Annotated in this window: 45 protein-coding genes, 1 tRNA gene and 1 pseudogene (2 of these 47 cut by a window edge); 28 read left to right on the top strand and 19 right to left on the bottom strand. The window is 68.5% G+C overall.

Annotation, left to right across the window (positions count from 1 at the left end; translation table 11 throughout):
• The 3 genes in view from ABD727_RS03260 to ABD727_RS03250 are tightly spaced (at most 59 nt apart) and all read right to left on the bottom strand, a layout consistent with a single transcriptional unit that may run on beyond the window.
• On the bottom strand, positions 1-21 hold the 5' end (the start) of the coding sequence (locus tag ABD727_RS03260; protein ID WP_344705955.1) for a Gfo/Idh/MocA family protein. 969 nt of this gene lie to the left of the window's left edge; the window shows 21 of its 990 coding nt (coding positions 1-21); its start codon is at positions 19-21; the stop codon falls past the left edge of the window.
• Positions 18-989 carry an MDR/zinc-dependent alcohol dehydrogenase-like family protein gene (locus ABD727_RS03255; RefSeq protein WP_344705954.1) on the bottom strand — a complete coding sequence of 324 codons (972 nt, stop codon included), beginning with the start codon at positions 987-989 and terminating at the stop codon, positions 18-20. The genes ABD727_RS03260 and ABD727_RS03255 overlap by 4 nt, the downstream gene beginning before the upstream one ends.
• 59 nt (positions 990-1,048) lie before the next feature.
• Positions 1,049-2,554 carry an MFS transporter gene (locus ABD727_RS03250; protein WP_344705953.1) on the bottom strand — a complete coding sequence of 502 codons (1,506 nt, stop codon included), beginning with the start codon at positions 2,552-2,554 and terminating at the stop codon, positions 1,049-1,051.
• Between the two features lie 142 nt (positions 2,555-2,696).
• Between ABD727_RS03250 and ABD727_RS03245 the strand changes: the two genes are divergently transcribed.
• Positions 2,697-3,986 (top strand): sugar MFS transporter, encoded by a 1,290-nt coding sequence (locus ABD727_RS03245; RefSeq protein WP_344705952.1) that lies wholly within the window; start codon positions 2,697-2,699, stop codon positions 3,984-3,986.
• Here the strand turns inward: ABD727_RS03245 and ABD727_RS03240 are convergent.
• A complete protein-coding gene (locus ABD727_RS03240; RefSeq protein WP_344705951.1) occupies positions 3,972-4,997 on the bottom strand; it encodes a LacI family DNA-binding transcriptional regulator in 1,026 nt (341 codons plus the stop codon). The genes ABD727_RS03245 and ABD727_RS03240 overlap by 15 nt on opposite strands.
• A gap of 145 nt (positions 4,998-5,142) precedes the next feature.
• Here ABD727_RS03240 and ABD727_RS03235 point away from each other — a divergent pair, with 145 nt between their 5' ends.
• The 15 genes from ABD727_RS03235 (at position 5,143) to ABD727_RS03165 (ending at position 26,187) form a co-directional block, all read left to right on the top strand.
• Entirely contained in the window at positions 5,143-7,911 is a 2,769-nt protein-coding gene (locus ABD727_RS03235) for a TonB-dependent receptor (protein WP_344705950.1), read from the top strand.
• Between the two features lie 62 nt (positions 7,912-7,973).
• Positions 7,974-9,473, top strand: coding sequence for a tryptophan halogenase family protein (locus ABD727_RS03230; RefSeq protein ID WP_344705949.1), 1,500 nt, complete (start codon positions 7,974-7,976; stop codon positions 9,471-9,473).
• On the top strand, positions 9,470-11,266 hold the full coding sequence (locus ABD727_RS03225) for an alpha-amylase family glycosyl hydrolase (RefSeq protein WP_344705948.1): 1,797 nt from the start codon (positions 9,470-9,472) through the stop codon (positions 11,264-11,266). Before ABD727_RS03230 ends, ABD727_RS03225 begins: the two co-directional genes overlap by 4 nt.
• Complete coding sequence (locus ABD727_RS03220) at positions 11,241-12,857, top strand: alpha-glucosidase (protein WP_344705947.1); 1,617 nt, start codon at positions 11,241-11,243, stop codon at positions 12,855-12,857. Before ABD727_RS03225 ends, ABD727_RS03220 begins: the two co-directional genes overlap by 26 nt.
• Complete coding sequence (locus ABD727_RS03215; RefSeq protein ID WP_344705946.1) at positions 12,857-14,890, top strand: glycoside hydrolase family 97 protein; 2,034 nt, start codon at positions 12,857-12,859, stop codon at positions 14,888-14,890. The genes ABD727_RS03220 and ABD727_RS03215 overlap by 1 nt, the downstream gene beginning before the upstream one ends.
• Positions 14,887-15,795, top strand: a complete 909-nt coding sequence (locus tag ABD727_RS03210; RefSeq protein ID WP_344705945.1) for an alpha/beta hydrolase — start codon at positions 14,887-14,889, stop codon at positions 15,793-15,795. The genes ABD727_RS03215 and ABD727_RS03210 overlap by 4 nt, the downstream gene beginning before the upstream one ends.
• The gene (locus tag ABD727_RS03205) at positions 15,792-17,297 is read left to right on the top strand and encodes a tryptophan halogenase family protein (RefSeq protein ID WP_344705944.1); all 1,506 of its coding nucleotides are present in this window, start codon (positions 15,792-15,794) and stop codon (positions 17,295-17,297) included. Before ABD727_RS03210 ends, ABD727_RS03205 begins: the two co-directional genes overlap by 4 nt.
• Entirely contained in the window at positions 17,297-18,739 is a 1,443-nt protein-coding gene (gene zwf, locus ABD727_RS03200) for a glucose-6-phosphate dehydrogenase (RefSeq protein WP_344705943.1), read from the top strand. Before ABD727_RS03205 ends, zwf begins: the two co-directional genes overlap by 1 nt.
• Entirely contained in the window at positions 18,732-20,549 is a 1,818-nt protein-coding gene (edd, locus tag ABD727_RS03195; protein ID WP_344705942.1) for a phosphogluconate dehydratase, read from the top strand. The genes zwf and edd overlap by 8 nt, the downstream gene beginning before the upstream one ends.
• Positions 20,546-21,517 (top strand): glucokinase, encoded by a 972-nt coding sequence (locus ABD727_RS03190; RefSeq protein ID WP_344705941.1) that lies wholly within the window; start codon positions 20,546-20,548, stop codon positions 21,515-21,517. The genes edd and ABD727_RS03190 overlap by 4 nt, the downstream gene beginning before the upstream one ends.
• Positions 21,514-22,119: a bifunctional 4-hydroxy-2-oxoglutarate aldolase/2-dehydro-3-deoxy-phosphogluconate aldolase gene (eda, locus tag ABD727_RS03185; protein ID WP_344705940.1), complete on the top strand. Its 606-nt coding sequence runs from the start codon at positions 21,514-21,516 to the stop codon at positions 22,117-22,119. Before ABD727_RS03190 ends, eda begins: the two co-directional genes overlap by 4 nt.
• Positions 22,120-22,284: 165 nt before the next feature.
• Positions 22,285-22,641, top strand: coding sequence for a response regulator transcription factor (locus tag ABD727_RS03180; RefSeq protein WP_344705939.1), 357 nt, complete (start codon positions 22,285-22,287; stop codon positions 22,639-22,641).
• On the top strand, positions 22,641-23,726 hold the full coding sequence (locus ABD727_RS03175; protein ID WP_344705938.1) for a YaiO family outer membrane beta-barrel protein: 1,086 nt from the start codon (positions 22,641-22,643) through the stop codon (positions 23,724-23,726). The genes ABD727_RS03180 and ABD727_RS03175 overlap by 1 nt, the downstream gene beginning before the upstream one ends.
• Positions 23,723-24,760: a HEAT repeat domain-containing protein gene (locus ABD727_RS03170; protein WP_344705937.1), complete on the top strand. Its 1,038-nt coding sequence runs from the start codon at positions 23,723-23,725 to the stop codon at positions 24,758-24,760. Before ABD727_RS03175 ends, ABD727_RS03170 begins: the two co-directional genes overlap by 4 nt.
• Positions 24,760-26,187 (top strand): glycosyltransferase family 2 protein, encoded by a 1,428-nt coding sequence (locus ABD727_RS03165; protein ID WP_344705936.1) that lies wholly within the window; start codon positions 24,760-24,762, stop codon positions 26,185-26,187. The genes ABD727_RS03170 and ABD727_RS03165 overlap by 1 nt, the downstream gene beginning before the upstream one ends.
• Here ABD727_RS03165 and ABD727_RS03160 read toward each other — a convergent pair.
• The 4 genes from ABD727_RS03160 to ABD727_RS03145 all read right to left on the bottom strand — a co-directional run bounded on the left by ABD727_RS03160 (position 26,172) and on the right by ABD727_RS03145 (position 29,240).
• Positions 26,172-26,453, bottom strand: coding sequence for an Hpt domain-containing protein (locus ABD727_RS03160; protein ID WP_344705935.1), 282 nt, complete (start codon positions 26,451-26,453; stop codon positions 26,172-26,174). The genes ABD727_RS03165 and ABD727_RS03160 overlap by 16 nt on opposite strands.
• On the bottom strand, positions 26,450-26,824 hold the full coding sequence (locus ABD727_RS03155) for a response regulator (RefSeq protein WP_344705934.1): 375 nt from the start codon (positions 26,822-26,824) through the stop codon (positions 26,450-26,452). Before ABD727_RS03155 ends, ABD727_RS03160 begins: the two co-directional genes overlap by 4 nt.
• On the bottom strand, positions 26,821-28,968 hold the full coding sequence (locus tag ABD727_RS03150; protein WP_344708010.1) for an ATP-binding protein: 2,148 nt from the start codon (positions 28,966-28,968) through the stop codon (positions 26,821-26,823). The genes ABD727_RS03155 and ABD727_RS03150 overlap by 4 nt, the downstream gene beginning before the upstream one ends.
• 182 nt (positions 28,969-29,150) lie before the next feature.
• A tRNA-Ser gene (locus ABD727_RS03145) sits at positions 29,151-29,240 on the bottom strand.
• Between the two features lie 139 nt (positions 29,241-29,379).
• On the opposite strand from ABD727_RS03145, the gene ABD727_RS03140 reads away from it, so the two are divergent.
• The gene (locus ABD727_RS03140; RefSeq protein ID WP_344705933.1) at positions 29,380-30,054 is read left to right on the top strand and encodes an SDR family NAD(P)-dependent oxidoreductase; all 675 of its coding nucleotides are present in this window, start codon (positions 29,380-29,382) and stop codon (positions 30,052-30,054) included.
• A gap of 67 nt (positions 30,055-30,121) precedes the next feature.
• Positions 30,122-30,469 carry a heat shock protein HspQ gene (gene hspQ / locus ABD727_RS03135; RefSeq protein WP_344705932.1) on the top strand — a complete coding sequence of 116 codons (348 nt, stop codon included), beginning with the start codon at positions 30,122-30,124 and terminating at the stop codon, positions 30,467-30,469.
• Positions 30,470-30,563: 94 nt separating this feature from the next.
• Here the strand turns inward: hspQ and ABD727_RS03130 are convergent, their stop codons facing one another.
• On the bottom strand, positions 30,564-33,350 hold the full coding sequence (locus ABD727_RS03130) for a TonB-dependent receptor plug domain-containing protein (RefSeq protein WP_344705931.1): 2,787 nt from the start codon (positions 33,348-33,350) through the stop codon (positions 30,564-30,566).
• Positions 33,351-33,788: 438 nt separating this feature from the next.
• Here ABD727_RS03130 and ABD727_RS03125 point away from each other — a divergent pair, with 438 nt between their 5' ends.
• From ABD727_RS03125 to ABD727_RS03110, 4 genes and pseudogenes are all read left to right on the top strand, one after another.
• Positions 33,789-34,241: an Lrp/AsnC family transcriptional regulator gene (locus tag ABD727_RS03125; RefSeq protein ID WP_344705930.1), complete on the top strand. Its 453-nt coding sequence runs from the start codon at positions 33,789-33,791 to the stop codon at positions 34,239-34,241.
• A gap of 109 nt (positions 34,242-34,350) precedes the next feature.
• A pseudogene (gene rplU, locus ABD727_RS03120) lies at positions 34,351-34,725 on the top strand (50S ribosomal protein L21); the annotation flags it as partial.
• Between the two features lie 144 nt (positions 34,726-34,869).
• Complete coding sequence (gene rpmA / locus ABD727_RS03115; RefSeq protein ID WP_344705928.1) at positions 34,870-35,154, top strand: 50S ribosomal protein L27; 285 nt, start codon at positions 34,870-34,872, stop codon at positions 35,152-35,154.
• 171 nt (positions 35,155-35,325) lie between these two features.
• On the top strand, positions 35,326-35,862 hold the full coding sequence (locus ABD727_RS03110; protein WP_344705927.1) for a GNAT family N-acetyltransferase: 537 nt from the start codon (positions 35,326-35,328) through the stop codon (positions 35,860-35,862).
• A 63-nt stretch (positions 35,863-35,925) separates the two neighbouring features.
• Here the strand turns inward: ABD727_RS03110 and ABD727_RS03105 are convergent, their stop codons facing one another.
• Positions 35,926-36,813, bottom strand: a complete 888-nt coding sequence (locus tag ABD727_RS03105) for a metal-dependent hydrolase (protein ID WP_344705926.1) — start codon at positions 36,811-36,813, stop codon at positions 35,926-35,928.
• A gap of 66 nt (positions 36,814-36,879) precedes the next feature.
• Here ABD727_RS03105 and ABD727_RS03100 point away from each other — a divergent pair, with 66 nt between their 5' ends.
• The gene (locus tag ABD727_RS03100; protein ID WP_344705925.1) at positions 36,880-37,473 is read left to right on the top strand and encodes a TetR/AcrR family transcriptional regulator; all 594 of its coding nucleotides are present in this window, start codon (positions 36,880-36,882) and stop codon (positions 37,471-37,473) included.
• A 3-nt stretch (positions 37,474-37,476) separates the two neighbouring features.
• Here the strand turns inward: ABD727_RS03100 and ABD727_RS03095 are convergent, their stop codons facing one another.
• Complete coding sequence (locus ABD727_RS03095; RefSeq protein ID WP_344705924.1) at positions 37,477-39,108, bottom strand: serine hydrolase domain-containing protein; 1,632 nt, start codon at positions 39,106-39,108, stop codon at positions 37,477-37,479.
• 240 nt (positions 39,109-39,348) lie between these two features.
• On the opposite strand from ABD727_RS03095, the gene ABD727_RS03090 reads away from it, so the two are divergent.
• Complete coding sequence (locus ABD727_RS03090; RefSeq protein ID WP_344705923.1) at positions 39,349-40,245, top strand: LysR substrate-binding domain-containing protein; 897 nt, start codon at positions 39,349-39,351, stop codon at positions 40,243-40,245.
• Positions 40,246-40,294: 49 nt separating this feature from the next.
• Here ABD727_RS03090 and katG read toward each other — a convergent pair whose 3' ends face one another.
• On the bottom strand, positions 40,295-42,535 hold the full coding sequence (gene katG, locus ABD727_RS03085) for a catalase/peroxidase HPI (protein WP_344705922.1): 2,241 nt from the start codon (positions 42,533-42,535) through the stop codon (positions 40,295-40,297).
• Positions 42,536-42,722: 187 nt separating this feature from the next.
• Here katG and ABD727_RS03080 point away from each other — a divergent pair, with 187 nt between their 5' ends.
• The gene (locus ABD727_RS03080) at positions 42,723-43,256 is read left to right on the top strand and encodes a DUF308 domain-containing protein (protein WP_344705921.1); all 534 of its coding nucleotides are present in this window, start codon (positions 42,723-42,725) and stop codon (positions 43,254-43,256) included.
• A gap of 13 nt (positions 43,257-43,269) precedes the next feature.
• Here ABD727_RS03080 and ABD727_RS03075 read toward each other — a convergent pair whose 3' ends face one another.
• On the bottom strand, positions 43,270-44,484 hold the full coding sequence (locus ABD727_RS03075; protein WP_344705920.1) for a threonine ammonia-lyase: 1,215 nt from the start codon (positions 44,482-44,484) through the stop codon (positions 43,270-43,272).
• 55 nt (positions 44,485-44,539) lie between these two features.
• Here ABD727_RS03075 and ABD727_RS03070 point away from each other — a divergent pair, with 55 nt between their 5' ends.
• Positions 44,540-46,162, top strand: coding sequence for an amidohydrolase (locus ABD727_RS03070; RefSeq protein ID WP_344705919.1), 1,623 nt, complete (start codon positions 44,540-44,542; stop codon positions 46,160-46,162).
• Positions 46,163-46,201: 39 nt separating this feature from the next.
• Here ABD727_RS03070 and ABD727_RS03065 read toward each other — a convergent pair whose 3' ends face one another.
• From ABD727_RS03065 to ABD727_RS03045, 5 genes are read right to left on the bottom strand one after another with little or no spacing between them, the layout of a single operon-like run.
• Positions 46,202-48,187, bottom strand: a complete 1,986-nt coding sequence (locus ABD727_RS03065; RefSeq protein ID WP_344705918.1) for a protein-disulfide reductase DsbD family protein — start codon at positions 48,185-48,187, stop codon at positions 46,202-46,204.
• Between the two features lie 55 nt (positions 48,188-48,242).
• Positions 48,243-50,882: a methionine synthase gene (gene metH / locus ABD727_RS03060; RefSeq protein WP_344705917.1), complete on the bottom strand. Its 2,640-nt coding sequence runs from the start codon at positions 50,880-50,882 to the stop codon at positions 48,243-48,245.
• A gap of 20 nt (positions 50,883-50,902) precedes the next feature.
• A complete protein-coding gene (locus ABD727_RS03055) occupies positions 50,903-51,928 on the bottom strand; it encodes a homocysteine S-methyltransferase family protein (protein WP_344705916.1) in 1,026 nt (341 codons plus the stop codon).
• 1 nt (position 51,929) lies between these two features.
• On the bottom strand, positions 51,930-52,859 hold the full coding sequence (gene metF, locus ABD727_RS03050) for a methylenetetrahydrofolate reductase [NAD(P)H] (RefSeq protein ID WP_344705915.1): 930 nt from the start codon (positions 52,857-52,859) through the stop codon (positions 51,930-51,932).
• Positions 52,856-53,824: an ArsR/SmtB family transcription factor gene (locus tag ABD727_RS03045; RefSeq protein WP_344705914.1), complete on the bottom strand. Its 969-nt coding sequence runs from the start codon at positions 53,822-53,824 to the stop codon at positions 52,856-52,858. Before ABD727_RS03045 ends, metF begins: the two co-directional genes overlap by 4 nt.
• A gap of 201 nt (positions 53,825-54,025) precedes the next feature.
• Between ABD727_RS03045 and ABD727_RS03040 the strand changes: the two genes are divergently transcribed.
• On the top strand, positions 54,026-54,301 hold the full coding sequence (locus ABD727_RS03040) for a hypothetical protein (protein ID WP_344705913.1): 276 nt from the start codon (positions 54,026-54,028) through the stop codon (positions 54,299-54,301).
• 141 nt (positions 54,302-54,442) lie between these two features.
• Positions 54,443-55,633 (top strand): hypothetical protein, encoded by a 1,191-nt coding sequence (locus tag ABD727_RS03035; RefSeq protein ID WP_344705912.1) that lies wholly within the window; start codon positions 54,443-54,445, stop codon positions 55,631-55,633.
• 489 nt (positions 55,634-56,122) lie between these two features.
• Here the strand turns inward: ABD727_RS03035 and groL are convergent, their stop codons facing one another.
• Positions 56,123-57,438 carry the 3' portion of a chaperonin GroEL gene (groL, locus tag ABD727_RS03030; RefSeq protein WP_344705911.1) on the bottom strand. 331 nt of this gene lie beyond the right edge of the window, so the window shows 1,316 of its 1,647 coding nt (coding positions 332-1,647); its start codon lies beyond the right edge, outside the window; its stop codon occupies positions 56,123-56,125.

Genomic DNA, 57,438 nt, shown 5'->3' with positions numbered 1-57,438 from the left:
TAGCCGGGGCTTGTCGCTCATGGTTCGATGATCGCCTTGAGGAAGCCCATCGGCCGGTCGCGGGTGGCGTCGAGCGCCTGCGCCAGTTCATCGAGCTTGTAGCGATGGGTGTAGAGCGGGCTGGGGTCGAGACGTCCGCTCGCGACCGCGTCGACCGCCTCGCGGATCCCGTCCATGTAGACCTGCGGGTCGCGCTCGTGCGCGTTGATCACGTCGATCCCGCGCCAGTTCCAGAGCCACATGTTGACCGTCCGCGGGCCGTCCTGATGATAGCCGGCGACGATCAGCTTGCCGCGCTCGGCGGTAAGCTCGCCGGCGAGGTCGAGCGGCCACTGCTTGCCGACCGCCTCGATCACCCGCTCGCAGAACTTGCCGCCGGTGAGCTCCTTGACCTGCTCGATGATCTTGTGGTGATCGGTCATCGGGATGGTCTCGGTCGCGCCGAACTCGCGCGCGACCTCCAGGCTGTAGTGACGCCGGCTGATCGCGATGACCCGCGCGCCCGCGTCGGTCGCGAGCCGGGTCAGAAGCGCGCCGAGGAAACCGATACCGACGATCGCGACGGTCTGCCCGGCCTTGATGTCGGCGCGGCGAAAGATGTTGAACGCACAGCCCAAGGGCTCGCCCGGGAAGGGCTGTCCGGCAAGCGCCTCCGGAAGCTTCACCACCTTGTCTGCGTCGGCAAGATCATGGCTGGCGTAGCTGTTGTAGCTCAAGGCCGCGATCCGGTCGCCGACCGCCAGACCTTCGACCCCCGGGCCGACCGCCTCGATGGTGCCCCAGCCCTCGTGGCCCATCCCGCCCGGCTCACCGGGATATTGCAGCCACTCGGGGCCGCTCCACGGACCGAGGTTCGAGGCGCAAACGCCGCACCCTTCCAGCCGTACCCGGACCTGCCCTTCGCCCGGCTCCTTCTTCGGCAGTTCGGACACGGTGATCGTCTGCGGCGCGGAAAGAACGGCCGCGCGCATGGTGGTGGTGTCTGGCAAGAGGCTCCCCTTCGTTCCAGCCCCTCAACGAGAGGGGCTGGAGAAGGTTGCTGCCCCGCTCAGGCTTCTTTGACCCGCAGCGTCGCCATTGCCGCCAGCGCCATCACTCCCGCGGCAAAGGCCATCGTCCAGATCGGCTCGCCCGGGAAGAAGGCCTTCATGATCGACCCCATGACGGTCGCCACCAGCAGCTGCGGCACGACGATGAAGATGTTGAACAGGCCCATGTAGGTGCCGAGCTTGGCCTGCGGCAGCGCGCTCGCCAGGATCGCGTAGGGCATGGCGAGGATCGAGGCCCAGGCGATCCCGACGCCCACCTCGGCGATCAGCAGATGCTGCGGATCGCGGAAGACGAAGAAGCTCGCGTAGCCGAGCGCTCCGGCGATGAGGCAGATGGCATGGGTGCGGGCCTTGCCGATCCGCTTGGCGAGCGCCGGAAGGATGGCCAGCGCGGCGATTGCGGCGACCCCGTTGTAGACCGCGAACAGCACGCCTACCCAGTTGCCGGCTTCCTGGTAGGCGGCGCTGTCGGCGTCGGTGGTCGCGAAGAAATATTGGGCGATGACCGGCGTGGTGTTGATCCACATGATGAACAGCGCCGACCAGCTGAAGAATTGCACCAGCGCCAATTGCTTCATCACCGGCGGCATGCCCGAAAAGTCGCCGACCAGGCTTCCGAGCATGGTCGCCGGACGACCCTGCTTGGCGAGCGCGATCGCGATCGCCGAGAGCAGCCCGTAGGTGATGAGCAGTCCGCCGAGGAGATACACTTCCTTCTCGAGCGCAAGCTCGACCACGGCAAGGACGACTAGCGCCCCGGCGCCGACCCACAGCAGGCTTCCGCCATAGGTTCGCGCGGCCAGTGCCCGGACCGTCTGGCTTCCGTCGCCTTCGACTTCCTCGCCAAAGCCGCGCATCTCCTCGGGCGAATATTCGCGCGTGGTCAGTACGGTCCACATCACCGCGAGGAACAGCGCGACTCCGCCGGCCCAGAAGCTCCACTTGACCGTGTCGGGAATGCCGCCGCCGGGCGCGACGTTGGCGACACCCCAATGTTCGAGCAGATAGGGGAAGAGCGAGCCGACCACCGCGCCGGCGCCGATGAAGGCGGTCTGCACCGCATAGCCCGTGGTATGCTGGTCGCGCCGCAACTGGTCGCCGACGAACGCACGGAATGGCTCCATCGAAATGTTGAGGCTGGCGTCGAGCATCCACAGCAGCACCGCCGCGGCGAGCAGCATCGGCGCCAGCGGCATCAGCAGCAGCGACAGCGCCGCGAGCACCGCACCCGCGACGAAGTAGGGACGCCGCCGGCCGAAGCGGCCGAGCCAGGTGCGATCGCTCATGAAACCGATGATCGGCTGGACCAGCAGCCCGGTCAGCGGCGCCGCCGCCCACAGCCAGGGCAGGTCGTCGATGCTCGCGCCCAGTGACTGGAAGATGCGGCTCATGTTCGCATTCTGGAGCGCGAAGCCGATCTGGATTCCGAAGAAGCCGAACGAGATGTTCCAAAGCCCCGTCCAACCCTGCCGCGGCTTCTCCAGCCGACCTGTCACCTGATCCATTACTGTCCCTCCACTCTCCCGCACGAAAGCAGGAAAGCCGAGCAGTGCCAATCCTTTGTGCAGTGCAGCAGAATAGGTATTCACAGGTGACAGTCATCGCCTCTATGGTCACAGGTGAACGCTCACGTGAGGGGGAAACAGGATGGCCGTCGTAAGTGCATCGGAGCCGGTTGACGGCTCGGTCAGCGAGGGCGTCGACGCTCCCGAGCTGCGCTATTTCGTCTTCGCGCTCTTCTTCATCTTCGGCGGCATCACCAGCCTCAACGACGTCATCCTGCCCAAGCTGAAGGAGCTGTTCACGCTCAACTATACGCAGGCGATGCTGGTGCAGTTCTGCTTCTTCACCGCTTACCTCGTGATCGGCATCCCGGGCGCGCAGCTGGTCAAGCGGATCGGCTACATGCGCGGCGCGATGACCGGCCTGCTGGTGATGATGGCGGGCTGCCTGCTGTTCATTCCCGCCTCGCGCACCGCGACCTACGGACTGTTCCTGTTCGCTCTGTTCGTGCTCGCCAGCGGCGTGGTGATCGTCCAGGTCGTCGCCAACCCGCTGATCAGCCTTCTCGGACCGCAAAAGACGGTGCACAGCCGGCTGACCTTCGCCCAGGCCTTCAACAGCCTCGGCACCACCGTCTTCCCGATCGTCGGCTCCGCGCTCATCCTCGGCGGCCTCGCCGCGGTCAGCGCCGACCAGCTCAGCGGTCCCGCGCTCGACGCCTATCGCGCGGCCGAGACGAGCGCGATCGTCAGCACCTACATCGGACTTGCCGTCGCTTTGCTGGTGATCGCCGGCGCCGTGTTCCTGTTCCGCAACCGCCTTCCGGGCGAGCAGCATGAGCGGAGCTCGCTGCTCGACGGACTGTCGCTGATCCGCCGCAAGCGCTTCGGCTTCGGCGCACTGTGCATCTTCCTCTATGTCGGCGCCGAGGTCTCGATCGGCAGCCTTATCGTCAACTATCTCCAGCAGTCCTCGACGCTTGGCCTCAGCGAGCGCGGCGCCGGCGACCTCATCTTCCTCTATTGGGGCGGAGCGATGGTCGGGCGCTTCATCGGCAGCTACTTCCTCCGCATCCTGAGCCCGGGCAAGATCCTCGCCGGCGTCGCCTGCGGCGCGATCGCGCTGATCCTGCTCTCGACCAGCTCGACCGGCACCATCTCGGGCTACAGCCTGCTGGCGGTCGGCCTGATGAACTCGATCATGTTCCCGACCATCTTCAGCCTCGCCTGCGAGCGGCTGGGAGCACGCGCGGCGGACGGTTCGGGGATCATCAACATCGCCATCTTCGGCGGCGCGGTCGTGCCGCTGCTGACCGGCGTGATCGCCGACGCAAGCGGAAGCCTCCGCACCGCGCTGCTGCTTCCGGCGCTGTGCTACGCGATCATCGCCGCCTACGGCATCTACGCCCGGCGGCCAGCTTCAAGCGACGCTTGAGCCGCGTACCTTCAAGGTAACGGGGAGCAGCCGCGGCTGCTCCTCGCGACCCTCGATCCGGTCGAGCAGCGCCTCGACCAGCGCCTGCCCTGCCGCCTTGGCATCCTGCGCGACCGTGGTCAGCGGCGGGGTCGCGTAGCCGGCGGCGGCAAGATCGTCGAAGCCGACGACGGCGACATCCTCTGGTACCCGCCGGCCGCGCTCCTGAAGCGCCTTCATCGCACCGATCGCCGCAAGGTCCGAAGCCGCGAAGATGGCGTCGAAGGCGACATGCCGGCGCTCGAGCTCCATCACCGCCGAGCGCCCCTCCTCCTCGCTCGGACCGGCGTCGCAGCGGAGCCCGTCGAGCACGCTCAGCGCGGCCTCGTCATGCGCCCGGACATAGCCGCGGTATCGGTCGAGGAATTCGGGATAGGCCTCGCTCGCGGTCCCGATGAAGGCGACCCGTCGCCGGCCGAGCCCGAGCAGGTGCCGCGTCGCCTCGTGCCCGCCAGCCTCATTGTCCGAGCCGACGATCGCGCCATATTCGGCCGCGCGCGGATTGCCCCAGCAGACGAAGTGCGCGCCGCGCCCGACCAGCTGCTCGAGCCGCGGGCGATACTGCAGGTAGTTGCCATAGCCGAGCAGCACGATCCCGTCGGCCTTGCGACTGTCCTCATAGTCGACGTGCCAGTCGTCGCTGAGCTGCTGGAAGCTGATCAACAGGTCGTAGCCGTGCGCCGCGCAGCTTCGCACCATCGATCCGACCATCGACAGGTAGAAGGGATTGATCAGCGTCTGGTCGGGGGTCGGGTCCTCGAAGAACAGCAGGGCGATGGTCCGGCTCTGCTGCCGGCGGAGCCCCGAGGCATTCTTGTCGACCTTGTAATGGAGCTGCTCGGCGGCGGCGAGGACCCGTGCCCGGGTCTCCGCGCTGACCGCCGGATTTCCCGACAGGGCACGGCTGACTGTCGGCTGTGACACACCCGCCAGAGCCGCAATGTCGAACGATGTCGGGCGCCGCTGCGTCATTGTCGCAACAGTGTAGCGACCTGAATACGTATGTATAGCGGGCCCTTGGCCTACCCGCTTTCAAAATGGCTGGTAGATTTCACCTCCGTGACAAGTGCGCTCACCCCGGTTGGGTCGGCGCACGTCCAGGAGGGGTAATTTCGACATGACATCTTCGACCTCGCTGCGCCGGCTCGCACTTGCGGCCAGCCCGTTTGCGCTCGGCCTCGCGCTGATCGCTTCGCCCGCCGCGGCCCAGACCACGCAGCCCGCCGACGCCGAGACCAAGCCGGCAACCACCGAGGACGAAGGCAATGAAGCCGCCACCCCGGCCCCGACCGAGGACGAGGCGATCATCGTCACCGGCTTCCGCCGCAGCCTCGAGAGCGCGGTTCGGACCAAGAAGAACCAGGAGCAGATTGTTGAGTCGGTGACCGCCGAGGACATCGGCAAGCTGCCCGACAACTCGATCGGTGAATCGATCGCCCGCCTGCCCGGCATCGCTTCGCAGCGCACCAGCGGCCGCGCCAACGTCATCGCCATCCGCGGCTTCGGCCCTGACTTCTCGCAGACCCTGCTCAACGGGCGCGAGCAGACCAGCACCAACGACAACCGCGGCGTCGAATTCGACCAGTATCCGTCGGAAGTCGTCAGCCAGGTGGTCGTCTACAAGTCGCCGAGCGCAAGCCTCGTCGGCCAAGGCCTCGTCGGCACCGTCGACATCCGCACCGTCCGTCCGCTCGACGTCGCCAAGCGCACCATCGCGATCGGCCTGCGCGGCAGCTATGCCGACCTCGGCAAGCTCAACTCGGGCTCGAAGGACACAGGCTATCGCGCCAGCGCGACCTTCATCGACCGCTTCTACGACGACCGCGTCGGCATCTCGCTCGCCGCTTCCTATGTCGACGAGCCCTACCAGAACCAGGAGTTCAACGCCTGGGGCTATGCCGGCGTCAACGTCAACGGCCAGAACGCCAACCTGATCGGCGGTTCGAAGTCGTTCGTCACCTCGACCCAGCTCAAGCGCTTTGGCCTCAACGGCACCTTCCAGGCCGAGCTCGCCTCGAACCTGATCCTCACCGTCGACGGCTTCTACAGCAAGTTTAAGGACGACCAGACCAAGCGCGGCATCGAGCTTCCGCTCGGCTTCGGCGCCTTCGGGACGACCTTCAACACCGGCACCTTCCAGGTCGAGGACGGCACCGTCGTCTCGGGCACCTTCAACAACGTCCAGGGCGTCGTCCGCAACGACATCTTCGCCAAGAAGGCCGACCTGTTCTCGGGCGGGATCAATCTCGCCTGGAACAATGACAATGGCTGGAAGGCATTCGGCGACGCCAGCTATTCGCGTACCGACCGCGAGGAGCTGAGCATCGAGAGCTACTCGGGCACCGGCTTCGGCGAGGGCCTCGGCGCGACCGACACCATCAGCTTCGTCACCGGCACCACCGGGACCAAGTTCAAGCCGACGCTCAACTACGGCGACCCGAACCTCATCCGCCTGACCGATCCGCTCGGCTGGGGCGGCAGCGCGACCACGCCGCAGGCCGGCTATTACAACAACCGCATCCTCGACGACGAGCTCGTCCAGGTCCGCGGCGAAGTGCAGAAGGAAATCGGCAGCTTCCTCGACGCGGTGAAGGTCGGGATCAACTACACCGACCGCACCAAGTCGCTGACGCCCGACGAATATCTGGTCCGCCTGCGCGGCGGCGCGCTTGAGCTTCCGATCCCGGCGAGCGCGCTCCTCAAGCCGACCAACCTGTCCTACCTCGGCCTCGGCCCGGTGGTCAGCTACGACCCGCGCGATCTCATCGCCGACGGCACGCTGGTGCTGGCGCCGAACACCTCGAACGACATTCCGGCCAAGGCCTACAATGTCTTTGAGAAGGTCTGGACCGGCTATGTGCAGGCCAATCTCAAGGGCAACATCGGCGCCGCCGAGCTGACCGGCAACGTCGGCGTCCAGGTCATCCACACCGATCAGAAGTCGACCGGCATCGCCTTCCTCAACGGCAATCGCGTCGACGTCAGCGCCGGCGACAAATATTGGATGGTCCTGCCGAGCGCCAACCTCAACGCGCGCCTGCCGAATGACATCGTCGTCCGCTTCGCCGCGGCCCGCGAGATTCAGCGTCCGCGGCTCGACCAGATGCGCTCGGCGATCGGCTACGGCATCAACACCACCGACCGGCCGCAGCCGTTCATCTCGGGTAGCGGCGGCAATCCGACGCTCCGGCCGTATCAGGCCAATGCGGTCGACTTCAACGTTGAGAAGTATTTCGGTGGCCAGGGTTATGTCGCCCTCCAGCTGTTCTGGAAGGACATTACCAAGTACATCGACAACGGTCGCATCGAGGACTTCGATTACAGCGGCTTCCCGCTTCCGGTCGGAGTCACCCCGCCGAGCCTGATCGGCCGTCTCGACGCCCCGGTGAACACCAAGGGCGGCAAGATGTACGGTGCCGAAGTCGCCGCGACGCTTCCGTTCAGCGTGTTCACCAGCGCCCTCGACGGCTTCGGCCTCACCGGCGGCGTCGGCTACACCAAGACCAAGGTGCGCGACTTCAACGGCAACGTCACCCAGATCCCGGGCTATTCGAAGTGGGTCGCCAACGGCACCGCCTTCTTCGAGAAGTGGGGCTTCAACGCTCGTGCCAGCGCCCGTTACCGGTCGACCTTCCTCGGCGACTTCACCGGCTTCGGCGGCTCGCCGACCCGTCGCATCGCGCTCGACGAGACGATCTTCGACGCTCAGGTCGGTTACGACTTCAACCAGGACTCGATGTTCCGCGGCCTGTCGGTCTACCTCCAGGGGCAGAATCTCACCGACGAGCGCTTCGCATCGGTCAACGGCAACGAGAACCCGCGGCAGGTTGTCGACTATCAGATCTACGGTCGCCGCTTCCTTGCGGGATTGACCTACAAGTTCTGATCGACTGACGACGAACTGGACGGCGCGTCCTTCGTGGCGCGCCGTCCAGGGAGAGAGGTTTCATGAGGATCGTCATCGTCGGCGGCGGGTCGGCCGGGTGGATGGCCGCTGCCGCACTCGGCCGAGTGATCGGCGACCAATGGACGATCGAACTGGTCGAGTCCGATGCGATCGGCACCGTCGGCGTCGGCGAGGCGACCATCCCCGCCATCCGCCGCTTCAACGAACTCATCGGCATCGACGAAGCCGAGTTCGTCCGCCGAACCCAAGGCAGCTTCAAGCTCGGGATCGAATTCGTCGGCTGGCATGGCGGCGAGGACAGTCGCTACCTTCATGCCTTCGGTCAGGTCGGGCGCGACCTCGGCCTCATCCCCTTCCATCATTACTGGCTCCAGGCCCGGGCGCGCGGCGCCGCCGAGCGGCTCGAACGCTACAGCCAGTCGGGCACCGCGGCCTGGGCCAATCGCTTCATGCGCGAGGAAGCACTGCCCGGCACCCCGCTCGGCTCGGCTACCTACGCCTATCATTTCGACGCCGGCCTCTATGCCGCCTTCCTGCGCGAGATCGCCGAAGGCCTCGGCGTCGTCCGTCATGAAGGGCGGATCAGCACCGTCCACCACGACGGTGAGAGCGGCCATGTCGCAGTCGTCGAGCTGGAGGATGGGCGCCGCGTCGCGGGCGACCTCTTCGTAGATTGCTCAGGCTTCGTCTCGCTGCTCCTCGGCCAGACGATGGGCGTTGATTTCGTCGACTGGTCCGAATGGCTGCCGATGGACCGCGCGCTCGCCGTCCCTTGCGAAAGCGTCGAGCCGGTAACGCCCTTCACCCGGTCGACCGCCCGCGCCGCGGGCTGGCAGTGGCGCATCCCGCTGCAGCACCGGATCGGCAACGGCCACGTCTACTGCAGCGATTTTATCAGCGACGACGAAGCCGCCGCGGTGCTGCTCGCCAACCTCGACGGCAAGCCGCTCGCCGACCCGCGCCCCTTGCGCTTCACCACCGGCCGCCGACGGGAGTTCTGGCGCGGCAACGTGGTCGCGCTCGGCCTTTCGAGCGGCTTTCTCGAGCCACTCGAGTCGACCTCGATCCACCTCGTCCAGTCGGGGCTGCAACACCTCATCGACCTGCTTCCGAACGGCGGCATCGATCCGGTCGACGTCGCCAAGTTCAACGACAAGCTCGTGTTCGAATATGAGCGCATCCGCGACTTCATCATCCTGCACTACTATGCCAACGACCGCGACGGTGCCTTCTGGCAGCGCTGCCGCGAGATGCGCGTGCCCGACACGCTGGCGGAGAAGATCGCGCTCTTCCGCGGCAACGGCCGCATCTTCCGCACGGCCGACGAGCTCTTCACCGAACTCGGCTGGCTGCAAGTGATGGTCGGACAGGGGATCGTTCCCCGCTCCCACCACCCGCTCGCCGACAAGCCCGGCAATGCGAACATCGACCTCTATCTCGCCGGCATCCGCGATCTGGTGCAGGCCAAGGTCGACCGCATGCCCGATCACCGAGCCTATCTGAACCAACTGTCCGAGACCCCCACGGAGGTGTTCGCTTGAGCCTGACCCTTGCCCTACTTTCGCTCGCCGCCGCGCAGCCCGCGGCTGCCCCGGCCGCCGACTATCGCAGCCGTGCTCCGCAGGACGAGGTGATCTACTTCCTGCTGCCTGACCGCTTCGACAACGGCGATCCGAAGAACGACCGCGGAGGGCTCAAGGGCGATCGGCTTGCGACGGGCTTCGACCCCTCGTCGAAGGGCTTCTACCAGGGCGGCGATCTCAAGGGGCTGGTTCGCCGGCTCGACTATATCCAGAGCCTCGGCGTCACCGCCATCTGGTTCGCGCCCATCTTCAAGAACAAGCCGGTCCAGGGCCCCAAGGGCCAGGAAAGCGCCGGCTACCATGGCTATTGGGTGACCGACTTCACCTCGGTCGATCCGCACTTCGGCACCAACGCCGAGTTCAAGGCCTTCGTCGGTGCCGCCCACGCGCGCGGGATGAAGGTCTACATGGACATCATCACCAACCACACTGCCGATGTCATCAAGTTCGCCGAGTGTGAAGCGGCCAACGCCTGCCCCTATCGCTCCATCGCCGACTATCCTTACCAGCGCCGCGGCGGACCTGCGGGCGCTGCGATCAACCCCGGCTTTGCCGGCGAGACCGACCGCTCGCCCGGCAACTTCGCCCGGCTGACCGATCCCAATTACGCCTACACGCTGAGCACGCCGCCGGCTGACCGCAACGTCAAGGTCCCGGCCTGGCTCAACGATCCCCTGCTCTACCACAACCGCGGCGACAGCACCTTCACCGGCGAGAGCTCGACCATGGGCGACTTCGTCGGCCTCGACGATCTCATGACCGAGAATCCGAAGGTCGTCGCAGGCTTCATCGACGTCTACGGCAGCTGGATCGACCGCTTCGGGATCGACGGGTTCCGGATCGACACCGCGCGCCACGTCAATCCGGAATTCTGGCAGCAGTTCGTGCCGGCGATGAAGGCCCGCGCGGCCGCCCGTGGAATTCCCAACTTCCACATCTTCGGCGAGGTGTTCGACGACAGCGGCGAGCCTGGCCGGCTGGCGCAATATACCCGCCGCGACAAGCTTCCCGCGGTGCTCGACTTCGCCTTCGCCGCGACCGCGGTCCGGGTGGTCGCGGGCAAGCAGCCGACCGAGCAGTTCCGCGGCCTGCAGATGCAGGACGTGCTCTACGCCGAGGGCGATGCCACCGCCGCGCAGCTCCCGACCTTCCTCGGCAACCACGACGCGGGCCGCTTCGCCGGTTGGATGAAGCGCGAGGTTCCGCAGGCCTCGGCCGACGAACTGCTCAAGCGCACCATGCTCGGCCACGTGCTGATGTTCACCTGGCGCGGGGTTCCGACCGTCTACTACGGTGACGAGCAGGGTTTCGTCGGCGACGGCGGCGACCAGGACTCGCGCCAGTCGCTCTTCCCGTCCAAGGTCGCGACCTACAATGACGACGACCTGCTCGGCACCGACCGTACCACTGCTGTCGAGAACTTCCGCGGCGACCACCCGCTCTACCGGCTCGTCGCCGAGCTGTCCGCGATCCGTCGCGGAAGCGAGGCCCTGCGCCGCGGTGCCACCCGCATTCTCGCCACCGAGGACAAGCCCGGGCTGCTCGCCTACAGCCGCACTTCGCCGTCCGAGCAGGTGATGGTTGCGGTCAACACCTCGGCCCAGCCGATCACCCGCAACATCGCGATCGGTGCCGACGTCACCGGCCTCTCCTCGCTTTCGGGCTCCTGCCCAGCCGTCCCGGTCGCCCCGGGAACGGTCCGTGTCACCCTCCCCGGATTTGGCCATGTCATCTGTCGCACCGCACGCTGAACCGCGGGCCGAGACGGCACCCGCGGCAGCCCAGCCGTGGTGGCGCGGAGCGGCCATCTACCAGATCTATCCGCGCAGCTTCTGCGACAGCGACGGCGACGGCGTCGGCGACCTCAAGGGCATCACCGCGAGGCTCGACCATGTCGCCGACCTCGGGGTCGACGCGGTCTGGGTATCGCCCTTCTTCACCTCGCCGATGCGCGACTTCGGCTATGACGTCGCCGACTATCGCTCGGTCGACCCGATCTTCGGCACCCTCGCCGACTTCGACGCGCTCGTCGCCCGCGCCCACGCGCTCGGCCTCAAGGTCCTGATCGATCTCGTCTTCTCGCACACCAGCGAGCAGCATCCGTGGTTCGTCGAGAGCCGCTCGAGCCGCGAGAACGACAAGTCGGACTGGTACGTCTGGGCCGACCCCAAGCCCGATGGATCGCCGCCGAGCAACTGGCAGTCGGTATTCGGCGGGCCGAGCTGGACCTGGGACGCTCGGCGCGAGCAATATTACCACCACAACTTCCTCAAGGAGCAGCCGCAGCTCAACGGCCACTCGCCGGCGGTCCAGCAGGCGCTGCTCGACATCGTCGCCTTCTGGCTCGACCGGGGCGTCGACGGCTTCCGCTTCGATGCCATCAACTTCATGATGCACGATCCGGCGTTGACCGATAATCCGCCGGTCGCGAACCCGGCGAAGCGGACCCGGCCGTTCGATCTCCAGCACCATTTCAACAACCAGTCGCAGCCGCAGATCGGCGCCTTCCTCGAGCGGCTCCGGGCCTTGTGCGACGCGCATGGCGCGGCCTTCGCGCTGGCCGAAGTCGGCGGCGAGCAGGCCGAGCGCGAGATGAACGACTATACGGCGCCTGGCCGGCTCCACAGCGCCTATGGCTTCGACTTCCTCTACGCCGACCGGCTGACCCCGGCACTGATCGCGCGCACCGCCGAGCGCTGGCCCGATCGCCCGGGCGAGGGCTGGCCGAGCTGGGCGTTCGAGAACCATGACGCCCCTCGTGCGGTGTCGCGCTGGGTCGCTCCCGAACATGCCGCGCAGTTCGCTCGCACCAAGATGCTGCTTCTGGCCTGTCTTCGCGGCTCGATCATCCTCTACCAGGGCGAGGAGCTCGGCCTGACCCAGGTCGAGGTCGCATTCGAGCTGCTCCAGGATCCCGAGGCGATCGCCAACTGGCCGCAGACCCTCAGTCGCGACGGGGTGCGCACGCCGATGCCGTGGACCGCCGACGCGCGCGGCCATGGCTTCACCGATGGCGACCCGTGGCTTCCGTTCGGACCCGACCATGCCGGCCTCAGCGTCGACCGGCAGAATGGCGATCCGGACTCGCTGCTCCACTTCACCCGCACCGTGCTCGCGCTCCGCAACGAGCATCCCGAGCTTCGCTGGGGATCGCTGGAGATCGTCGAGGCCGGCGAGGCGATTCTGCGCTTCGACCGGGTGCGCGGCTCTTCGCGGCTGCGCTGCACATTCAACCTCTCCGACCAGTGGCAGCCCGCCACCCGGAGCGGCGCCCTGTTCCACACCGGCGAGCTCAGCGCGGAAGCGCTCGGCCCCTACGCCGCTTTCATCGAGGTGATCTGATGCGTACCCTGTTTGCGTTCGCGGCCCTGTCGCTCACCGCCCCCGCGCTCGCGCAGTCGCCCGTGGTGGCGACCGCCGCCTCGCCCTCGGGCACGCTCAAGCTGACCGTCAGCATCAACGGCGAAGGCCGCGTCAACTATGCGGTCAACCGCGGCTCGGTCCCGGTCATCGGCGACAGCCAGCTCGGCTTCCTCTTCACCGACAGCCGCCAAATGCTCCGCAACATGGAGCTGAAGGACACGCAGACCCGAAGCCACGACGAGACCTGGGAGCAGCCGTGGGGCGAATGGCGGCAGGTCCGCGACCGCCACCAGGAAGTCGCGCTGACTTTCCAGGAGCGCGACAAGCTTCGCCGCACCATGCGGGTCCGCTTCCGCTTGTTCGATAATGCAGTCGCCTTCCGCTACGAGCTGCCCGAGCAGCCCAACCTCAAGACCGCCAACATCGTCGAGGAGCTGACCCAGTTCCAGATCGTTGGGCAGGGCCGCGCCTGGTGGGCGCCGGCGTTCGAGAGCAACCGCGAGGAATATCTCTACAACGACACGCCGATCACCGGCATCGGGACCGCCCAGACCCCCTTCACCATCCGCCGCGATGACGGCCTCCACGTCTCGATCCACGAGGCGGCGCTGATCGACTATTCGGGGATGAACGTCGCCCACGTGCAGAACGGGCTGCTGAAGGCGGTTTTGACGCCGTCGTCGAGCGGCCCCAAGGTAGTCCGCGACACGCCCTTCGAGACTCCTTGGCGGGTGGTGCTGATCACCCCCGACGCGCCCTCGCTCTATCAGGCCAACAGCGTCTTCCTGAACTTGAACGCCCCCAACAAGCTCGGCAACGTCAGCTGGGTCAAGCCGCAGAAATATGTCGGCATCTGGTGGGGCATGCACCTCGATACGCAAAGCTGGGCCTCGGGTCCCAAGCATGGCGCGACCACCGCCTACACCAAGCGGATGATGGACTTCGCCGCCAGGCACGGCTTCCGCGGCGTCCTCGTCGAGGGCTGGAACAAGGGCTGGGACGGCGACTGGTTCGCCACCGGTGACGAGTTCAGCTTCACCGAACCCTATCCCGACTTCGACATCAAGAGCATCGCCGACTACGGCCGCCGCAAGGGCGTCCACCTCATCGGCCACCATGAGACCAGCGCCAACATCGCCCATTACGAAAGCCAGCTCGGCGCCGGCCTCGACCTCGCCCGCGACATGGGCATGGAGGCCATCAAGACCGGCTACGTCGCCGATGCGGGCGGCGTCCAGGCGCTCGACGCCAACGGGCGCAAGGTGTTCGAATGGCACGAAGGCCAGGTCATGAGCCGCCACCATCTGAAGGTGGTCACCGAGGCCGCCAAGCGCCGCATCGCGATCAACCCGCACGAGCCGATCAAGGACACCGGACTTCGCCGCACCTATCCCAACTGGGTCAGTCGCGAGGGCCAGCGTGGCATGGAATACAATGCATGGGCGGTGCCCAAGAACCCGCCGCACTACGACACCGAGCTGGTGTTCACCCGGATGCTCGCCGGGCCGATGGACTTCACGCCGGGCATCCTCAGCCTGATGGGTCGCGGCAACACGCCGCTCAACTCCACTCTCGCCCGCCAGCTGGCCTATTATGTCGTGCTCTATTCGCCGATCCAGATGGCCGCCGACCTGCCCGAGAATTACGAAGCCAATCCGGCGCCCTTCCAGTTCATCAAGGACGTCGCGGTCGACTGGGACGACAGTCGGATGCTCGAGGGCGCGGTCGGCGACTATGCCGTCATGGCACGAAAGGAGCGCGGCAAAGCCAACTGGTTCCTCGGCGGCCTGACCGACGAGGAAGGCCGCAACCTCGACCTGCCGCTCTCCTTCCTCGACGCGGGCGCCCGCTATCGGGCCGAGATCTACCGCGACGGCGATGGTGCGGACTATCGCTCCAACCCGCGGGCGATCGCCATCGAGAAGCGTGTGGTCCGCAGCAGCGACCGGCTTGCCCTTCGCATGGCACCGGGTGGCGGCTTCGCGGTGCGCTTTGTAAAGCTCGGCAGATGATCCGCTTCCTGCTCGGGCTTTGCGCCCTCCTCTTCGCTGTTTCTGCTTCCGCACAGGCGGGCGGCCGCTTCGTCGAGTTCGACCAGCCGGGCGACATCGGCCAGGTCCATGTCACCGTCTGGCTCCCGCCCGGCTATGACGCGGCGACCAAGCGTCGCTACCCAGTGCTCTACATGCACGACGCGCAGAACCTGTTCTTTCCCAAGCGCTCCAACTTCAACAAGGTGTGGGCGGCCGACAAGGCGGCGCTCGGGCTGATCCGCTCGCGCAAGGTCGCGCCCTTCATCATCGTCGGGGTCGACCACCCCGGCGCGACCCGCTTCCTCCGCTACTTTCCGACCCGCGTCGCGAGCGCTCCGCTGCGCCAGGGCACCGAGGGCTTCGCCAAGGGCAAGCTCGGCGGCGACGAATATCTGTCCTTCCTCGGCGACACGCTGAAGCCGGTGATCGACGCCCGCTTCCGGACCCGGGTCGAGCCGCGCTACACCGCGGTCGCGAGCAGCAGCATGGGCGGCCTCATCAGCCTCTACGCGCTGACCGAGCGCGCCGACATCTTCGGCAAGGCCGCCGCGGTCTCGACCCACTCGCCGCTGATCGATCCCGACCTGCTCGCCAAGCAGCCGGCGATGGCCGAGGGCGTCAAGGCCGACTGGCGGCGCTACCTCTCGACCCGCCTCGGCGCGCCGGGCGGACGCAAGCTGTGGATGGACCATGGCACCGAGACCCTCGATGCCCATTACGCGCCCTACCAGGCGGTGCTCGATGAGGGCGTCGCCGCTGCCGGCTGGACCCGCGGCAAGGACTTCGAGAGCCGGGTCTACAAGGGCACCGCGCACGAGGAGAACGCCTGGGCGGCACGGCTGCCCGAAATGCTCGGCTGGTTGCTGAGCGACTGGCGCCCTTGATCGCGCAGCCACCGCCCCGATCCGTCATCATCCTCGGCGGAGGGACCGCCGGCTGGATGGCCGCCAACCTCCTCCAGAAGCGCTGGGGCGAGCGGGGCACGCGCGTCACTTTGATCGAAAGCCGCGACATCGGCATCATCGGTGTGGGCGAGGGTTCGACCCCGCAGCTCAAGGCCTTCTTCGACGAGCTCGGCATCGCCGAGAGCGAGTGGATGGGGCGCTGCAACGCGACCTACAAGGCGGGGATCGAGTTCGTCGGCTGGTCGGACCAGCCGGGTCACGAGCGCTATTTCCACCCCTTCCCGACCGCGGTCGACCCCTTTACCGAAGCGACCTTCTTCACCGCCACCCGCCTTCGTCGCGGCGGCGCGGACGTGGCCGCTCACCCCGACCCCTTCTATCTCGCGGCTCGCATCGCGCGCGACGGGAGGGCTCCTCTGGCGCCCGCCAACTTCCCCTTCCCGGTCGGCTACGGCTACCACTTCGACGCCTACCTCGTCGGCGCGACGCTGCGCGACGTCGCGGTCGGGCGCGGGGTCGCGCATGAGACCGCGACCATCGCCGACGTCCGTCTCGACGACAAAGGCGACATTGCCGAGCTGCAGGCGGACGACGGCCGCATCTTCTCGGCCGACCTCTACATCGACGCCAGCGGCTTTCGCGCGACCCTGATCGAGGGTGCGCTGAAAGAGCCGCACCGCTCCTTTTCGGACAATCTGTTCAACGACCGCGCGGTGGTGACGCCGACCGCGCTGCCCGCCGACGGCGCCAGGGCGATGACTACCGCCACCGCCGCGAGCGCCGGCTGGATCTGGCACATTCCGCTGACCAGCCGGGCCGGCAACGGCTACGTCTATTCGAGCCGCTACCTCGATCCCGAGGACGCCGCGGCCGAGCTTCGCGCCCATGTCGGTGCCGAGCCCGACGCCGAGGTCCGCCACCTGTCGATGAAGTGCGGCCGGATCGAGCGCAGCTGGGTCCGCAACTGCCTCGCGGTCGGGCTCGCGCAGGGCTTCCTCGAGCCGCTCGAGGCGACCGCGCTGCACATCGTCCTCGCCACGGTGAAGGGCTTCACCGACGCCTATGAGAGAGGCGACCGCGACGGCTTCAACGCTGCCATCGCCCGCCGCTACGAGGGCATCCGCGACTATATCGTCTGCCATTATCGCACCGCCCAGCGCCGCGACACCGACTATTGGCGCGACGTCACCGCGAACGACCGGCTGAGCGACAGCCTCAAGCGCGTCATCACCGCCTGGTTCAGCGGCGAGGATGTCGAACAGGAGGTGCTTTCGCAGGGGATCGAGGGCTATTACCCGCCCATGTCCTGGCATGTCATGCTCGCCGGCTACGGCAATTACCCCGCCGCCTCGCGGCTTCGTCCGCTGCCGGCAAGCCCCGTCGACCTAGCCGAGGTCGAGCGCTTCGTTGGCGGCTGCGCATCCAACTTTCCCACGCATCAGGCAGCGCTCGCCCGCCTTGCCGAAGCAGAGGCGGCCTGATGACCGACAAGGCGACGACCCTGATCCTGTTCGGCGCGACCGGCGACCTTGCCGCGCGCATGCTCCTGCCCTCGCTCTACGGACTTCACCGCGACGGGCTGCTCCCACCGGCGCTGCGCATCGTCGCCACCGCGCGCTCGGCGCATGACGACGCGAGCTTCCGCGCCCATGCGCATGAGGCGCTCAAGGCGCATGTCCCCGACAGCTTCTTCGACGAGGACGCCTCCGCCGCCTTCCTCGAACGGCTGAGCTACGTCACGCTCGATGCGACCGACGGCGCGGGCTATCAGCGGCTCGCCGAAGCGGTCGGCCCATCCGGCGAGACCGCCATCTTCCTCTCCACCGCGCCTTCCCTGTTCAAGCCGACCATCGACAATCTGAAGGCGGTCGGCCTCGCCGGAGGCCACGTCCGGCTCGCGCTCGAGAAGCCGCTCGGCACCGACCTCGCGTCCAGCCAGGCGATCAACGACGCGGTCGCCGCCGCCTTCCCCGAGGAGCGGACCTTCCGGATCGACCATTATCTCGGCAAGGAGACAGTCCAGAACCTACTCGCGCTCCGCTTCGCCAACCTTTTGTTCGAGCCGGTGTGGAGCTCCAACCACATCGACCATGTCCAGATCACCGTCTCCGAGACGGTCGGGCTGGAGGGCCGCGACGACTATTACGAGAAATCGGGCGCGCTTCGCGACATGGTCCAGAACCACATGCTCCAGCTGCTCGCGCTAGTCGCGATGGAGCCGCCCTCGCACTTCGACGCGACCGCCGTCCGCGACGAGAAGGTCAAGGTGCTTCGCTCGCTCCGTCCGATCCGGGCCGAGGAGACGGTGATCGGACAATATGGCGCGGGCGCGGTCGGCGGGCAGCCGGTCCCGGCCTATGCCGAGGAGCTTGGCCGGCCGAGCGGGATAGAGACCTTCGTCGCCTTGAAGGCCCATGTCGACAACTGGCGCTGGGCCGGCGTCCCCTTCTACCTTCGCACCGGCAAGCGCCTGCCCGCGCGCCGGACCGAAATCGCGATCCAGTTCCGCGACCTGCCCCACTCGATGTTCGCCGGCCGCGGCGCCAATGCCGCGCCCAACCGGCTGATCATCGCCATTCAGCCCGAGGAGAACATCACCCTCGAACTGATGGCCAAGCAGCCCGGTCTCGACCGGGGCGGGATCCGGCTTCGCCGCGTCGAGCTCGACATCGAACAGGCCGACGCCTTCGCCGACGTTCGCCGCCGCATCGCCTACGAGCGGCTTCTGCTTGACCTCATCGAGGGCGACCCCACCTTGTTCGTGCGCCGCGACGAGGTCGAAGCCCAGTGGCAGTGGATCGACGGGATCCGCGCCGCCTGGGACCAGGCCGGGCTCACCCCGCGCGGCTATGGTGCGGGGAGCTGGGGTCCGTCGGCGGCCATCGCGCTGATCGAGCGCGACGGGAGAAGCTGGAATGACTAAGCTCGACAGCCGCCTGTCGGCCGTGACCGACCGCATCATCGAGCGCTCGCGGCCGACGCGCCGGCGCTATCTCGACCTCATGGCCCGGCAGGCCGAAAGCGGCATCTCGCGCCCGCGGATGAGCTGCGGCAACTTCGCCCACGGCTTCGCCGCCGCTGAAGGCGACAAGGGCGCGATCCAGGCGATCCGCGGTCCCAACCTCGGCATCGTCACCGCCTACAACGACATGCTTTCGGCGCATCAGCCCTATGCCCGCTATCCCGAGCAGATGAAGATCTTCGCGCGCGAGGCGAGGGCCACCGCGCAGGTCGCGGGCGGCGTCCCGGCGATGTGCGACGGGGTCACTCAGGGGCAGGACGGGATGGACCTGTCGCTGTTCAGCCGCGACGTCATCGCGATGAGCACCGCGGTCGCACTTAGCCACGGCATGTTCGAAGGCGCGGCCCTGCTCGGCATCTGCGACAAGATCGTCCCCGGGCTGCTGATCGGCGCCTTGCGTTTCGGCCACCTGCCGATGCTGCTGGTGCCCGGCGGGCCGATGCCCTCGGGCCTCCCCAACAAGGAAAAGCAGCGCATCCGCCAGCTCTATGCCGAGGGCAAGGTCGGCCGCGACGAGCTGCTCGCCTCGGAGTCCGCGAGCTACCACAGCCCGGGCACCTGCACCTTCTACGGGACCGCCAACTCGAACCAGATGATGATGGAGCTGATGGGCCTTCACGTCCCCAACAGCGCCTTCGTCCAGCCGGGCAGCGGTCTTCGCCAGGCGCTCACCCGCGCCGCGGTCCATCGCCTCGCCGACCTGTCGGCGCGCAAGGATCGTCCGCTCTCGGCCTGCGTCGACGAGCGCTCGATCGTCAACGCGATGGTCGGCCTGCTCGCCACCGGCGGCTCGACCAATCATGCGATCCACCTGCCCGCGATCGCCCGCGCCGCCGGGATCGTGATCGACTGGAAGGATTTCGACGACCTCTCGGCCGCGGTGCCGCTGATCGCGCGGGTCTATCCCAACGGCTCGGGCGACGTGAACGACTTCCACTATGCCGGCGGGATCGCCTTCGTCGCGCGTCAGCTCGGCGAGGCGGGGCTCATTCACACCGACATCGTCACCGCCGGCGCCGACGACTTCTCGGCCTGGACCGCGCATCCCGAGATGGACGGCGAGCAGCTCGTCTGGCGCGAGGTGACCGAGAGCCGCAACGACACCATGCTTCGCCCGGTAAGCGATCCCTTCCTTGCCGACGGCGGGATGCGCCTCGTCGCCGGAAACCTCGGCCGCGCGACTCTCAAGACCAGCGCGGTCGATCCCTCGCGCTGGACAATCGAGGCGCCCGCCTGGATCTTCTCCGACCAGGGCGATGTGCTGAAGGCGTTCCAGGCCGGCGAGCTCGACCGCGACGTGGTGGTTGTCGTCCGGTTCCAGGGCCCCCGCGCCAACGGCATGCCCGAATTGCACAAGCTCACCCCGGCACTCGGAGTCCTCCAGGACCGTGGCCACCGCGTCGCGCTCGTCACCGACGGCCGCATGTCGGGCGCCAGCGGCAAGGTCCCGGCCGCGATCCACTGCTCGCCCGAGGCGCTCGGCGGAGGTCCGCTAAGCCGGCTGCAGGACGGCGATCTCGTCAGGGTCTGCGCCGCGCGCGGCGAGCTCGAGGCGGTCGGCGTCGACCTCGCCTCCCGCGAGCCCGCCCCCGCCCCGCCCCCGCCCGTAGGCACCGGCCGCGAGCTTTTCGCGCTGATGCGCCACACCGCCGACGATGCCGAACGCGGCGCCTCGGCGATGCTTCACGCCATGGAACTGGAACAGGCATGACCCGCCGGATCGTCGCCGCCGACATTGGCGGAACCCACGCCCGCTTCGCCCTCGCCACGATCGAGGGCGGCCGGGTCTCCTCGCTGGATGAGCCGGTCACCCTCAAGACCGCTGACCATGGCAGCTTCCAGCTTGCCTGGGAGGAGTTCGGCCGGCAGTCGGGCGAGCCGCTTCCGCCCGCTCTGGCAATCAGCTTCGCCGGGCCGGTCGGCGGCGATCTGCTCAAGCTGACCAACAATCCGTGGGTCATCCGTCCCGCGCTCATCCCCGAGAAATTGGGGGCGACCGACTATGTCGTGGTCAACGACTTCGGCGCCGTCGCCCACGCGGTCGCGGCCTTCGACGGTAGCGCCTACACCCATCTGTGCGGTCCCGACGGTCCGCTTCCCGCCAAGGGCATGGTCACCATCCTCGGGCCGGGTACCGGGCTCGGGGTGGCCGGGCTGCTGCTCGACGACGGCCGCAGCCAGGTCATCGAGACCGAAGGCGGCCATGTCGACTTCGCCGCGCTCGACAGCCTCGAGGACCGCATCCTGACCGAGCTCCGAAAGAGCTTCCGCCGGGTCTCGGTCGAGCGCATCCTGTCCGGGCGCGGCCTGATGAACCTCTACGAGGCGCTCGCCGCGATCGAGGGCAAGCCCGCCACCATCCACGACGAGAAGGCGCTGTGGACCGCGGCGATGGACGGCAGCGACAGCCTCGCCGCCGCCGCGCTCGACCGCTTCTGCCTGACCCTCGGCGCGGTCGCCGGCGACCTCGCCCTCGCACAGGGCGCGGTCGCGGTCGCGATCGGCGGCGGTCTCGGCTTCCGCCTGCGCGATCATCTCCCCCGCTCGGGCTTCCGTGACCGCTTCATCGCCAAGGGCCGCTTCGAGCGGCGCATGGACTCGATCCCGGTCAAGCTCATTACCCATCCGCAGCCCGGCCTGTTCGGCGCCGCCGCCGCCTTCGCGAAAGCCTTTTCATGAACATCGACACGGTCATGCAGTCCGCCCCGGTCATCCCGGTGCTGGTGCTCGACGGCAGCCACGATCCCGCCGAGCTCGCGACCGTTCTGGTCGAGGCCGGGCTGCCGGTACTCGAAGTGACGCTCCGCACGCCGCAGGCACTCGACTCGATCCGTGCCATGGCGGGCGTGCCCGGCGCGACCGTCGGGGCCGGTACTGTCCTCAACCAGCGCCACCTCGACGAGGCACAGGAGGCCGGGGCCCGCTTCATCGTCGCGCCCGGCCTGACCGAGCCGCTCACCCGTGCCACTCAGGCGAGCGGGATTGCCTATCTTCCCGGCGTCGCCACCGCCGGCGACATCATGCGCGGCCTCGACCTCGGCCTGACCCGCTTCAAATTCTTCCCCGCAGAATCCTCGGGCGGACTGCCGGCCCTGCGCAGCCTCGCCGGACCTTTCGGCGCGGTTCGCTTCTGCCCGACCGGCGGGATCACCGAAGCCACCGCGCCCGACTGGCTGGCCGAGCCCGCGGTCAGCTGCATCGGCGGAAGCTGGCTGGTGAAGAAGGGCATGAGCCTCGACGAGATCGGAACAGCTGCGCGCCGGGCGGCAACTCTTCGTTAGTCCGACGAGGGGCACTCCCCCTCCCCCCGATCCCGCGGCGAGGAATTACTTCCACGATCCAACGGAATTGGGAGCTTTCCTTAATTGGCCGTTGGGAACCACTCCGGTAGGGCCGTGGCCCGAGTGACATGAGTGTTTGGTATGACGTGCGTAGCCCGAGTTCTGGTGTGCGATGATGACGAGCTGCTTCTCGAGCTTCTCCAGTTTCGCCTCTCCGCCAAGGGTTTCGAGGTCCTGACCGCCTCCGACGGACAAGCCGCGATGGAGCTTGCCGGGCGCGAGCAGGTCGACGCGGTCGTGCTCGACGCGATGATGCCGCGGCTCGATGGCTATGAGGTCCTCCGCCGGCTTCGCGAAACCCCCGCGACGCGCGACGTGCCGGTGATCATGCTGACCGCGCGAAAGGGCGAGCGCGACATCGTCGAGGCGCTCCGTCTCGGCGCCTCCGACTATCTCGCCAAGCCGTTCATCCCCGAGGAACTCACCGCGCGGCTGATGCGGCTGCTTCCGAAGGTCGCCTGATGCGCGCTTTCATCGGCCTGCTGGCCGCCACGCTCATCACCGCTCCCGCCTGGTCGCAGGAGCCGCCCTCCACCGTCTCGAGGGCCGTCGCAGCCCGCCAGTCCGGCGATGCCCGCGGCGCCATCACGCTCCTCGAGCAATGGCTGGCGACCCGTCCCGACGACGTCGACGCACGCCTTCAGCTTGGCCTTGCCCAGCTCGATCTCGGACAGCTCGCCGAAGCGCGCCGGTCGTTCGAGCAGGTTCTCGCAACCGCTCCCGACTATCGCGACGCCCGCCTCGGTCTCGCCCGCGTGGCCGAGCGCAGCGGCAAGCCAGCCGAAGCGACGGCAATCCTCGCGCCCCTTCCCGCCACGGACGCGGACGCCGCCGCCATCCGCGCACGTCTCGTCCTCACCGGTGACAAGCCGTGGCGCGTCGACCTCGACGGCGGCTTGAGCGCTGTCGAGGGCGGTCAGCCCGACTGGCGAGAGCTGTCGCTCCAGCTTCGGCACGACGCCGGCACCGCCGTCGCCGCCAGGGTCGAGGCAACCCGCCGCTTCGGCCTCGACGACGTCTACGGCCAACTCGAGGTAGAACAGCGCCTCTCGCCCGACCTCAGCGTGTCCTTCCTCGCGGGCGGCACCCCCGACGCCGACTATCGCCCGAGCTGGCAGCTCGGCGCCGGCGCCCGCTTGCGCCTTCAGTCGGGACCCACTCCGACCATCGCCACGCTCGATCTTCGCCGGGCCTCCTTCCGTTCGGGCAAGGTCACCGTCGCCCGGCCCGGGTTCGAACAATATCTCGCGGGCGGACGGGTCTGGCTGACCGGCCAGCTGATCCTCCTCTCGGACGGTGCACGAACGAAGTCGGGTGTGCTTGGACGCGTCGACGGCGAAATCCGTCCGGGCCTGCGGCTCTATGCCGGCGCCGCCAACGCGCCCGACACGTCCGAAGGCGTGGTGTCGCGGGTCCGCAGCCTGTTCGGCGGAGTCGAGGCGGCGATCGGGTCCGAGCGCTTCGTCCGACTAACGGTCGCCCGTCACGATCAGCAGCTGGGCTCGGACCGGACCGACCTCATGGCCGGGGTCGGAGCCCGCTTTTGATCACGCTCTACGACCTGTGGACGCTGTCGCTCAGCATGGCGCTGCTCGCCCTCGCGATCATGGCCGGGCTGATCCTCGGCCGTGCCGTTTCGGCGCGTAGGGCGAAGGCGCTCAAGGCGCACCGCGAAGCCTGGCTTCCCCGGCTTCTCGATGGCGCCACCGACGCCGAGTTCGCCGACCTTCCCCACCGGCCCGAGTTGCTGGTCCAGCTCGCGTCGGAGCTCATCACCCTCGTTCGCGGCGAGGAGCGCGAGCAGTTCGTCGCCACCGCCACCCGGCTCGGGGTCGCCGATACGCTCCGCCGCCGCCTCAACCGCGGCAGCAACCGCGATCGCATCGTCGCCGCCGAGACCCTCGCCTTCTTCCCCGACGACCGCAGCACCGACGCGCTCGACCAGGCGCTCGATGACAAGAGCCCTGACGTCCGCCTGACCGCGGCGCTGGCACTGGCGAGCAGCGGGCGAGCGCCGCCGCTCGCGCACCTCGTCGAGCGTCTCCGGCTCGGCACTCAGGAAACCTCGATGCTGAACGTCACGCTGGTCGCCGAGATCGCGCGTGACCGCCCGGAAGAAGTCACCCAGCTGCTGATGGACGACGCCACGCCCTCGCCGCTCAAGGCCGCGGCGATCGACGCCCTCTCGGGAAGCGGCGACTACCGGCTGGTCCCGCTGGTTGTCCGGCTCGCACTCGAGGCCGACGACGAGGCGCCCGAGCTTCCCCGCTACCTGCGGGCGCTCGGCGAGCTGCAGCATCCCGCGGCCCGTCCCGCCATCCTCCGCGGCCTCGCCAGCCGGACGTGGTTCGTCCGCGCCGCCGCGGCCGAGGCCTCGGGCCGGGTCGGGCTGGTGGAGACGGTCGACACATTGCTCCGCCTGCTCGACGATCCCGACTGGTGGGTCCGCTACCGCGCCGGTGAAGCCCTCGCCCGCCTCGGCCGCCCCGGCCGCGACATGCTCCACGAGATGAGCTGCCTCGGCTCGGTCCGCGCCCGCGAGGCGGCTCGCCTTACCCTCGTCGAGCAGGCCGCACGATGATGTCCGGCTTCGACTGGCAGTCGGCCGCGGTGGCCTCGGCGACGGTGATCGCCTGGATCGTCATCGGCACCGGGCTGCTGCAGATCCTTCTCTACCTCATCCAGCTGGTCTTCGCCGGCATCTCGCTCGCCCAGCGCCCGCCGATCGTCCGCTCCTCGCTGCTGTGGCAGCGCTATGCCAATCGCGCTCCGCCGATCGCAGTGCTCGCCCCGGCCTTCAACGAGGAAGTGACGATCGTCGAGAGCGTCACCTCGCTCCTCGCGCTCCACTATCCCGAGTTCGAGGTGGTGGTGATCAACGACGGCTCGAAGGACGGCACGCTCCAGCGGCTGATCGACCATTTCGACGTCCACCCGATCGACCGCTATTACGACCGAACCGTCGGCCACCAACCGATCCGCGGCCTCTACGCCAACCCGCGGCTCCCCCGGTTGCTGGTCGTCGACAAGGAGAATGGCGGAAAGTCGGACGCGCTCAATGCCGGGATCAACGTCGCCCGAGCGCCGCTCTTCTGCTCGATCGACGCCGACTCGCTGCTCGAAAGCGACGCCCTTCTCCGCGCCGTCCGTCCGTTCGTCGAGGAGCCCGACCGGATGGTCGCGGTCGGTGGCACCATCCGGCTCGCCAACGGCAGCCGGATCGAGGGCGGCCGGGTCCGCGAGGTCTGCCTTCCCAGGAACTTCCTCGCGCTGGTCCAGATCGTCGAATATCTCCGCGCCTTCCTCATGGCCCGGCTTGCGCTCAGCCGACTGCAGGTGCTGACCGTCATCTCCGGCGCCTTCGGCCTGTTCCGCCGCCGGCTGGTGCTCGAGGTCGGCGGCTACAGCCACGGCACGGTCGGCGAGGACATGGAACTGGTGGTCAAGCTCCACCGCCACATGCGCGAGCTGAAACGCCCCTATCGGATCGACTTCATCCCCGAGCCCGTCTGCTGGACCGAGGCGCCCGAGGACCTCACCATCCTCGGCCGGCAGCGCGCCCGCTGGCAGCGCGGCTCGCTCGAGACCTTCGTCAAGCATCGCGACATGCTGTTCAATCCCAAGTTCGGGAGGATCGGCTTCCTCGGTTTCGGCCAGGTTCTGGTGGTCGACGTCATGGGTCCGATCATCGAGGTCGTCGGCTACGTGCTGATCCCGCTTCTGTGGGCCGTCGGGCTGCTCGCGGTCGACTATCTCCTCGCCTTCCTCGCGGTGACCTTCACCTTCGGCATCTTCATTTCCGTCGCCACCCTGATCCTCGAGGAGGTCGAACTGCGCCGCTTCCCCAAGGCGCGCGACCTCGCCATCCTCACCTTCGTCGCGGTCGCCGAGAACTTCGGCTACCGCCAGATCAGCAACTTCTGGCGCCTGCGCGGCGTGTGGCAGTTCCTGCGCAAGCAGCAGGGCTGGGGAACGATGACCCGCAAGGGCTTTCAGTCGGCATCCTGAGCGGCGTCGCGGAGGCCCGCGAGCAGCGGCTCCGCCGCCGCTCGGATCGTCTCCCAGCCGGCAGGGCCCTCGGCCTCCCGCTCGAGCGCCGCGGCAAGGACCCCGACCTCAGCCGCGCCGAACAACGCGGCGCTTCCCGCAAGCTTGTGCGACACCGCGACCACCGTTGCCCGATCCTCCTCGGCAAGCGCCTGCGCGAGCGCTTCGGCCTGATCGGCAGCGCGCGCACGGAAGCGCACGCGGAGCATGTCCATAGGGTCGGTCACGCGGGCAGGAAGCCCCGGACGGTCTGCGCCAGGGTCATCGGATCGAACGGCTTGGCGATGACCCCGACCGCGCCGAGGCCCTTGAGCCACTCGGTCTCGCTGGCCTGCGCGCGGGCGGTGATGAACACCACCGGCGTGTCGGCGAGGTGCGGCAGCTCGCGAAGTCCCGCGAGCGTGGTCGGCCCGTCCATCGTCGGCATCATCACGTCGAGGAGGATGAGGTCCGGCTTGCAGCCCCCGGAGGCGAGGCGGATTCCCTCCTCGCCCGAAGCGCAACCGGTCACTTCCATGCCCGGGTCGAGCGCGAGGGCCATCATCGCCACCTCGCGCAGGTCATCGTCATCGTCGATGTAGAGGATCTGGTCGGTCACGCCCTTGTCTCCGCTTCGGCCCTGACGCCGATCAGTTCCTCGACACGCGCCACCAGCTCGGCCAGCGACGTGCGCGATTTCACGCCCGCGACATCGACCATCGCCACCTCCGCCGCTCCGAGGTCGGTCGCGGTATAGAGGATTACCGGCGCGCCCGGGCTGGTCTCGCGGATCAGCGGCACGAGGTCGAGACCGCTTCCGTCGGCCAGCGCGACGTCGAGCAGGACCGCGTCGAAGCGGAAGCGGCGAAGCGCCGCCTTGGCCTCGGCGAAGCTCGGCGAGAAATGGACCTCGGCGATGTGCGCGAAGGCTTCGCCCACCACCCGCAGCGCGTCGGCATCGTCCTCGATGTGGAGGAAATGGCGGCGGCCGTCGTCGGCGATCGGCTGCTGCTGCACCGGCGCCTCGTCGGCGGGCGCGGGCGTCTGCAACTTGGGCAGGTCGACGTGGAAGCGCGTTCCGCGGCCGAGTTCGCTGTCGAAGCTGACCGTGCCGCCGGTGCGCGCGACGATCTCCTTGACGATGCTGAGCCCGAGGCCCGAGCCGCCATGGATCCGCGCGTCCGCGCCGTCGGCCTGCGCGAACTTGCCGAAGATGCGGTTGCGAAAGGCTTCGGGGATCCCGGGGCCATGGTCCTCGACGCTGATCCGCCAAGCGGTGCCGGCATCGACTACCCGCACATCGACCTGTTCTCCCTTGGGCGAGAATTTGATCGCGTTGGAGAGGAGGTTGGTGAACACCTGGACCATCCGGTCGGGGTCGGCGAGGACGCAGGCCCGCGGCGGCACGGAGACGAGGTGCACGTCGATCCGGTGCCTCGCCGCGAAGCCGTCATTCTCCTCGATCACCCGCTCGAGCAGCGGCCGCAGGTCGACAGCTTCCTCCCTCAGCTCCATCCGGTTCGACTCGATTTTCTCGAGGTCGAGCATGTCGTTGATCAGCCGGATCAGCCGGTGGCTGTTGTTGAGCGCGATCTCGACCAATCGGCGGGCACCAGCGGGAAGTTCGTTGGCCGGGTTTCCGGCAAGCAGTCCGAGCGAGCCCGAGATCGACGCCAGCGGGGTCCGCAGCTCATGGCTGACCGTGGCGACGAACTCGCTCTTCATCCGCTCCACCTGGCGCCGCTCGGTGCTGTCGCGCCCGACCGCGAGGAACTGGAGCCCGTCGTGGAGCGGCACCGGGGTGGTCACCACCTCGGTTTCGAATTCGGTCCCGTCGCCGCGTCTCCCGATGAAGTTCTGCACCGGATTGGCCGACGCCTCCCCCGCGATCAGCCCCTTGAGATAGGCCCGGCTTACTTCCACCGGAGGCGGGTCGGCGAACAGGCTGAGGTTGCTCTGCCCGACCAGTTCGTCCGCGGAGCGCCCGAACAGGCGCTCGGCCGCCGCATTGACCGAGATGATCATGCCCTCCTGGTCGAGCATCAGCATCGCGTCGCTCGCATGATCGAAGATCGCCTGCTGCCGCGCGGCATAATCGTTGCGCGTGCGGCTGGTCCGGTCGAGCTTGGTCAGCGTCAGGAGAAGCAGGGTGAAGAGCGCGCCCGCCGTCAGAAGCAGCGCCATTTCCGCCGCGATCACCCGCAGTCGGCGCTGCTCGTGGTCGACGGCGCTGGCCAGCAGGATGGCACGCGAGACGTTCCTTTCCGCCTCCTGGAGCGCCGCCACCTTGCGGCGCACGTCATCCATCAGCCGCTTCCCGCTGAGGTTGCGGATCATGGCCGCAGCCTCGTCCGTCTGCCCGCGGGCGCGAAGATCGGCGACCACGCGCGCATGTCGGACCTTGGCCGCTCCGACCATCAGGAGATGTTCGGCAAGCACCGCCTCTTTGCTCCCCGCGGCATATTGCTGCCGAAGCCGCGTGCCGACCTCGGCCACCCGTGCCAGGCCCGCCTTCATCGGCTCGAGGAAATCGGGATTGCCGGTCACGACATAGCCGCGCTGCCCGGTTTCCACGTCCTGCAGGATGACGAAATATTCGCTGAGCGTCCGGGCGCGCGCATTGCTCTGCTGCACCGCCTCGGAGGAGAGCCGGTCGGCGCGGATGATCGAGATCTGCATCTTGGCGATCGCCAGGACGAGGAGCACGCAAAGCACTCCGAGCGTCGCGGCGACCAGCCGGTTGTTGTTCTGCAAACCCACCATTGAACGCACCCGAGCCGCTGGGGCCGGGAGAGGCCCGGCCGAAAGGAAGAAACGACGCCTGAACGGCTCGGCGTCTTCCTAGCGCTGCTAGGTTGCGGATCGGTAAGTGTCGAATGATCCGTATCGGTCCCGTCCGCACCGCATCGATGCCGGCTTCGGCCCTCAGGCTCGGAACAAGGTCGTGGCGGAGAGGGTGGGATTCGAACCCACGGTACCCGTGAGGGCACGCCGCATTTCGAGTGCGGTGCTTTCGACCACTCAGCCACCTCTCCGCTAGACGAGAACATGGACCCGGCGGGTTCGCCGGGGGTCGCGGGCGGCTCCCTAGCAGTGCCGCTTCCCCTTGCCAAATGGATTATCGGCCCCTTGGACCAGCTTGGCCGGAGTGACCGCCCGGCCTAGTCGGAAGGCATGAATTCGGTCGTCATCGGCGCCTCGGGCGGGATCGGGCTGGCACTCGCCGACCGGCTCGAGCAGCGCGGCGAGACGGTCCACCGCCTGTCGCGCCGGCAAGGCGCGCTCGACCTCACCGACGAGGCGACCATCGCCGCCGCGGCCGCCAGCCTCGAGGGCCGGACGATCGACCGGCTGGTCGTCGCCACCGGCCTTCTCCATGACGAGGACCTCCAGCCCGAGCGCTCGCTTCGCCAGCTCGATCCCGCGCGGCTGCTGCGCAGCTTCGCCGTCAATGCGGTCGGTCCGGCGCTGGTCCTCAAGCATTTCGCCCCCCTGCTTCGCCGCGACGGACCGAGCCGCACGGCCCTCCTCTCGGCGCGGGTCGGGAGCATCGCCGACAATCGCCTTGGCGGCTGGTACGGCTATCGCGCCAGCAAGGCGGCGCTTAACCAGCTGGTCCGGTCCACCGCGATCGAGATTGCACGCACGCGCCCCGAGGCGGTGGTCGTCGCGCTCCACCCGGGCACCGTCGACACGGGGATGAGCCGCCCGTTCCAGGCCAACGTCCCCGACGGCCAGTTGCTCTCGCCCGGCGGCTCGGCGGAACGGCTGCTCGCCGTGCTCGACGCACTGACCCCGCAGGACAGCGGCGGCTTCTTCGACTGGCGGGGCGAGCCCATCCCCTTCTGACGGGCTTGCAGCGGCGCGCTTTCGTGGCCAGATTGCAGCCATGCAGTCGCACGTGCGTTCTTCCGACATGACCGATCTCGCGGCCCCTCCGGTCGCCACCGCCCGCTTCGGCATCGGCGAGGTGGTGCGCCACCGCCTGCTCGACTTTCGAGGCGTGATCTTCGACGTCGATCCGGTCTTCGCCAACAGCGAGGAATGGTATCAGGCGATCCCGCTTGAGATCCGCCCGTCCAAGGACCAGCCCTTCTACCACCTGCTCGCCGAGAATGGCGACGGCAGCTACGTTGCCTACGTCAGCCAGCAGAACCTCGTCGTCGACGATGAGGACGAGCCGGTCGACCATCCGGCGATCGACAATCTCTTCGATGGCTTCTCGCCGGGCCGCTACACGCTCCGCCCGCAGCACCGCCACTAATCGACAATCCCGTCCCGGCGTGGGCCGAAACCTCAGGCCTTAGCGCGCAAGAAAAAACCCCGGAAGCACCAGCCTCCGGGGTCCATTCATGTCATCAGAAGTCGACGCTCACCCGCCCGTAGAGGAAGCGGCCGTTGAAGCCAAAGGGCGAGAAGTTCGAGTAAGGCAGGAAGGCTTGGGTCACCGGATAGACCCCGCCGACCGAGGCCGGCCGCGGCCCGAACGCCAGCCGGTCGGGATAGACGTCGAACAGGTTGTTCGCGCCCAGCGCCACTTCGACCGACTTGACCGGGCTTGCCCTCAGCTCGAGGTCGGTGATCCACTTGGGGCTGAGGAAGACGTCGTCCGGCCCATAAGCGTCGAGGCTGGTCGGAGCACTGATCGGCGTCGCCGTGTTGGGCGACACCACCTTGCCGTAGCGGGTCGTGCGCGCGGTCAGCCCGAACGCCCCCATCCGCCCGTCGGCCGACAGGACGACCTTGTCGCGCGGCTGGCCCTTCTCGAAGCGGATGCCCTCGACCCGCCCGAACAGCACGATGTTGGACGCGGCGGCGAGCGGCCCCAAGTCGACGATGCGGCGATCGATCTCGCTCTTGTTGTAATTGTAGGCCGCGGTCAGCGTCCACCGGCTCGGCCCGGCGGCGAAGCGGTAGTTGCCGACCACGTCGATCCCGCGCGTGGTGGTATCGAGGCCGTTGATGAAGAAGCGCGCGGCGCCGATCGACGTGTCGTTGATCAGCGCGCGTGCCAGCGTGTCGGTCGCCGCGTTGCTCGACGCACCGAGGTTCTCGGTCAGGACGATCCGGTCCTTGAGCTTGATCTGGTAGCCGTCGATCGTGACCGTCAGCCCGCGCATCGGGTTGAGCGTCGCACCGACCGACAGGTTGGTCGACTTCTCGGGCTTCAAGGGCTTCGCACCCAGGCGCTGTGCCACCGGATCGTTGACGCCGAGCGTCAGGATGTCGACCGCAACGCCCGAGATGAAGTTGGTCGAGACGGTGGTGAAATATTGCTGCTGAAGCGACGGCGCGCGGAAGCCGTTCGAGATCGCCCCGCGAAGCGCGATCCCCGGCGAGATCTCGAAGCGGGTGGCGAACTTGCCGTTCAGCGACGTTCCGAAGTCCGAGTAACGCTCGAACCGCGCCGCGACGGTGGTGGTCCAGCCGGGCAGCGGGTCGGTGTCGAGCTCGACATAGGCCGAGACGTTGTTGCGCGAAACGTCACGCCGCGCGCTCGCCGGGAAGCCGCCGAAACCCTGGCTGCGCGGCGCCGCGGCGCGGCCCGGGAAGGTGCAGGTCGTCCCCGAAAGCACGCCGCCCGCCGTGGTGCAGGCTGCAAGGTTCGAGCCCGGGATCGGCGCCCGGTAGAGCGGTCCGGCAATATAGGATTCGAGCTGGCCGGGCCGGATCTGGAAGTCCTCGCGGCGGAACTCGGCGCCGACCGCGACGCTCAGCGGCTTGGCGAAGCCCGCCTGATATTCGCGGCTGAAGTCGAGGTTGGTGACGAACTGGCCGTAGCCGATCCCGCCGGCGTCGAACACGCGCGGGGATGCGGTGCCGAGCGATGCGTTGATCGTGTCGGCGATCGTATAGTCGAACTTGTTCTTGCCGTATTGGGTCGAGCCGTCGACCTTCCAGCCCGCGATCTCGCCGCGCACGCCGAGTGTCGCCGAATAGTCCTTCAGGTCGGTCTGGATCAGCGGCAGGTAACCGTCGGGGGTCAGCGGGGTGAAGTTGGCGACGCTCGGCGTCGTGTTGGGCGCGATGGTCGAATAGTCGCGGTTGGCGCCGCCCGCGCCGGTCACCCCGTTCGACTGCTGGCGGTAGTTGGCCGCCGACTCGCTGTCGCGCTTGTTGTACGAAGCGAAGGCGTAGATTTCGGCGCCGGCGGTATCGAGCGGGAGCCCGCCGTTGAGGAAGAAGCCGTAATCCTCGGTCTTGGCATCGCCGTAGCGGAAGTTGATCCGGTTGAAGGTGATCTCGCGCGGGTCGAAGGTGGTGCTCGTCGGACGGGCATAGTTGGGACGGATGTCGAAGCCCTGCCGGTTGGTCGCGTCGCGGTCGCGATATTCGGCGGTCAGGTTGACGAAGCCGCCGCTCGAGGTGAGCGGGACGCCGAGGTTGGCGCCGATCGTCCACAGGTCGCCGTCGCGCACCTTGCGCTCGCCGTCGGTGGTGACCGCAAGGTAGCGGCCGTCGGTCGGGTCGAGCGAGGGCTGCCCGCCGGTCAGCGCGAGGCCGGTGACATTGGCCACTCCGTCGAGGGTGGTGACGTAGCGGCCGTAGCTCGCCTGCGCCCGCCCACCCGAGGATGCGCGCTTCAGCCTGACGTTGATCACGCCCGCGATCGCGTCCGAGCCATATTGCGAGGCGGCGCCGTCGCGCAGCACCTCGATCCGCTCGATCGCCAGGGTCGGGATGTTGTTGAGGTCGACCGCCGCCGAGCCGCGCCCGACGGTGCCGTTGATGTTGAGCAGCGCCGACACGTGGCGGCGCTTGCCGTTGACCAGCACCAGCACCTGGTCGGGCGACAGGCCGCGCAGCGAGGCCGGGCGGACCGCGTCGGTGCCGTCGGCGATCGACGGCTGCGGGAAGTTGAAGCTCGGGACGAGGTTGTTGAGGATCTTGTTGGTCTCGCCGAGGCCCGAGGAGGTCAGCTGATCGCCGCCGATGACGTCGATCGGGACGGGCGAGTCGGCGAGGGTGCGGTCGTTGCGGCGGGTGCCGGTGACGACGATGGTCGATTCGTCCGGCTGCTGCCCTTCGCTCGCGGCGGTCACCGGCGCGGTCGTGACCGGCTGGTTCTGGGCGAAGGCCGGAGTGGCCGCGATCAGCGCGAGCGGGCTGATCGTCAGCAGCAGGTGCGTGGTGCGATTGGTCATGCTCAAACCCCCATTTCGATCGGAGGACCCCCGTCCTCGCCGTGGCACGATGCTGTCATGACAGATGGCACTCGACCAGCGCCCCCGCCGGTCGCGCTTCCCGTCCGCTCCGATTGTCCCCGATTGTGCCGTGCAAGCCACAGCCTAGCCGTCGGAAATCCCCACGAAAAAGCCCCGACGGCAAGGTGCCGCCGGGGCCAGGCTCTCAAGGGGTCAACATGGAGCGGCAGGCAGGAGGACGCAGCTGGGCGATCCTCCTGCCCGCCATCCCGAAATTGGAATAATCTTGCGTGCTCTGATCAAGACGTCTTCCGCTCGGAACGGCTTGATAATCGCCGTCCGCGACAGTGCCGGCAAGAGGGTGGCGCGAATAACATCGGCAATGCAGGCCGACTTGCGTTCCTGCAATTTCTTGCTCATTTTCGCCCCCAAATGAAAATGGACCAGACCGATCGCCGGATCCTCGCCATCCTCCAGCAGGACGCGACCATGCCCGTCGCCGAGATCGGCGCGAAGGTCGGACTCTCCCCGACCCCCTGCTGGCGCCGGATCCAGAAGCTCCGCGCCGCCGGGGTGATCGAGAAGACCGTCGCGCTGGTCGATCCGCGCGCGCTCGGGCTCGACCTCATCGTCTTCATCGAGGTCGAGGCGCGCGACCACAGCCCCGAGTGGCAGCAGCGCTTCCTCGCCGGAGTCGCCGACCTCCCCGAGGTGCTGGAAGTCGTCCGGATGGCGGGCGAGACCGACTATTGGCTCCGCGTCGCGGTCCGCGACATGGGTCACTTCGACCTCTTCTACAAACAGCTGATCGCCGCCGGTCCGCTGAAGAACGTCACTTCCAAGTTCGCGATGGAGCGCTGCAAGAGTTCGACCGCCTATCCCGTCGGTTGACGTTCCGCGCCTGACGACTTAGGGGGCACGCTCTTCCCGCGCGGGCCGGCGCCACGCCTCCGCATGGGATCCTTAGATTCGTATTCGAACAAGAAAAGAGAAGAGGCCCATGTTCGCTATCGTGCGCACCGGCGGCAAGCAGTATCGCGTGTCGCCGGGAGACAAGATCGTCGTCGAGAAGCTGGACGGCAATGCCGGTGACAGCATCACCATCTCCGACGTCCTGCTCGCCGGTGACGGCTCGGACCTCAAGGGCACCGACGGCCTGACCGTCGCCGCCGAGATCATCGCCCAGGCGAAGGGCGAGAAGGTCACCGTCTTCAAGAAGCGTCGCCGCCACAACTATCGCCGCAAGGCGGGCCACCGCCAGCAGCACACGATCCTCAAGATCGTGTCGATCGGCGGCGAGAAGCAGCAGAAGGCCGCCGACGGCGACGCCAAGAAGGCGCCGAAGAAGGCCAAGGCCGCTCCGGCCCCGACCGAGATCGACGAGAGCACGGTCGCTTCGAGCGAGGGCGTCGTCCCCGCCGATGCCGGCACCGAGGCCACGCAGGACGTGACCAACTCGACTCAGGATGCTGCGCCTGCTAAGGGCAAGGCCAAGAAGACTCCGAAGGCGTAACACACCATGGCACATAAGAAGGCAGGCGGCTCGTCGCGTAACGGCCGTGATTCCGAGAGCAAGCGGCTCGGCGTGAAGAAGTTCGGCGGCGAGAACGTCCTTGCCGGCAACATCATCGTGCGCCAGCGCGGCACCCGCGTCTATCCGGGCACCAATGTCGGCCTCGGCAAGGATCACACACTGTTCGCGCTTGCGGACGGCAAAGTCGCGTTTCGCGACGGCCGCCAAGGCCGCAAGTTTGTGCACGTCGAAGCGCTTACCATGGCGCCGATGGCGGACGCAGCCGAATAGGGATTGGTCGATGACGGGCCGTCCCAGGAGGGGGCAGCCCGGATCAGGACCGATCATTACCGGACCTGGAAAGGGAGAAGAGGGAAGCCCCCTCTTCTCCCTTTCTTTTTCTTCTCCCGAAACTGTCATCAGGTCCGGCTAGCCGGGCCTCGGGGAAGGGAAGGTCCAATCATGTTCGCTCGTACCGAGAGACTGCTGCTGAGACCCGGCTGGGCCGAGGATGCGCCCGCGCTCGCCCGCGCCATCGGCGACGAGGCGATCGTCCGCAATCTCGCAAGCGCCCCATGGCCCTATGGCGAGGCCGAGGCCGCGGCCTTCCTGTCCGCGCCGCAGGACCCCTTGCTCCCGACCTTCCTGCTCTTCCGCCGTACCGACGGTGCGCCCGAACTGGTCGGCGCCTGCGGCTTCGCCCGCACGCCGGGCGGCGCGATCGAGATCGGCTACTGGATCGCGCGTGCGCACTGGGGCCAGGGCTATGCGGTCGAGGCCGGCCGCCAGCTGATCGAGATCGCCCGCACGCTCGAGCTCGGGCGGCTCGAGGCCGGACACTTCATCGACAATCCCGCGAGCGGGCGGGTGCTCGAGAAGCTCGGCTTCAGCCCCACCGGCCGGACCGCGCCCCGCCACAGTTGCGCCCGCGGCGGTGCCCAGCTGTGCCGGCTGTTCACCCTCGACCTCGGCTGCGAGGAGCAGGTGCTGGCGGCTTGAGTCATCCTCCCTGTTCCGCACGGCGGAATGGGGAGGTGGCAGCGCGTAAGCGCTGACGTTGCCTTACGCCGCCGAGCGCACCCGCCGTTGCGGCGGCTCCTGGCGATAGTCGTAGGTCGCGTCCCAGCCGCGGATCAGCGCCCGGTCGTCCTCGTTCCACGGATGGAATCCGGGCAGGAAATAGTGCAGCCAGGCCGCGCCGACCTTGCGGAAGATCCCCGGCCGACCCCACATTGTCCACAGCGCGCCCGCCCAGGCCCGAAGCCCGGTGATCCCGTCCTGCCGGAGCAGCTCGAGCACGCCCTCAGTCCGGTGCTGGACGAAGTTGCGGGTCACCAGCAGCATCAGGATCGACTTGACCTTCCACCGCTTCCACCGGCTCCAGTCCTTGGTCGCGGCAAGCCAGGTGTCGTAGGCGACGCCCTTGTGCTCGATCTCCTCGACCGCGTGCCAGCGCCACAGGTCGGCGGTCGCCGGGTCGGCATTGGCGAGATGTTGCGGGTTGGCCAGCAGCTCGTGCGCGATGATCGCGGTGAAATGCTCGAGCGCCATGGTCGCCGCGAGGTCGAGGATCGGCGGCCGCCCCTTCAGCAGGTCGAGGCTCTCCTGCACCGTCCGCTCGAGCGGCTCGAGGTCGTAGCCCGCTTCCACCGCCCGCTTGTTGAAGGCGACATGCTCGCGGCTGTGGATCACCTCCTGCGTGGTGAAGGCCTTGATCTCGCCGCCGAGCTTCTCGTCCGCCTGCTCGCGGAAGGCGCGGATGCTCTCGATGAAATAGGCCTCGCCCTTGGGGAAGGTCGCCGACAGCGCGTTGAACAGCGCGGTTTCGTAGGGCGAATTGTTGAGCCACCAGCGCGGGGTCCGCTCCTCGCGTCCGAAGCGCCGGTCGCGCGGCGTGATGGTGAGGTCCTGCGGGGTCACCGGCACACGCTCGAGACTTGCCACGCCCATGCTCGTCCTCCACTCCCTAGCCACGAAGAATGATCTGCGACAGCTAACTGGCGATTGCTTACAATAATGTCAATAAAACCACTGGAGCGGAAAAGAGTTTCGCCCGAGCAGAGCCGGGCGGCGGCGATGGCGGCGGCCCGCGACCTCCTCAAGCGCGAGGGCGCCGCGGCGGTGACGCTGCAGGCGGTCGCGCGCCGGGTCGGCCGGACCCACGCCAACCTGCTTCACCACTTCGGTTCGGCCGCCGGGCTCCAGCGCGCGCTCGCCGAGGACATCGCTCAGACCGTCTCGGCCTCGATCGAGGGCGCGATCCAGCAGCGCCGAGACGGCAAGGGCACCGAGCGCGACGTGGTCGACGCGATGTTCGAGGCCTTCCGCCGCGAGGGCGCGGGCGAGCTCATCGGCTGGATCGCGCTGACTCGCCAGCGCGAGGCGCTCGAGCCGGTCATCGCCACCATCGAGCGGGTCATCCGGATGATGCGCGCACTCGGCGACACCCGGCCGGTCGACGCGATGACGATGGGCCTGACCCTGCTGGCGATCGGCGACAGCCTTGCCGGCGAAGAGGTGGCGCGCGCCTGCGGGCTCGACCGCGAGGCCGTCCGCGAAGTGGCGGTCACCCAGATCGAGGGCCTTGCCGGCGCCCCCTTGCGCGACTGATCCTCAGCGGCGCTCGAACGGGATGGTTCGCCCGTTCTGGTTGAGCACCACCCGGACGATCCGCCCGCCCTCCTCGACGAAGGTCAGCCTGGCATCGACCCCGACCGTGCGGAACTCGCGCGGCCCGATCGCCTCGAGCCCGATCGGCGACTGGCCGGTCAGCTGGCCCGTCAGCTTTTCGCCGTTGCGGGCGATGGTCATCACCGCCGGCCCGGTCGCATACTCGCCGGCAAGGAGGTCGAGCTGCGCCACCGGAACGACGGCCGCCGCTGCCGCCGGCCCACTCGCCGCGCCCGTCCAGGCCGCCTCGATCCCGGTGACCTGGCCCTCCGGATGGAAGGTCAGGCGGGGCTTTCCGGCGCCATCGCGCCCGACCTCGAAATAGGTCAGCGACGACGGCCCGTAGAAGTAGCGCCCGCCCCCGGCCGCATAGACTTCGAGCGGATCGGCCCCGGTCCGCTGCGTGAAGAGCTTGCCGTCCTTCGCATAGAAGCGCCGCTCGGTCCTGGCGTCGCGATAGACGCCGAAGAAGGGCTCGGCCGCCTTGAGGTCGAGTGGCTGCGCGCGAAGTTCGGGGAAGGCGACGCCCGCCGCCGCCGCGAGCAGCCGACGCGCGGTCGTGTCGGCGCCCGGTTCGCGCGAGTCGCTGTTCGCGAGGACCGCGACGAAGATCTTCTTGTCGGGACTGTAGAGGCTCTCGGTGTTGAAGCCGAAGATGCCGCCATTGTGCCCGATCGTCGGCACGCCGCGCACCTCGCCACGGGTGAGCCCGAAGCCATAAGCCATGGACACGCCCTTGGGCGGGATCGGGGTGATCATCGCCTGGTAGCTCGCCGGCTTCAGCACCTTGCCGCCGTGGAGCGCCGCGCCCCAGCGGGCGAGATCGGCGGCGCTCCCGACGAGGGCCCCCGCCCCGCTCGGAACGCTCATGTCGATCCGCTGTGCCGGCCGCCCCTCGGCGCCGAAGCCTTCGACCACCGCCGGTCCCGGCTCGCACCCGCAGCGGATGCTGTTCAGCCCGAGCGGCCCGGTAATCCGCTCCCTGAGCGCGGCATACCAGGGCTTGCCGGTCAGCTTCTCGGCGATCGCCGAGAGGAGCACGTAGCCGGTATTGTTGTAGCGAAACTCGGTGCCCGGCGCGAAGTCGAGCGGGTCGTCGCGGGTGACGTCGATCAGCCCCTGCGTGCTGATCGCCCTGGCGGTGCTCGCCTCGGCCATGAAGCTGGGCTTGCCCGTGTAGCTCGGAATCCCCGACGTGTGGTTGAGCAGCTGCCGCACCGTTACCGGGTGCCAGGCGGGCGGCGTCTCGCCCGGGAGCAGCTTGCCGAGCGTGTCATCGAGCGACAGCTTGCCCTCCTCGGCGAGCTTGAGGATCAGCGCGGCGGTGAACTGCTTGCTGATCGAGGCGTAGCGAAACAGGCTGTCGGCCTTGAGCGGCGCGCCGGCACTGTCGGCCCTGCCCGACGCGCCCTTCCACACGATCCGGCCGTTCTCGCTGACCACCGCGCTGACCCCGGGCCCGTTCGCCGGTGCGTCGGCGGCGATGATCCGTCCCGCCGTATTCGCGAAGCCCGCCGGCACCGCCGCCGCCTTGCCCGCGACCGCCACCATCAGCCCAGCCACCACTACACGCATCGCTACCCCCTCAACTCTCGTCGAGGTGTATTACATACCTAAGACAGGATTGGTCAAGCGGATGGGAGAAGTGGCCGCCGCCGCGCAATGTGCCTGGTCCAAGGGGAAGGCCAGATCGGTGAGGCGGCGGCGGCCCGGGCCTGCATGCAGGGGGAACATGCATCCCGTTGTCATATGCCCTAGGCGCTTTGCGTTGTTCGCTCCAACAACTTACAGCGCTCACTCCAATCGAAGAAAGCGATGATGAGCTACCTCCCCACCCTTCGCCAGCTGCAATATCTGGTCGCGCTCAACGACCATGGCCACTTCGGGAAGGCGGCGGAGAGCTGCTTCATCACCCAGTCGACCCTCTCTGCCTCGCTCCGCGAGCTCGAGAGCCTGCTCGGCTCGACCCTCGTCGAGCGCTCGCGCCGGGTGATCCGCTTCACGCCACTCGGCGCGCGGATCGTCGCCAAGGCGCGCATCGTCCTTCGCCAGGCCGAGGAACTGGCCGATCTTGCCCGGGCCGAGCGCGAGCCGCTGACCGGCGAACTTCGGATGGCGGTGATTCCGACCATCGCCCCCTTCCTCCTGCCGCCGCTGCTTCCGGCCCTCCGCGCCGCGCACCCCCAGCTCAAGCTGTTCCTGCGCGAGGAACCGAGCGCTTCCGCCTGCGACAGCCTCCATCGCGGCAACGTCGACTGCGTCCTCCTCGCCATGCCGTTCGAATGCGGCGAGATCGCCTCCGAGCCATTGTTCGAGGATTCGCTGCTGGTCGCGGCGCCGCAGGGCGAGGTGCCGGATGGCGACGTCCGCCCCGAGGACCTCAACGCCGCCCGGATGCTGCTGCTCGAGGACGGTCATTGCCTCAAGGATCATGCGCTCGCGGCCTGCAACCGGCCCGAGATGCGCTCCTCGGCGATGATGCTCGGCACCTCGCTGCACACGCTGGTGCAGATGGTCGACAACCGGCTTGGCGTGACTCTGGTCCCGCAGATGGCGCTCGACGCCGGGCTGCTCGACGGCACCACGGTCGAGGTCCACCCGCTCGTCTCCGACCATGCCGCCCGCCAGGTCGCGCTCATCTGGCGTCCGGGCTCACCGCGCGAGGAGGAGTTCCGGCTCCTCGCGGCGGAGCTGCGACGGCTTCGGACATGAAAAAGGGCCGGCGGATCGCTCCGCCGGCCCTCTTGCTTGTCGCAGGGTCTTAGACCCCGGTGTTGGTCCCGTCGCCGGCCTGATCCGCCGACACTTCGTCCGCCGAAAGCAGGTCGAAGCGGTCGGCGTTCATCACCTTCACCCAGGCGTCGACGAAGTGCCGCACGAACAGCGCCTCGTTGCCGCGCTCGGCATAGACTTCCGCCGTGGCGCGAAGCTGGCTGTTCGAACCGAAGATGAGGTCGGTGCGGGTCGCCCGCCACTTCTCGGTCCGGCCGCCGCGGTCGTAGCCGATGAACTCCTCGTCGGCGCTGGTGTCGACCACCTCCCAGAAGGTGTCGTTGTCGAACAGGTTGACGAAGAAGTCGTTGGTCAGCTGGCCGACGCGATTGGTCAGCACGCCTTCCGGCCGGTTCTGGTAGTTGGCACCGAGCACCCGCAGGCCGCCGACCAGCACCGCCATCTCGGGCACTGACAGGCCGAGCAGCGAGGCCCGGTCGAGCAGCAGTTCCTCGGTACGGACGCTGTGCTTGGTCTTGAGATAGTTGCGGAAGCCGTCGGCCGCCGGTTCCATTACCGCGAAGCTCTCGGCGTCGGTCCACTCCTGAGTCGCGTCGCCGCGGCCACCGGTGAACGGAACGCTGATGTCGAAGCCGGCATCGCGCGCCGCCTTCTCGACCGCCGCCGAACCGGCGAGCACGATCGCGTCCGCGACCGACATCGACCCGCGCAGTTCGTCGATCTTGGCAAGAACGGCGCCAAGCTCCTCGGGCTCGTTGACTTCCCAGCCGCGCTGCGGCTCGAGCCGGACCCGGGCACCGTTGGCGCCGCCGCGGTGATCGCTCTTGCGATAGGTCGAGGCCGACGCCCAGGCCGCCTTGACCAGCTGGCTGACCGTCAGGCCCGAGTTCAGGATCTTGTCCTTGAACGCGGCCACGTCGGCTTCGCTCGGCTTGGCGCCGGCGGGCACCGGATCCTGCCAGATGAGGTCTTCGGCCGGCACCTCCGGCCCGAGGTAGCGGACCTTCGGACCCATGTCGCGGTGGGTCAGCTTGAACCAGGCGCGGGCGAAGGCGTCCTTGAATGCCTCATGGTCGTTGCGGAACTTCTCGCTGATCTTGCGGAATTCCGGATCGACCTTGAGCGCCATGTCGGCGGTGGTCATCATCGTCGGGACCAGCTTGCCGGGGACGTGCGCGTCGGGCGCCATGTCCTCTTCGCGCTGGTTGATCGGCTGCCACTGCTGGGCACCTGCCGGAGAGCGGACCAGCTCATACTCATAGTCGAGCAGAAGCCGGAAATAGTTCTCGCTCCACTCGGTCGGAGTGTTCACCCAGGCGCCCTCGATGCCGCTGGTGATGGTGTGCTCGCCCATCCCGCTCTCGTGGGTGCTGGTCCAGCCGAGGCCCATCATCGCGATGTCCGCGCCTTCCGGAGCATCGCCCACCAGGCTGGCGTCGCCCGCGCCATGCGCCTTGCCGAAGGTATGGCCGCCGGCGGTCAGCGCGACGGTCTCCTCATGGTTCATCGCCATGCGCTCGAAGGTGATCTTGATGTCGCGCGCCGACTGCATCGGGTCGGGGTTGCCGCCCGGGCCTTCGGGGTTGACGTAGATGAGGCCCATCTGGATCGCCGCCAGCGGATGCTCGAGCTCCTTTTCATGCTCGGGCTGGATGCGGGTCTCTTCGGCCGCGACCCACTGCTCCTCGGCGCCCCAGTAGATGTCCCTTTCGGGCTCGAACACGTCGCGGCGACCGCCGCCGAAGCCGAACACCGGTCCGCCCATGCTCTCGATCGCGACATTGCCGGCGAGGATGAACAGGTCGGCCCAGCTGATGTTCTTGCCGTACTTCTGCTTGATCGGCCAGAGCAGGCGGCGGGCCTTGTCGAGGTTGCCGTTGTCCGGCCAGCTGTTGAGCGGGGCGAAGCGCTGCTGGCCCGAGTTGGCGCCGCCACGCCCGTCGGCGGTGCGATAGGTGCCCGCCGCGTGCCACGCCATGCGGATCATGAACGGACCATAGTGCCCGTAGTCGGCCGGCCACCACGGCTTGCTGTCGGTCATCAGCGCGGTGAGGTCGGCCTTGAGCGCGTCATAGTCGAGCGCGTTGAACGCCTCGGCATAGTTGAAGTCCGCGCCCATCGGATCGGGCGACATGCCGCCCTGGGAGAGGATGTCGACGGGCAGCGCTTCCGGCCACCAATCCTTGTTCTGGCGCCCCAGGAGGGAGCGCGCCTTGGCTTCCTGATGATAAGGGCAGCCGCCGCCGAGCTCGCCGGTCTTCGCGTCCATGAAAGTGCCTCCTCGATATGTACGGATTCGTCGATCCAGCCCTAGCTCCCGCACTGGCCGCGACCAAACAAATCATTCTCGCCGATACGACCGGAAATTCCGATTGAAGGAGGCCAGGGAACTTGCCGCCGACCAATCTTGTTTCCCATCTGCAATGACCTTGTCCGTGGATCAGCGCCGAGCTCGAATGACCGCGCTTTGCGGCTGGCTGATCCTGCTGCTCGGCGCCGCCGCATTGCTCCTCCCCGAAGTCGGCGCATCGAGCGGAGCCTTGGTGGTCGGGATCCTTCTCCTGCTCGCCGGTATCGTCGAGGTGATCGCCGCGACTGGACGGCGTGCCGCCCGCATTCCCGCGACCCTCGCCGGGGTCGCGACGCTCGTCGCCGGCGCCATGTTCCTCGCCCGTGACGAGACCCGCTTCCTTCCCAACCTGACGGTGGTCACCTTCTGGCTGGTGATGCGGGTCGCCGCCTTGACCCTCGCGACGCTTCGCGCCGGTGCCTCCGCCGTTCGCCGCTGGACCGGGATCGCCGCTGCCACCGACCTCGCGCTCGCCGCCATCCTGCTCGTCGGGCTGCCGATCGCGAGCATCATCGTCGCGCTGTTCGGGACCACCAGCGACCTCGTCGCCAGCTTCTCCTGGATCCTCGCCGCAAGCTTCCTCGCGACCGGCATGATGCTCCTCCAGATCGCCGCCTGCGAGCGGGAGGGCGCCAACTAGTTCGCCGCGCGGGCTAGTCCAGCTCGGCCCGCTCGACCACGAAGCCCTTCTGCTCCAGCCGCTCGACCAGCGCGTCGATCGCCTGCGCGTCGCGCGCCTCGCACTCGACCTCGATCACCGTGTCCTTGGCCGGCAGCTTGGAGAAGATCCGCTGGTGGTTGGTCTCGATGATGTTGACCCCAGCGGCGTGGAAGCAGGCGGTGATCGAGGCCAGTGCGCCCGGCTGGTCCTGCGCCCCGATCTTGAGCCGCGCGATCCGCCCGCAGCGCACCAGCTCGCGGATCAGCACGTTGGCGAGGAGGTGCGTGTCGATGTTCCCCCCGCACAGCACGGTCCCGACCTTGCGTCCGGCAAAGCGCTCGGGGTTCGCGAGCAGAAGCGCCATCCCGGCCGCGCCCGCCCCTTCGACCACGGTCTTCTCGATCGCCACCAGCAGCGCGACCGCATGCTCGAGGTCCTTCTCGCTGACGAGCTCGATCCGGTCGACATGGTCGCGGATGATTGCCCGGGTCAGCTTGCCCGGCTCCTTGACAGCAATGCCCTCGGCCAGCGTGTCGCCGCCGATCGCCTTCTCGCCGCCCTCGACCACATTCTTCATGCTCGGGTAGAGCTCGGCCTCGACCCCGATGATCTCGACTTGCGGGCGAAGCGCGCGGACCGCGATGGCGATCCCGCTGATCAGCCCGCCGCCGCCGATCGGCACCACCAATGTGTCGAGGTCGGGGACCGCTTCGAGCATCTCGAGCGCGATGGTGCCCGTGCCCGCGACGATGTCGGGATCGTCGAACGGATGGACGAACACCAGCCCTTCCTCGGCCTCGAGCTCGCGCGCCCGGGCATAGGCGTCGTCGAAGCGCTGCCCCTGGAGGATCACCCGGGCGCCATGTTCCTCGGTCTGCGCGACCTTCATCAGCGGGGTGTTGGTCGGCATGACGATGGTGACCGGAATGCCGAGCCGCTTGCCATGATAGGCGACCGCCTGGGCATGGTTGCCCGCGCTCGCCGCGATCACGCCCTTGGCCCGCTCCTCCTCGCCCAGCTGGAGCAGCTTGTTGAGGGCGCCGCGCTCCTTGTAGGCCGCGGTGAACTGGAGGTTCTCGAACTTCAGCCAGACCTCCGCTCCGACGATCTCGGACAGCGTCCGGCTCTTGAGGCAGGGAGTCTTTTCGACCGCGCCCGCGATACGCTCGGCGGCGGCATGGATGTCGGCGATGGTGGGCACTGTCATGTCGCGCCTTGCGCTAGACCTTCCCTCCGGCCCAGACAATGCTAGGCCTGCCTCCATGATCTCCAGGCTCCTCCTCAGCGCAGGCCTTGCCCTCGCGTTCGCCACTCCGGCCGCGGCCGACCTCCTCGTCACCAACGTCAACGGCGTCCGCGCCACCCCCGGGCGCGGGATCGAGCGCTTCACCGGCCTTCTCGTCGGCGACGACGGAACGGTGAAGCGCGTCCTCCACGGCGAGCAGTTCAAGCTCCCCGCCGGCACCCGGGTCCTCAATGGCGGCGGCAAGACCCTGCTTCCGGGCCTGATCGACGCCCACGGCCATGTCATGGGCTATGGCCTCGCGCTCGGGCAGCTCGACCTCACCGGAGCCTCCAGCCTCGCCGAGCTCCAGCAGCGCCTTCGCACCTATGCCGCCGCCAACCCGGACCTGCCGTGGATCACCGGCCGCGGCTGGAACCAGGAGTTGTGGGCCGACAAGCGCTTCCCGACCAGCGCCGACCTCGACGCCGCGGTACCCGGCCGCCCGGTCTGGCTCGAGCGGGTCGACGGCCACGCCTCGGTGGCCAACAGCGCCGCGCTCAAGGCCGCCGGCGTGACGTCCGCGACGAAGGCGCCGTCCGGCGGCGAGATCCGCGACGGCCTGTTCGTCGACGCCGCCACCACTCTGGTCGACCGCCATATTCCCGCGCCGACCGCCGCCATGCGTGACGCCGCGCTCCAGCGCGCGCAGCAGGCCCTGCTTTCCAAGGGCCTCACCGCCGTGGCCGACATGGGCACCAGCTTCGACGACTGGACCGCGATGAACCGCGCCAGCGCGACCGGGACTCTTCCCTTGCGCATCTTCAGCTATGCCGCCGGGAGCGCCGAGCTCCGGCGCATCGCCGCCGCGCCGGCATCCGCGGGCAGCAGCTTCGTCCCCCTCATCGGGGTCAAGCTCTACTCGGACGGCGCGCTCGGTTCGCGCGGCGCCTGGCTCAAGCGCCCCTACGCCGACGCGCCGCATACCCGCGGCCTTCCGCTGATCACTCCCGCCGAGCTTCGCGTGCAGGCGCGCGCTGCGCTCGCGATGGGCAAGCAGGTCGCGGTCCATGCGATCGGCGACGCCGCCAACGACATGGTCCTCTCCGCATTCGCCGCCGCCGGCTGCGGCACCGGCGACCGGCGCTGCCGGGTCGAGCATGCCCAGATCGTCGACGTGAAGGACCTTCGCCGCTTCGCCGCGGGCCGGGTCGTCCCCTCGATGCAGCCGGTCCACCAGACCAGCGACCGGACCATGGCCGAAGCCCGTCTCGGCCCCGACCGCCTCGGCGGCGCCTACGCCTGGGCGACGCTGTCGAAGGGCGGCCGCCACCTGCCCCTCGGCTCCGACTTCCCGGTCGAGGATCCCAATCCCTTCCCCGGCCTCGCCGCGGCGGTCAGCCGGCAGGGCTTGGACGACCAGCCCGCCGGCGGCTGGCGCCCGCAGGAACGGCTGAGCTTCGGCCAGGCACTCGCCGGCTTCACCCGCGACGCCGCCTGGGCGAGCTTCGCCGAGCGGCAGATGGGCGCGCTCGACCCCGGCCAGCGCGCCGACTTCATCCTCGTCGACCGTCCCGTCGCCGACGTCACCCCCCACGACCTCGCCCGGACCCAGGTGCTCGAAACCTGGATCGCCGGTCGCAAGGTGTGGGAGCGCAAATAGAAGCTCCCCCGCCGCACCGCGATGGGGAGGGTCATCTAATCAGCGCCGCTCCGCCCGCTCGATCAGCATCGCCGGGGTCAGCACCTGCGGCAGCTCCTCGGGCTCGGCCTGCCCTGGCCGGTACCATAGGTAGAGCGGGATCGCCGCCCGGCCGCGCGCGTCGAGGAAGCGGGAGATCGCCGGGTCGGCCTCGGTCCAGTCGGCGACCAGCACCTCGACTCCGCCCTTCTTCAGCGCGTCGCGGACATTGTCGCGGCCGATGGTGGTGGTCTCGTTGACCTTGCAGCTCAGGCACCAGTCGGCGGTGAAATAGACGAACACGGGCCGCCCGGCGCTGACCGCCGCCGCGACCTTGGCCTCGCTCCAGGCCTCGTGCTCGCCGGCCACCCGGCTCGCCGCGGACGAGCCACCCGGAAGCGGCAGCGCGAAGCCGATCGTCGCGCCCACGACAGCCAGTCCGAGTGCCCAGACCGCGCGCCCCTCGCGCTGCACCCGTCCCGCCAGCCACAGCAGCAGGCCGACCACCAGCAACGCGGCGATCCCGACCATCAGCGCCTTGTCACCCGCCTGCCGCCACAGCAGCCAGAGCGCCGCCAGCGCGGTCAGCCCCATCGGCACCGCAAGCACGCGCTGCAGCGTCAGCATCCACTTGCCGGGCTTCGGCAGCCGCCGCCGGAGCGCCGGAACGAAGGTCAGCGCCACGAACGGCAACGCCAGCCCGAGGCCCAGTCCGGCGAACACCAGCAGCGCGCCCGCAGCCGGGAGCAGCAGCGCCGTCCCCAGCGCCGCGCCCATGAACGGCCCGGCGCAGGGTGTCGCGACGAACGCCGCCAGCGCCCCGGTCGCGAACCCGCCCCTCGGGCTCGCCTCGCCGCCGAGCACCGGCAGCTTGAACACCCCGAGAAGGTTGAGCGTGATCGCGCCGGCAAGCACCGCCAGCACCAGGATCGTCCGCGGGTCCTGGAGCTGGAACGCCCAGCCCGCCGCGCTCCCGCCCGCCCGAAGCGCGAGAAGCACCGCGCCGAGCGCGCCCGTGCCCACCACCGCGCCCGCCAGATAGGCCAGCGCATCGGCCCGGGCGTGCCGCTCGTCGCCCCCGGCTCTCGCCAGTGCCATCCCCTTCAGGGCCAGGATCGGGAACACGCAGGGCATGAGGTTGAGGATCAGCCCGCCGAGGATTGCTCCGAGCAGCGCCAGCCCGAGCACGCGCCACGGCTCCTCGCCGCCAATCGTCCGCCCGCCGCTCGGCACCGGTCCTAGCCGCGCCTCGACCGCGAGCCCGCGCCCGTCGCCGAGCTCGACCACCCCCGCGATCGGCCCGCCCGGCGCCGACTTCAGCGCCAGCTCCGCCACCAGATAGTCACCGCTCCGCCGGAACGCCTGCGGCTCGGCGTAGCGCGCGACCCCGTCGGTCAGCGGGAAGAAATAGGGCTCGCCGACCGGCACCGAAGCCGGAAGCGGCACCGCGATACGAAGGCGCTCGCCCGCCACGGCATAGGTCGCCTGCGCGCCGATCGGCCGCGGCAGCTTCGACCGCCACCCATCGAAGCGCGGGTCGCGCGGCCCCGTCCCGACCGGCAGGTTGAGCGCCACCGAGCCGCGCTCGGGAACGCACACCTGGTCGGTGCAGGCGAGATAGCTGAGGTCGGCGCGCACCGGCAGCGTGCCCGTCGCGCCCTCGGGCACCTTGAGCCGGACCAGCACCGCATAAGGCCCTTTGAACACATAGTTCATCAGCCCCGCGATGGTCAGCCGAATCGGCACCGGATAGCGCAGCGGCCCCGCCTCGGCGCCCGCGGGAAGCTCCCACTGCACCTGCATCGGCTGCCCAGCGTCGCCCGGATTTTCCCAATAGCCGTGCCACCCCTCGTTGGGGGTCATCAGGATCGCGAGCTCGACCTCGCGACCGGGGATTGCCGGCCCCTCGGCGACCAGCTCGGGCCGGATGTTCGGCACCGCCGAGCCCAGCTGTGCCGCCGCAGGCAAGGCGAAGATCAGGGCGAAGAACGCTAGGAGCAACCGCATCGTCAACGCCCTAGGGCATCGCGGGCCGCGCGCGAAGCGCCGCGCGATACGGTCCTCAGTCGAGGTTGGGCCGAAGCCACCGCGACGCCGTCTCGATATCGACCCCGCGCCGCGCCGCATATTCCTCGAGCTGGTCCTGCCCGATCCGCGCGACTCCGAAATAGGCGCTGTCCGGATGCGCGAAGTAGAAGCCCGACACCGCCGAGGCGGGAAGCATGGCGAAGCTCTCGGTCAGCCGGATCCCCGCCGCGTCGCTCCCGAGCAGCCCCATCAGAATCGGCTTGAGGCTGTGGTCGGGACAGGCCGGATAGCCCGGAGCCGGCCGGATGCCCTGGTAGCGCTCGCGGATCAGCTCCTCGTTCGTGCAGTTCTCGCCCGGCGCATAGCCCCAAAGCTCGGTCCGGACGTGCTGGTGCAGCCGCTCGGCGAAGGCCTCGGCCAGCCGGTCGGCGAGACTCTTCAAGAGGATATCGCTGTAATCGTCGTGCGCCGCCTTGAAGCGCTCGAGATGCGGCTCGATCCCGTGGATCGCGACCGCGAAGCCGCCGAGCCAGTCGCCCTCCTCCGCAATGAAGTCGGCAAGGCACATGTTCGCCCGCCCCTCGCGCTTCTTCACCTGCTGGCGGAGGAACGGCAGGCGGACATCCGGCTCCCCTCCCGCCTGCGGACCAGGAGTGACGACGACATCATCCCCGTCGCGCCGCGCCGGCCACAGCCCGATGGCGCCCCTCGCGACTAGCCACTGCTCCTCGATGATCCGGTCGAGCATCGCCTCGGCATCGTGGAACAGCGTCCGCGCTTCCTTGCCGACCACCGCATCGTCGAGGATCGCGGGATAGGTGCCGTGCAGCTCCCAGGCGCGGAAGAACGGCGTCCAGTCGATCACCTGGCGGAGATCGGCGAGGTCCCACTGGTCGAACCGGTGCAGGCCCGGTGCGCGCGGCCGCGGCATTGGTCCTGCCGAATCGCCGTCGAAGCGGTTGCGACGGGCCTCGGCCAGCGGCGACAGGTCGCTCTGCCCGCGCCCCTCACGCTGCTCGCGGAGCTGCTGATAGTCGCTCGCGGTGCGCCCGATCAGCTCGGACTTCTGCGGCCCGTCGCTGACCAGTGCGCTTGCCACGCCGACCGCGCGGCTGGCGTCGAGCACGTGGATCACCGGCCCCGAATAGCGCGGCGCGATCCTCAGCGCGGTATGCGCCCGGCTGGTGGTCGCCCCGCCGATCAGCAGCGGCCGGATCATCCCCGCCCGCTCCATCTCCTCGGCCACGGTCACCATCTCGTCGAGGCTCGGCGTGATCAGCCCCGACAGGCCGATCATGTCGGCCTTGTTCTCGTTCGCCGCCTCGAGGATCTTGGGCCACGGCGTCATGACGCCAAGGTCAATCACCTCGAAGCCGTTGCATTGCAGGACCACGCCGACGATGTTCTTGCCGATGTCGTGAACGTCGCCCTTGACCGTCGCCATCACGACCCGGCCCTTGCCGGCGCTCTCGCCCGCCTGCTTCTCGGCCTCGATGAAGGGCAGCAAATGCGCCACCGCCTTCTTCATCACCCGTGCCGACTTGACCACCTGGGGGAGGAACATCTTGCCCGACCCGAACAGGTCGCCGACGATGTTCATCCCGTCCATCAGCGGGCCCTCGATCACCTCGATCGGCCGCTTGACCGTGTGCCGCGCTTCCTCGGTGTCGTCGACGATGTGCGCGTCGATGCCCTTGACCAGCGCATGGGCGAGGCGCTCGCGGACCGGCCAGCTGCGCCATGCCGCCTGCGCCACCTCGACCGCCGCGTCGGTCCCGCGGAAGCGCTCGGCGATCGCGATCAGCGCCTCGGTCGCCTCCTCGTTGCGGTCGAGGATCACGTCCTCGCAGGCGTTCCTCAGCTCGGGGTCGATCGCGTCGTAGACGTCGAGCTGCCCGGCGTTGACGATCGCCATGTCGAGCCCGGCGGGAATCGCATGGTAGAGGAACACCGAGTGCATCGCCCGCCGCACCGGCTCGTTGCCGCGGAACGAAAAGCTGAGGTTCGACAGCCCGCCCGAGAGATGCGCCCCGGGGCAGCGTGCGCGGATCGCCCGGCACGCCTCGATGAAGTCAAGCGCATAGCGGCGATGCTCGTCGATCCCGGTCGCCACCGCGAAGACGTTGGGGTCGAAGATGATGTCCTCGGGCGGGAAGCCGTCGCCCGTCAGCAGGTCATAGGCCCGCCCGCAGATCTCGACCTTGCGCTCCGCCGTGTCGGCCTGTCCGACCTCGTCGAACGCCATCACCACCACCGCCGCGCCGAACGCCCGCGCGGTCCGCGCCTGCTCAAGGAACGGCGCCTCGCCTTCCTTGAGGCTGATCGAGTTGACGATCGGCTTGCCCGACACGCACTTGAGGCCCGCCAGGATCACGCTCCACTTGGAGCTGTCGATCATCACCGGCACCCGCGCGATGTCGGGCTCGGCCGCGATCCGCTTGAGGAAGATGGTCATGGCCGCCTCGCTGTCGAGCAGCGCCTCGTCCATGTTGACGTCGATCACCTGCGCGCCATTCTCGACCTGGTCGCGCGCGACCTCGACCGCGGCGTCATAGTCGCCCGACAGGATCAGCTTCTTGAACTTCGCCGAGCCGGTCACATTGGTCCGCTCGCCGATGTTGACGAACGATCCTCCCCTCCCGCCTGCGGGAGGGGTCGGGGGAGGGCTTGTCACGCTTGCACCACCAGTTCCACTCACGCCGCAAGCACCATCGGCTCGAGCCCCGCCAGGACCGTCCGGCCCGACGCTTCGGGAACCGCCCGTGCGCTCGATCCGCGCACCGTTCCGGCGATCGCCGCGATATGCGCCGGAGTCGTCCCGCAGCAGCCGCCGACGACATTGACCAGCCCGTCCCTCACCCACTCGCCGACCTGCGCGGCGGTCTCCTCGGCAGCCTCGTCATAGGCGCCGAGATCGTTCGGCAGGCCCGCATTGGGATAGGCCATGACCAGCGTGTCCGCCTGCCGGCTGAGCGCCGCGAGATGAGGCCGGAGCTGCGCCGCGCCGAAGCTGCAGTTCAGCCCGATGGTCAGCGGCTTCGCATGCCGCACGCTCGCCCAGAAGGCCTCGACCGTATGCCCGCTGAGGTTGCGGCCCGACAGGTCGGTCAGGGTCATGGAGATCATGATCGGCGCCAGTCCGAGCGCGGCGTGGATCGCCGCCTTGGCGTTCAGCGTATCGAACACCGTCTCGATCAGGATGAAGTCGGCGCCGCCCTCGAGCAGCGCCTCGCACTGCTCGCGGTAGATGCCCCGGACATGGTCGAAGTCGACCTCGCGATAGGCGGGATCGTTGACGTCGGGCGACAGCGACAGCGTCTTGTTGGTCGGCCCGAGCGCGCCCGCGACATAGCGCTTGGCGCCGTCTTCCGCCTCGGCCTCGTCGGCCACCTCGCGGACGATCCTGGCGGCGGCGACGTTGATGTCGCGGACCAGATGCTCGGCGCCATAGTCGGCCTGGCTGATCCGGTTGGCGTTGAAGCTGTTGGTCCCGAGCACGTCCGCCCCGGCCTCGGCATAGCCGCGAGCGATCGACTTGATTAGTTCGGGCCGGGTCAGGTTGAGAAGGTCGTTGTTGCCCTTCTGGTCATGGTTGAGGGTGAGCTCGCCGCGGTAGCAGGCCTCGGTCAGCCCCGCTCCCTGGATCGCGGTCCCGAACGCCCCGTCCTTGACCAGGATGCGTCGCGCCGCCTCGGCGCGGAAGTGATCGGCCAGGCTCATTTCAGCGCCTCAGCGGCTTCGCACGGCGCACGGACGCCGAGCAGGTGGCATAAGCGAGTTCGGCCCTGTTCAAGGTGTAGAAGTGGAAGTGGCGGATCCCGCCGGCATAGAGCTGGCCGCACAGTTCGGCGGCGAGGCTCGCGGCGATCAGCTGGCGCGCCGCCGGAAGGCTGTCGAGCCCCTCGAACATCGCGTCCATCCAGCCCGGGATCTCGGCCCCGCACAGCCCGGCGAACTTGCGGGTCTGGGCGACGTTGCTGACCGGCAGGATGCCGGGGACGATCTCGGCGTCGATCCCCGCCGCCGCCGCCCGGTCGCGAAAGCGGAAGAAGGCGTCGGCCGAAAAGAAGAACTGGCTGATCGCGCGGTCGGCGCCGGCGTCGACCTTGCGTTTGAGGTTGTCGAGGTCGCTGTCCGGGCAGTGCGCCTGCGGGTGGACCTCGGGATAGCAGGCGACCGAGATCTCGAATGGCGCGACCTCCTTCAGGCCCGCGACCAGCGCCGCCGCATCGGCATAGCCGTCAGGCCGCGGCGCATAGTCGCGCCCTTCCTCGGGGGGATCGCCGCGAAGCGCCACGATATGCCGCACGCCCGCTTCCCAGTAGCGCCGCGCGATCTCGTCGATCTCGGCCCGGCTGGCGTCGACGCAGGTGAGGTGCGCGGCGGCCGGAAGGCTTGTTTCCGATGCGATCCGGGCCACCGTCTGGTGGGTCCGCTCGCGGGTCGAACCGCCCGCGCCATAGGTCACCGAGACGAACCTCGGGCACGGCGGCGCGAGCATCTGGATCGAGCGCCACAGGGTTTCGCTCATCGCCTCGGTCTTGGGCGGGAAGAATTCGAAGCTGACGTCGATGTCGCCGCGGGCATGGGCGAACAGCGGGGGCGGCTCGGCCGCGGGAAGCGGCACCGAGGCGAGTGCGGAACGGGTCATGCGGCCTTCCTCCGGCTTGCCGTGGCCTCGGGCAGGCTCCCGGCCCACAAGGTCACCGTCAGTTCGCCCCCCGCGAGGTGACGCACCACGCGCCCCTCCAGTCCCGCTTCCTCGAGCCAGCCGATCACTGCCTCGTCGGCGAAGCCGAGCCGGGCGTGCTGCGCCGAGTCGCGCAATTCCTCGCGCTCGTGCGGCGCGAAGTCGATCACCAGCAACCGTCCGCCGGCGCGCAGCAACCGCGCGCCCTCGCGGATCGCCGAGGCCGGCGAATGGGCATAATGAAGCACCTGGTGGAGGAGGACGACGTCGGCCTCACCGTCGGGCAGCGGAAGCGCGTACATGTCGCCCTGGCGCAGCGAGACCGCCTGGATTCCCGCCGTCTCCAATTTGACCCGCGCCAGCCGCAGCATTTCGGTCGAACGGTCGATCCCGATGCTCTGCCGGGCCTGAGCGCCGAACAGCTCGATCATCCGCCCGGTCCCGGTGCCGACGTCGACCAGCCGGTCGATCGCGCCCTCCCCGACCGCCTCGAGGATCGCCGCTTCGACCTCGCTCTCGGCGATGTGGAGCGAGCGGATCTGGTCCCATTCGGCGGCATGGGCGGTGAAATAGCGCGCGGCGGCCTCGGCCCGGTCGGCGCGTACTGCCGTCAGCCGGGTGCGATCGGCCTCGAACTGGCGCTCGGCTGCCCCGTCGGCGGCCGCGCCGATCAGCGCGAACAGCGGCTCGACCAGTTCGGGCCGGCCGAGCTGGAGGAACACCCAGCTGCCTTCCTTGCGGCGCTCGATGATCCCCGCGTCGGCCATGATCTTGAGGTGGCGGCTGACCCGCGGCTGGCTCTGCCCGAGCACCTGCGCAAGTTCGCCGACGGTCAGCTCCATCTCGCGCAGAAGCGCAAGCAGCCGAAGCCGGCTGGCATCGGCGAGCGCCTGGAAGAGGTCGGCGAGAGGAAGGGCTTGGACCATGATTTAACGATATAAAGATATCTTTATATCAGCAACCCTTGACCGCCCCTTTTTCGGTTCGTCGCAAATGAGAATTGCGCAGGGGTCGACTCTCACCTAAATCCGCGCGCTGGCCAGACCCAAATATGGGGTGGTCGCTTGGGCCACTCTCTCAACTCAAGGGGAGAGAAGGGCTTCATAAACAAAGGGATGGAAACCGATATGAAGAAGATCGCTCTCGCCGCCGTCGCGGTTCTGGGTCTCGGCCTCGCGGCTTGCCAGGACAATGCTCCGGACAACAACGTCTCGACCGAGAACACCATCGAGACCGAAGCTGCCGCCGACACCAACTCGGCCCTGAACGCCACCGACAACCTCGGCGCCGCCACCGACAACGCCCTCGACGCCGCTGGCAACAGCCTGTCGAACGCCGGCAACGCTGTCGAGAACACCGCTGAGGACGTCGCCAACGGCCAGGACAACGTCGCGGGTCAGTAAGCCCCACGACGCCTGAACAAGGCAAAGGGAAGGGCCGTCCGGGCGACCGGGCGGCCCTTTTCCTTTGTCGGTCCCGTTCGCGTTAACCCGCTGCATTGGCCTGCCTGCTAGCCTCCGTCCTCGATGGCGGAAGCGGCGACCATGAGCGAAGCCAAGGATCAAGGCAGCGAGGACAAGGCCTGGCGCCTGCTGACCGCTGCCGGCTGGATGGTCGCGGGCCTGTTCGCCGCGCGCACCTTGCTGGCGAACGCGCCCGAGCCGCTTCTCCATATCGTCCTGTTGCTGCCTCTCTTCGGGGCCGCGCTGCTGCTCCATGAAGCCGGGCATGCCCTCGGCGCGCTGGTGGTTGGATGGCGCATCCTGGCGGTCGCGGCGGGGCCACTCGGCTATCATCTCGCCAATCGCCAGCTCGTCTACGTGCCGCCCCGGCGCAGGGCCGACATCGGGGGCTTCGTCATCGCCTTCCCGGCCCGGCCGACGGTCTGGACTCGCGAGAGCGAAGTCATCTTCACGGCTGGCGGGCCCACGGCAAGCCTGTTCGGCGCCCTCCCCCTCCTCGTCAGCGCCGATAACATGGCCGGCGCCTTCGCCATCCTCTCGCTCGCGACGGCTTTGCTTTCGCTGCTGCCCTACCGGTCGGAGTTCGCCGAAAGCGACGGCACGCACCTCTGGCATCTCGCCACCGGCCGTGGCCGAGCAAGTCCCGAATGGCGCGCCAGCCAAATGCTCCACGAGCTCGTCCGCCACCAGCTTCGCCTGCGCGAGCTGCCCGCCTGGATGCTGGACGAAGCCCTCGCCTCGACAGACTCCGATGCCCGCCGCTCGGCCGAGGCCCTGCGCGTCAGCATCGCGCTCGACCGTGGCGGCGACCCCGCCCCTGCCCGCCGGATTCTCGACGACTTTCGCGCGGCCCATGGCGGCTCGCTATGGCTCGACCTTTGCGATGCCTATCTCGCCGCCGCCCGCGAAGCCCGGCCGGAGCATGCCCGAGCGCTCCTCGCCGACCTCGTCGTCGAGCAGGAGGACATGCGCCCCTTGCACCTCGCCGCGAGCGCCGCGAGCGCCGCCGCCGACGGAAACCGGCCGCGGGCCCTCGACGAACTCGAAACGCTCGATGCCCTGCTCGGCGCGCGCGACCTGTTCGAGGACCCGACCTTTCGCGACCTCCGCGCCGAGATCCGCGCGCTGGCTGAGCTTCAGAGCGGGATCGGCACCGCTCCGACCTTGACGTCGGCATCGGCGAGCGTGTCGGGCGGCAACAGTGCCCGCACCCTCTCCACCTCGGCGGCGGTCGGCACCGTCACCTCGAAGCATTCGGTCCTGGGATTGTAGCCGTGGGTCCAGCCGCCGAGGCTGGCGCCCCGCAACCGCTCGTCGATCCGCTCGCGCGTCGCCGCGATATCCTCCCGGGTCCGCTTGGCGCTCCGAACCACGATCCGGTCGCGGATCTCGGCCGGGGCCAGCCGCGCCACCGTCTCCAGTGGAGGCGGGCGGGTGAAGGTGGCGACCACCTGCCAGCGCGGCTCATGCTCGATGAAGAGGTCGCTGAAGCCCTCGACTTGCCCGACCCGCTCGATGAACGGGGAGACGAACGGTTCGAGCCGCGCGCTGTCGGGGCTGATCGCGGTGCTGACCGGCGCGGAGCCCGGCCGGCAGCCGACCGAGGCCGCTGCCGCCGCGGGTTCCTTCGGCCCGGGAGCGCAGCCCGCCATGGCCAGCATTGCGAGAGGGGTCGGCAGCAGGATCCGCATCAGACCCCAAATGAAAGGGCCGGGGGATCGCTCCCCCGGCCCTTCCTGACTGACTGGCTGGTGGCCGGACTTAGAAGTCCATGCCGCCCATGCCGCCCATTCCGCCCGGCATGCCGCCGGCGGCCGAGCCCTTGTCGTCCGGAAGCTCGCTGACCGCCGCTTCGGTGGTGATCAGCAGGCCGGCGACCGAGGCCGCGTCCTGGAGGGCGGTGCGGACGACCTTGGTCGGGTCGATCACGCCGGCCGCGACCAGGTTCTCGTAGGTGTCGGTCTGGGCATTGAAGCCGAGGTTGGTGTCGCCACCGTCCAGGAGCTTGCCCGAGATCACCGCACCGTCATGACCGGCGTTGGACGCGATCTGGCGGACCGGCGCGTAGAGCGCCTTGCGGATGATGTCGACGCCGCGGGTCTGGTCGTCGTTCTGGCCCTTGAGGCCCTCGATCGCCTTGGTCGCGTAGAGGAGCGCGGTACCGCCGCCGGGGACGATGCCTTCCTCGACCGCGGCGCGGGTCGCGTGGAGCGCGTCGTCGACGCGATCCTTACGCTCCTTGACCTCGACCTCGGTCGAACCACCGACCTTGATCACGGCGACACCGCCGGCGAGCTTGGCGAGGCGCTCCTGGAGCTTCTCGCGGTCATAGTCGCTCGAGGTGACCTCGATCTGCTGGCGGATCGCGGCGACGCGGCCCTCGATGCCTTCCTTCTGGCCGGCACCGTCGACGATCGTGGTGTTGTCCTTGTCGATGGTGACGCGCTTGGCGGTGCCGAGCATGCCCACGGTGACGTTCTCGAGCTTGATGCCGAGATCCTCCGAGATCATCTCGCCGCCGGTCAGGATAGCGATGTCCTCGAGCATCGCCTTGCGGCGATCACCGAAGCCCGGCGCCTTGACGGCCGCGACCTTGAGGCCGCCGCGCAGCTTGTTGACGACCAGGGTCGCAAGCGCCTCGCCCTCGATGTCCTCGGCGATGATCAGCAGCGGACGACCCGACTGCACGACCGCCTCGAGGATCGGAAGCATCGCCTGGAGGTTCGAGAGCTTCTTCTCGTGGATGAGGATGTAGGGGTCGGAAAGCTCGACCTGCATCTTCTCGGGGTTGGTGATGAAGTAGGGCGACAGGTAGCCGCGGTCGAACTGCATGCCCTCGACGACGTCCAGCTCGAACTCGAGGCCCTTGGCCTCCTCGACGGTGATGACGCCTTCCTTGCCGACCTTGTCCATCGCCTCGGCGATCTTCTCGCCGACTTCACGATCGCCGTTGGCCGAGATGATTCCGACCTGGGCGACTTCGCCCGAGTTGGCGACGGGCTTGGAGCGCGCCTTGATGTCCTCGACGACCTTGCTGACGGCGAGGTCGATGCCCCGCTTCAGGTCCATCGGGTTCA

This window comes from Sphingomonas swuensis, assembly GCF_039538045.1.
GTDB lineage: Bacteria > Pseudomonadota > Alphaproteobacteria > Sphingomonadales > Sphingomonadaceae > Sphingomicrobium > Sphingomicrobium swuense.
The sequence above is the reverse complement of the archived record's forward strand: the minus strand, read 5'-3'. Positions and strand labels throughout refer to the sequence as shown.

Coding starts and splice junctions, on each gene's coding strand:
- ABD727_RS03250 (WP_344705953.1), bottom strand. CDS start 2,554: ATGGATCAGGTGACAGGTCGGCTGGAGAAGCCGCGGCAGGGTTGGACG.
- ABD727_RS03245 (WP_344705952.1), top strand. CDS start 2,697: ATGGCCGTCGTAAGTGCATCGGAGCCGGTTGACGGCTCGGTCAGCGAG.
- ABD727_RS03240 (WP_344705951.1), bottom strand. CDS start 4,997: ATGACGCAGCGGCGCCCGACATCGTTCGACATTGCGGCTCTGGCGGGT.
- ABD727_RS03235 (WP_344705950.1), top strand. CDS start 5,143: ATGACATCTTCGACCTCGCTGCGCCGGCTCGCACTTGCGGCCAGCCCG.
- ABD727_RS03230 (WP_344705949.1), top strand. CDS start 7,974: ATGAGGATCGTCATCGTCGGCGGCGGGTCGGCCGGGTGGATGGCCGCT.
- ABD727_RS03220 (WP_344705947.1), top strand. CDS start 11,241: ATGTCATCTGTCGCACCGCACGCTGAACCGCGGGCCGAGACGGCACCC.
- ABD727_RS03215 (WP_344705946.1), top strand. CDS start 12,857: ATGCGTACCCTGTTTGCGTTCGCGGCCCTGTCGCTCACCGCCCCCGCG.
- ABD727_RS03210 (WP_344705945.1), top strand. CDS start 14,887: ATGATCCGCTTCCTGCTCGGGCTTTGCGCCCTCCTCTTCGCTGTTTCT.
- zwf (WP_344705943.1), top strand. CDS start 17,297: ATGACCGACAAGGCGACGACCCTGATCCTGTTCGGCGCGACCGGCGAC.
- edd (WP_344705942.1), top strand. CDS start 18,732: ATGACTAAGCTCGACAGCCGCCTGTCGGCCGTGACCGACCGCATCATC.
- ABD727_RS03190 (WP_344705941.1), top strand. CDS start 20,546: ATGACCCGCCGGATCGTCGCCGCCGACATTGGCGGAACCCACGCCCGC.
- eda (WP_344705940.1), top strand. CDS start 21,514: ATGAACATCGACACGGTCATGCAGTCCGCCCCGGTCATCCCGGTGCTG.
- ABD727_RS03175 (WP_344705938.1), top strand. CDS start 22,641: ATGCGCGCTTTCATCGGCCTGCTGGCCGCCACGCTCATCACCGCTCCC.
- ABD727_RS03165 (WP_344705936.1), top strand. CDS start 24,760: ATGTCCGGCTTCGACTGGCAGTCGGCCGCGGTGGCCTCGGCGACGGTG.
- ABD727_RS03150 (WP_344708010.1), bottom strand. CDS start 28,968: ATGGTGGGTTTGCAGAACAACAACCGGCTGGTCGCCGCGACGCTCGGA.
- ABD727_RS03140 (WP_344705933.1), top strand. CDS start 29,380: ATGAATTCGGTCGTCATCGGCGCCTCGGGCGGGATCGGGCTGGCACTC.
- hspQ (WP_344705932.1), top strand. CDS start 30,122: ATGACCGATCTCGCGGCCCCTCCGGTCGCCACCGCCCGCTTCGGCATC.
- ABD727_RS03130 (WP_344705931.1), bottom strand. CDS start 33,350: ATGACCAATCGCACCACGCACCTGCTGCTGACGATCAGCCCGCTCGCG.
- ABD727_RS03125 (WP_344705930.1), top strand. CDS start 33,789: ATGGACCAGACCGATCGCCGGATCCTCGCCATCCTCCAGCAGGACGCG.
- rpmA (WP_344705928.1), top strand. CDS start 34,870: ATGGCACATAAGAAGGCAGGCGGCTCGTCGCGTAACGGCCGTGATTCC.
- ABD727_RS03110 (WP_344705927.1), top strand. CDS start 35,326: ATGTTCGCTCGTACCGAGAGACTGCTGCTGAGACCCGGCTGGGCCGAG.
- ABD727_RS03105 (WP_344705926.1), bottom strand. CDS start 36,813: ATGGGCGTGGCAAGTCTCGAGCGTGTGCCGGTGACCCCGCAGGACCTC.
- ABD727_RS03100 (WP_344705925.1), top strand. CDS start 36,880: ATGTCAATAAAACCACTGGAGCGGAAAAGAGTTTCGCCCGAGCAGAGC.
- ABD727_RS03095 (WP_344705924.1), bottom strand. CDS start 39,108: ATGCGTGTAGTGGTGGCTGGGCTGATGGTGGCGGTCGCGGGCAAGGCG.
- ABD727_RS03090 (WP_344705923.1), top strand. CDS start 39,349: ATGATGAGCTACCTCCCCACCCTTCGCCAGCTGCAATATCTGGTCGCG.
- katG (WP_344705922.1), bottom strand. CDS start 42,535: ATGGACGCGAAGACCGGCGAGCTCGGCGGCGGCTGCCCTTATCATCAG.
- ABD727_RS03080 (WP_344705921.1), top strand. CDS start 42,723: ATGACCGCGCTTTGCGGCTGGCTGATCCTGCTGCTCGGCGCCGCCGCA.
- ABD727_RS03075 (WP_344705920.1), bottom strand. CDS start 44,484: ATGACAGTGCCCACCATCGCCGACATCCATGCCGCCGCCGAGCGTATC.
- ABD727_RS03070 (WP_344705919.1), top strand. CDS start 44,540: ATGATCTCCAGGCTCCTCCTCAGCGCAGGCCTTGCCCTCGCGTTCGCC.
- ABD727_RS03065 (WP_344705918.1), bottom strand. CDS start 48,187: ATGCGGTTGCTCCTAGCGTTCTTCGCCCTGATCTTCGCCTTGCCTGCG.
- ABD727_RS03055 (WP_344705916.1), bottom strand. CDS start 51,928: ATGAGCCTGGCCGATCACTTCCGCGCCGAGGCGGCGCGACGCATCCTG.
- metF (WP_344705915.1), bottom strand. CDS start 52,859: ATGACCCGTTCCGCACTCGCCTCGGTGCCGCTTCCCGCGGCCGAGCCG.
- ABD727_RS03045 (WP_344705914.1), bottom strand. CDS start 53,824: ATGGTCCAAGCCCTTCCTCTCGCCGACCTCTTCCAGGCGCTCGCCGAT.
- ABD727_RS03040 (WP_344705913.1), top strand. CDS start 54,026: ATGAAGAAGATCGCTCTCGCCGCCGTCGCGGTTCTGGGTCTCGGCCTC.
- ABD727_RS03035 (WP_344705912.1), top strand. CDS start 54,443: ATGAGCGAAGCCAAGGATCAAGGCAGCGAGGACAAGGCCTGGCGCCTG.